This is a genomic window from Fictibacillus nanhaiensis, assembly GCF_042686385.1.
Taxonomy (GTDB): Bacteria; Bacillota; Bacilli; order Bacillales; family Fictibacillaceae; genus Fictibacillus; species Fictibacillus nanhaiensis.
Map to the genome: position 1 here is coordinate 1 of NZ_JBHUPF010000015.1, position 44,809 is coordinate 44,809.

At 39.5% G+C, this 44,809-nt stretch carries 50 protein-coding genes and 1 riboswitch; of the genes, 10 read left to right on the forward strand and 40 right to left on the reverse strand.

What is annotated here, in order from left to right; genetic code table 11:
- Window positions 1-155: 155 nt before the first annotated feature.
- From ACFS5O_RS19780 to ACFS5O_RS19805, 6 genes are all read right to left on the reverse strand, one after another.
- Window positions 156-1,022, reverse strand: a complete 867-nt coding sequence (locus ACFS5O_RS19780) for a dimethylarginine dimethylaminohydrolase family protein (protein WP_205724211.1) — start codon at window positions 1,020-1,022, stop codon at window positions 156-158.
- Window positions 1,023-1,245: 223 nt separating this feature from the next.
- Entirely contained in the window at window positions 1,246-1,863 is a 618-nt protein-coding gene (gene nadD, locus ACFS5O_RS19785) for a nicotinate (nicotinamide) nucleotide adenylyltransferase (protein WP_205724210.1), read from the reverse strand.
- A complete protein-coding gene (locus ACFS5O_RS19790) occupies window positions 1,856-3,343 on the reverse strand; it encodes a nicotinate phosphoribosyltransferase (protein WP_205724209.1) in 1,488 nt (495 codons plus the stop codon). The genes nadD and ACFS5O_RS19790 overlap by 8 nt, the downstream gene beginning before the upstream one ends.
- A gap of 24 nt (window positions 3,344-3,367) precedes the next feature.
- Window positions 3,368-3,916 (reverse strand): cysteine hydrolase family protein, encoded by a 549-nt coding sequence (locus ACFS5O_RS19795; RefSeq protein WP_205724208.1) that lies wholly within the window; start codon window positions 3,914-3,916, stop codon window positions 3,368-3,370.
- A gap of 71 nt (window positions 3,917-3,987) precedes the next feature.
- Window positions 3,988-4,764, reverse strand: coding sequence for an NUDIX hydrolase (locus ACFS5O_RS19800; RefSeq protein WP_205724207.1), 777 nt, complete (start codon window positions 4,762-4,764; stop codon window positions 3,988-3,990).
- Between the two features lie 273 nt (window positions 4,765-5,037).
- Entirely contained in the window at window positions 5,038-5,880 is an 843-nt protein-coding gene (locus ACFS5O_RS19805) for a DUF4037 domain-containing protein (protein WP_205724206.1), read from the reverse strand.
- Window positions 5,881-5,998: 118 nt separating this feature from the next.
- Here ACFS5O_RS19805 and ACFS5O_RS19810 point away from each other — a divergent pair, with 118 nt between their 5' ends.
- Together ACFS5O_RS19810 and ACFS5O_RS19815 are read left to right on the forward strand one after the other, a co-directional pair.
- Window positions 5,999-6,904, forward strand: a complete 906-nt coding sequence (locus ACFS5O_RS19810; RefSeq protein ID WP_205724205.1) for a hypothetical protein — start codon at window positions 5,999-6,001, stop codon at window positions 6,902-6,904.
- 20 nt (window positions 6,905-6,924) lie between these two features.
- Window positions 6,925-7,473 carry a GNAT family N-acetyltransferase gene (locus ACFS5O_RS19815; RefSeq protein ID WP_205724204.1) on the forward strand — a complete coding sequence of 183 codons (549 nt, stop codon included), beginning with the start codon at window positions 6,925-6,927 and terminating at the stop codon, window positions 7,471-7,473.
- Between the two features lie 17 nt (window positions 7,474-7,490).
- Here ACFS5O_RS19815 and ACFS5O_RS19820 read toward each other — a convergent pair whose 3' ends face one another.
- The 10 genes from ACFS5O_RS19820 to ACFS5O_RS19865 all read right to left on the reverse strand — a co-directional run bounded on the left by ACFS5O_RS19820 (window position 7,491) and on the right by ACFS5O_RS19865 (window position 13,871).
- A complete protein-coding gene (locus tag ACFS5O_RS19820; RefSeq protein WP_137790788.1) occupies window positions 7,491-8,177 on the reverse strand; it encodes a YqcI/YcgG family protein in 687 nt (228 codons plus the stop codon).
- An 81-nt stretch (window positions 8,178-8,258) separates the two neighbouring features.
- Window positions 8,259-9,275 carry a phosphotransferase gene (locus ACFS5O_RS19825; RefSeq protein WP_205724203.1) on the reverse strand — a complete coding sequence of 339 codons (1,017 nt, stop codon included), beginning with the start codon at window positions 9,273-9,275 and terminating at the stop codon, window positions 8,259-8,261.
- Between the two features lie 23 nt (window positions 9,276-9,298).
- Window positions 9,299-9,604 (reverse strand): DUF2087 domain-containing protein, encoded by a 306-nt coding sequence (locus ACFS5O_RS19830; protein ID WP_205724202.1) that lies wholly within the window; start codon window positions 9,602-9,604, stop codon window positions 9,299-9,301.
- The gene (locus ACFS5O_RS19835; protein WP_205724201.1) at window positions 9,594-10,397 is read right to left on the reverse strand and encodes a GNAT family N-acetyltransferase; all 804 of its coding nucleotides are present in this window, start codon (window positions 10,395-10,397) and stop codon (window positions 9,594-9,596) included. The genes ACFS5O_RS19830 and ACFS5O_RS19835 overlap by 11 nt, the downstream gene beginning before the upstream one ends.
- A 17-nt stretch (window positions 10,398-10,414) precedes the next feature.
- Window positions 10,415-10,813 carry a DUF2500 domain-containing protein gene (locus tag ACFS5O_RS19840; protein WP_205724200.1) on the reverse strand — a complete coding sequence of 133 codons (399 nt, stop codon included), beginning with the start codon at window positions 10,811-10,813 and terminating at the stop codon, window positions 10,415-10,417.
- A gap of 63 nt (window positions 10,814-10,876) precedes the next feature.
- Window positions 10,877-11,047 (reverse strand): hypothetical protein, encoded by a 171-nt coding sequence (locus ACFS5O_RS19845; protein ID WP_205724199.1) that lies wholly within the window; start codon window positions 11,045-11,047, stop codon window positions 10,877-10,879.
- Between the two features lie 77 nt (window positions 11,048-11,124).
- Window positions 11,125-11,787, reverse strand: a complete 663-nt coding sequence (locus ACFS5O_RS19850) for a type 1 glutamine amidotransferase domain-containing protein (protein ID WP_153239132.1) — start codon at window positions 11,785-11,787, stop codon at window positions 11,125-11,127.
- Between the two features lie 274 nt (window positions 11,788-12,061).
- Entirely contained in the window at window positions 12,062-12,907 is an 846-nt protein-coding gene (locus ACFS5O_RS19855; RefSeq protein WP_205724198.1) for an aldo/keto reductase, read from the reverse strand.
- Window positions 12,908-12,961: 54 nt separating this feature from the next.
- Complete coding sequence (locus ACFS5O_RS19860; protein ID WP_205724197.1) at window positions 12,962-13,363, reverse strand: HIT family protein; 402 nt, start codon at window positions 13,361-13,363, stop codon at window positions 12,962-12,964.
- 1 nt (window position 13,364) lies between these two features.
- Window positions 13,365-13,871, reverse strand: a complete 507-nt coding sequence (locus ACFS5O_RS19865; protein ID WP_205724196.1) for an NUDIX hydrolase — start codon at window positions 13,869-13,871, stop codon at window positions 13,365-13,367.
- 206 nt (window positions 13,872-14,077) lie between these two features.
- Here ACFS5O_RS19865 and ACFS5O_RS19870 point away from each other — a divergent pair, with 206 nt between their 5' ends.
- Complete coding sequence (locus ACFS5O_RS19870) at window positions 14,078-14,314, forward strand: transporter suffix domain-containing protein (protein ID WP_205724195.1); 237 nt, start codon at window positions 14,078-14,080, stop codon at window positions 14,312-14,314.
- A 242-nt stretch (window positions 14,315-14,556) separates the two neighbouring features.
- On the opposite strand, the gene ACFS5O_RS19875 is transcribed toward ACFS5O_RS19870, so the two are convergent.
- Both ACFS5O_RS19875 and ACFS5O_RS19880 read right to left on the reverse strand, forming a co-directional pair.
- Window positions 14,557-15,129, reverse strand: a complete 573-nt coding sequence (locus ACFS5O_RS19875; RefSeq protein ID WP_205724194.1) for an MFS transporter — start codon at window positions 15,127-15,129, stop codon at window positions 14,557-14,559.
- Complete coding sequence (locus ACFS5O_RS19880) at window positions 15,126-16,586, reverse strand: FAD-binding protein (RefSeq protein ID WP_205724193.1); 1,461 nt, start codon at window positions 16,584-16,586, stop codon at window positions 15,126-15,128. The genes ACFS5O_RS19875 and ACFS5O_RS19880 overlap by 4 nt, the downstream gene beginning before the upstream one ends.
- Before the next feature lie 142 nt (window positions 16,587-16,728).
- Between ACFS5O_RS19880 and ACFS5O_RS19885 the strand changes: the two genes are divergently transcribed.
- Entirely contained in the window at window positions 16,729-17,013 is a 285-nt protein-coding gene (locus ACFS5O_RS19885; RefSeq protein ID WP_205724192.1) for a hypothetical protein, read from the forward strand.
- 57 nt (window positions 17,014-17,070) lie between these two features.
- Here ACFS5O_RS19885 and ACFS5O_RS19890 read toward each other — a convergent pair whose 3' ends face one another.
- Window positions 17,071-18,267, reverse strand: coding sequence for a M20 family metallopeptidase (locus ACFS5O_RS19890; RefSeq protein ID WP_205724191.1), 1,197 nt, complete (start codon window positions 18,265-18,267; stop codon window positions 17,071-17,073).
- 22 nt (window positions 18,268-18,289) lie between these two features.
- Window positions 18,290-19,858, reverse strand: coding sequence for an AbgT family transporter (locus tag ACFS5O_RS19895; protein WP_205724190.1), 1,569 nt, complete (start codon window positions 19,856-19,858; stop codon window positions 18,290-18,292).
- A 268-nt stretch (window positions 19,859-20,126) separates the two neighbouring features.
- On the opposite strand from ACFS5O_RS19895, the gene ACFS5O_RS19900 reads away from it, so the two are divergent.
- Window positions 20,127-20,768, forward strand: a complete 642-nt coding sequence (locus ACFS5O_RS19900; RefSeq protein WP_205724189.1) for a class I SAM-dependent methyltransferase — start codon at window positions 20,127-20,129, stop codon at window positions 20,766-20,768.
- Window positions 20,769-20,827: 59 nt separating this feature from the next.
- Here the strand turns inward: ACFS5O_RS19900 and ACFS5O_RS19905 are convergent, their stop codons facing one another.
- Window positions 20,828-21,349 carry a GNAT family N-acetyltransferase gene (locus ACFS5O_RS19905; RefSeq protein WP_205724188.1) on the reverse strand — a complete coding sequence of 174 codons (522 nt, stop codon included), beginning with the start codon at window positions 21,347-21,349 and terminating at the stop codon, window positions 20,828-20,830.
- A gap of 156 nt (window positions 21,350-21,505) precedes the next feature.
- On the opposite strand from ACFS5O_RS19905, the gene ACFS5O_RS19910 reads away from it, so the two are divergent.
- Window positions 21,506-22,162 (forward strand): class I SAM-dependent methyltransferase, encoded by a 657-nt coding sequence (locus ACFS5O_RS19910; protein ID WP_205724214.1) that lies wholly within the window; start codon window positions 21,506-21,508, stop codon window positions 22,160-22,162.
- Between the two features lie 213 nt (window positions 22,163-22,375).
- Here ACFS5O_RS19910 and ACFS5O_RS19915 read toward each other — a convergent pair whose 3' ends face one another.
- The 3 genes from ACFS5O_RS19915 to ACFS5O_RS19925 all read right to left on the reverse strand — a co-directional run bounded on the left by ACFS5O_RS19915 (window position 22,376) and on the right by ACFS5O_RS19925 (window position 25,845).
- Window positions 22,376-24,664: an ATP-dependent DNA helicase gene (locus ACFS5O_RS19915; RefSeq protein ID WP_318300051.1), complete on the reverse strand. Its 2,289-nt coding sequence runs from the start codon at window positions 24,662-24,664 to the stop codon at window positions 22,376-22,378.
- A 100-nt stretch (window positions 24,665-24,764) separates the two neighbouring features.
- Window positions 24,765-25,226: a large conductance mechanosensitive channel protein MscL gene (gene mscL, locus ACFS5O_RS19920; RefSeq protein WP_205724186.1), complete on the reverse strand. Its 462-nt coding sequence runs from the start codon at window positions 25,224-25,226 to the stop codon at window positions 24,765-24,767.
- A 73-nt stretch (window positions 25,227-25,299) separates the two neighbouring features.
- Entirely contained in the window at window positions 25,300-25,845 is a 546-nt protein-coding gene (locus ACFS5O_RS19925) for a 2'-5' RNA ligase family protein (RefSeq protein ID WP_205724185.1), read from the reverse strand.
- Between the two features lie 205 nt (window positions 25,846-26,050).
- Between ACFS5O_RS19925 and ACFS5O_RS19930 the strand changes: the two genes are divergently transcribed.
- Window positions 26,051-26,179, forward strand: a complete 129-nt coding sequence (locus ACFS5O_RS19930; protein ID WP_205724184.1) for a YjcZ family sporulation protein — start codon at window positions 26,051-26,053, stop codon at window positions 26,177-26,179.
- A gap of 182 nt (window positions 26,180-26,361) precedes the next feature.
- Here the strand turns inward: ACFS5O_RS19930 and ACFS5O_RS19935 are convergent, their stop codons facing one another.
- The 15 genes from ACFS5O_RS19935 to corA all read right to left on the reverse strand — a co-directional run bounded on the left by ACFS5O_RS19935 (window position 26,362) and on the right by corA (window position 40,901).
- Window positions 26,362-26,769: a TM2 domain-containing protein gene (locus ACFS5O_RS19935; RefSeq protein ID WP_205724183.1), complete on the reverse strand. Its 408-nt coding sequence runs from the start codon at window positions 26,767-26,769 to the stop codon at window positions 26,362-26,364.
- 17 nt (window positions 26,770-26,786) lie between these two features.
- Window positions 26,787-27,122, reverse strand: coding sequence for a TM2 domain-containing protein (locus ACFS5O_RS19940; RefSeq protein WP_205724182.1), 336 nt, complete (start codon window positions 27,120-27,122; stop codon window positions 26,787-26,789).
- A gap of 275 nt (window positions 27,123-27,397) precedes the next feature.
- Entirely contained in the window at window positions 27,398-28,669 is a 1,272-nt protein-coding gene (locus ACFS5O_RS19945) for a homoserine dehydrogenase (protein WP_205724181.1), read from the reverse strand.
- Complete coding sequence (gene metX / locus ACFS5O_RS19950) at window positions 28,656-29,753, reverse strand: homoserine O-acetyltransferase MetX (protein WP_318300050.1); 1,098 nt, start codon at window positions 29,751-29,753, stop codon at window positions 28,656-28,658. The genes ACFS5O_RS19945 and metX overlap by 14 nt, the downstream gene beginning before the upstream one ends.
- A complete protein-coding gene (gene acsA, locus ACFS5O_RS19955) occupies window positions 29,731-31,422 on the reverse strand; it encodes an acetate--CoA ligase (RefSeq protein ID WP_205724180.1) in 1,692 nt (563 codons plus the stop codon). Before acsA ends, metX begins: the two co-directional genes overlap by 23 nt.
- Window positions 31,419-32,150, reverse strand: a complete 732-nt coding sequence (locus ACFS5O_RS19960; RefSeq protein WP_205724179.1) for an ABC transporter ATP-binding protein — start codon at window positions 32,148-32,150, stop codon at window positions 31,419-31,421. The genes acsA and ACFS5O_RS19960 overlap by 4 nt, the downstream gene beginning before the upstream one ends.
- A 15-nt stretch (window positions 32,151-32,165) precedes the next feature.
- Window positions 32,166-33,011 (reverse strand): ABC transporter permease, encoded by an 846-nt coding sequence (locus ACFS5O_RS19965; protein WP_205724178.1) that lies wholly within the window; start codon window positions 33,009-33,011, stop codon window positions 32,166-32,168.
- A 22-nt stretch (window positions 33,012-33,033) separates the two neighbouring features.
- Entirely contained in the window at window positions 33,034-34,023 is a 990-nt protein-coding gene (locus tag ACFS5O_RS19970) for an aliphatic sulfonate ABC transporter substrate-binding protein (protein ID WP_205724177.1), read from the reverse strand.
- A 97-nt stretch (window positions 34,024-34,120) separates the two neighbouring features.
- The gene (locus ACFS5O_RS19975; protein WP_205724176.1) at window positions 34,121-35,911 is read right to left on the reverse strand and encodes a PLP-dependent aspartate aminotransferase family protein; all 1,791 of its coding nucleotides are present in this window, start codon (window positions 35,909-35,911) and stop codon (window positions 34,121-34,123) included.
- Window positions 35,912-36,100: 189 nt separating this feature from the next.
- A riboswitch (SAM riboswitch) is annotated at window positions 36,101-36,216 on the reverse strand.
- Window positions 36,217-36,393: 177 nt separating this feature from the next.
- Entirely contained in the window at window positions 36,394-37,503 is a 1,110-nt protein-coding gene (locus tag ACFS5O_RS19980) for a hypothetical protein (protein WP_205724175.1), read from the reverse strand.
- Window positions 37,504-37,764: 261 nt separating this feature from the next.
- The gene (locus ACFS5O_RS19985; RefSeq protein ID WP_205724174.1) at window positions 37,765-38,412 is read right to left on the reverse strand and encodes a nitroreductase family protein; all 648 of its coding nucleotides are present in this window, start codon (window positions 38,410-38,412) and stop codon (window positions 37,765-37,767) included.
- Between the two features lie 89 nt (window positions 38,413-38,501).
- Window positions 38,502-38,726 (reverse strand): hypothetical protein, encoded by a 225-nt coding sequence (locus ACFS5O_RS19990; protein WP_205724173.1) that lies wholly within the window; start codon window positions 38,724-38,726, stop codon window positions 38,502-38,504.
- Window positions 38,727-38,786: 60 nt separating this feature from the next.
- A complete protein-coding gene (locus tag ACFS5O_RS19995; protein ID WP_205724172.1) occupies window positions 38,787-39,332 on the reverse strand; it encodes a hypothetical protein in 546 nt (181 codons plus the stop codon).
- A gap of 101 nt (window positions 39,333-39,433) precedes the next feature.
- On the reverse strand, window positions 39,434-39,865 hold the full coding sequence (locus ACFS5O_RS20000) for a general stress protein (RefSeq protein ID WP_205724171.1): 432 nt from the start codon (window positions 39,863-39,865) through the stop codon (window positions 39,434-39,436).
- A 64-nt stretch (window positions 39,866-39,929) separates the two neighbouring features.
- Window positions 39,930-40,901: a magnesium/cobalt transporter CorA gene (gene corA, locus ACFS5O_RS20005; RefSeq protein WP_318300049.1), complete on the reverse strand. Its 972-nt coding sequence runs from the start codon at window positions 40,899-40,901 to the stop codon at window positions 39,930-39,932.
- A gap of 194 nt (window positions 40,902-41,095) precedes the next feature.
- On the opposite strand from corA, the gene ACFS5O_RS20010 reads away from it, so the two are divergent.
- Window positions 41,096-41,800, forward strand: coding sequence for a hypothetical protein (locus ACFS5O_RS20010; protein WP_205724170.1), 705 nt, complete (start codon window positions 41,096-41,098; stop codon window positions 41,798-41,800).
- Window positions 41,801-41,855: 55 nt separating this feature from the next.
- Here ACFS5O_RS20010 and ACFS5O_RS20015 read toward each other — a convergent pair whose 3' ends face one another.
- On the reverse strand, window positions 41,856-42,683 hold the full coding sequence (locus tag ACFS5O_RS20015) for a VanW family protein (RefSeq protein ID WP_205724169.1): 828 nt from the start codon (window positions 42,681-42,683) through the stop codon (window positions 41,856-41,858).
- 206 nt (window positions 42,684-42,889) lie between these two features.
- Here ACFS5O_RS20015 and ACFS5O_RS20020 point away from each other — a divergent pair, with 206 nt between their 5' ends.
- Both ACFS5O_RS20020 and ACFS5O_RS20025 read left to right on the forward strand, forming a co-directional pair.
- Complete coding sequence (locus ACFS5O_RS20020) at window positions 42,890-43,801, forward strand: permease (RefSeq protein ID WP_205724168.1); 912 nt, start codon at window positions 42,890-42,892, stop codon at window positions 43,799-43,801.
- Window positions 43,802-43,816: 15 nt separating this feature from the next.
- Window positions 43,817-44,671, forward strand: a complete 855-nt coding sequence (locus ACFS5O_RS20025) for a TIGR03943 family putative permease subunit (protein ID WP_205724167.1) — start codon at window positions 43,817-43,819, stop codon at window positions 44,669-44,671.
- Window positions 44,672-44,809: the final 138 nt, after the last annotated feature.

A 44,809-nucleotide genomic window follows, 5' to 3' on the forward strand; every position in this document is an offset into this window, starting at 1 on the left:
AATACATGAAGTATTACAATGAGGAGCGAATTCAAGAAAAATTAGGCTACCACACCCCTATTGAAATGGGGAGTATGGCAGCCTAACAGGTGTTTTATTAATGTCCCAATTGACTATGTCAGTCTACCCACCGGCAAAGACTACTTGGTAACGATTTAATGCATCTCTTCTCGATATAACGGCATCGAACAGCAGCGGAACGAACCACCTGATTTTATGATCTCAGAAATGTCCACTTCTAAAACTTCGTACCCTCTCTCTCGCAGTGCTGCATTAACATTTTTATTTACAGGAAGGCTTAAAACCTTTTTGTTTCCAATGGATAAAACATTCGTCCCCATCGTGAATTGTTCTTCTTTTTCCACTTCAATCACATTAAATTTTGAGGCTAAAAACTGATAGTCTTTTTCCTCAAAAGCATGTTTATAGATTAACGCATCTTTTTCAGACAAAATGTTAAAGACACAATCGAGATGCAGATAAATAGGATCGAATGGTACAGCAACGACATTCATATGAGGCAGCTGTGATTGAAGTTCTTGAATGGTCTCCTCAGAGGTTCTGCCACTCACTCCGATATAAACGGTATCGCCATGAACGATTACATCTCCGCCTTCAATTCGGTCACCTTCGATCAAAGATAGATTAATCTGATGTTCTAATAACCAGTTTCTTAATACTTTCTCTTCTCCATCGCGTATATTGCTCCCCATACGTGATACGAATACCGTCTCACCGATTGTAAATCCAATGTCACGCGTGAAAACTTGTTCGGGAAATTTTTCCATCGCAGGAAGTTTATAAACGTCTACACCGTGTGCTTTCATCGTGTCCACGAAGTGTTGATGCTGTTTCATCGCTCGTTTCATGTTGATGTTGTCTTTTGCAAAATGGCGCTGTGTTTCATTAATTATTTCATCGATCTTCATATATCTTGGTTCACACACAATCACTTTCTTTAATGTGCCATATTCACTATCACAGTTCACGTGTTTGTATTCTCCTTTAATTACGGTAGCCATCTATAATCCTCCATACGCTCATAAGGTATTTATAAGGCTCTTCCCTAAATCAATAGTCCCGTAAACGTTTTTTGCATCTTTCACTAGTTTATTTCTATTTTTTCCAAAAATGGCTGAAAGTTAACTTCTTTTAAAAATATTTAGGAAAATGCAAAAAACAGCTGCCTCTAAGGTACTTCTCAGAGTACCTTAGAGGCAGCTGTTGTTAGGATTGCACCACTCATCAAGAAGAGTACAGTTCGTGTTTTTTTATATATTCATAACAAGCATCAGGCAACAGATACCTTGGCTCCCCACCCTTAGCAAATTCATCACGGATATAAGTGCTGCTAATTTCCATAGATAGCCCTTTATCGATCAGATGAAATCTTGTTCCATTATCATGATTTCTTAGGATGGGTGAACGCGAGATCGTTTTAACCATATTAATTTCATCCCTTGCCATCACAATAAATTTATTGCTTGAGATTAACTTCTCATCATACTTCCACTTACCATCAGCAATATCAACCAGCAGATCTGCTCCCATAATGAAATACACGTCATCATCAGGATATTTTTGTTTGAAATGTTCCATCGTGTAATACGTATATACTTCCCAAGCTTCTTGAAGCATCTCATGATCATCGGCTATAAATGTATGATTATTTGAGATTGCAAGTTGGAGCATCTCCCAACGATGGGTATCAGACGTTTTCATCGTTTTATCTTTTCGTTTACTTGAACATGGAAGGAAGATCACTTTGTCTAGTTTACAGCGGTGTGCAACGGTACTAGCGGTCCATAGATGGACATTCGTTATCGGGTCAAAAGATGAGCCATAGATTCCAATCTTACCCATTGTGAGATTCTCCTTCCCCGATTAATGAAAGTACTTTTGTTTGCACGTCTTGAATGTTCTTCATCTTGTTGTCCCAGCACGCCTGACTAAGATCAACTGGATACTCCTCGGGATACATCGTACGTTTGTATTCATCCCATAATACTTCTAAATTCTCTTTGGCAAAGATCTGTATCTCTTTAAGAGTAGGACTTTCATAGACAACATTACCTTCTACAAAAATATCTTGATGAAGCTCTTTCGCTTTAAAGTTTGTAACAAATTTACTGACAAACGTATGCACAGGATGAAACATTTTTAGTCTAGCTTCTTCTTCGGGCTTTTCGTTGTCCAGCGCAATGTAGTCACCTTCAGATTTGTTATTCTGTGTATTGATGATTCGATACACTTTTTTCAAACCAGGAGTCGTTACCTTTTCAGGATTTCCGCTGATTTTGATCGTGTCTACCATATTCCCTTGATCGTCTTCAATAGAGACAAGTTTGTAGACCGCTCCTAGGGCTGGCTGATCATAAGCGGTGATCAATTTTGTACCGATTCCCCACGAATCTATTTTTGCACCTTGCGCTTTTAGATTGATGATCGTATTCTCATCTAAATCATTTGAAGCAATAATCTTTGTATCTGTGAATCCTGCCTCATCAAGCATCTTTCTCGCTTCTTTTGAAAGGTAAGCAAGATCTCCACTATCTAAGCGAATCCCTTTAAAGTTGATCTTGTTTCCTAGTTCTTTAGCGACCTTTATCGCTGTAGGCACTCCAGAGCGCAACGTATCATACGTATCGACTAAGAACACACAGTCTTTGTGACGGCGGGCATATTTATGAAATGCCGTATATTCATCGCGATACGTTTGGACGAGAGCATGCGCGTGGGTACCTGCGACTGGTATGCCGAATCGCTTTCCTGCTCTTACATTAGACGTTGCTTCAAATCCACCGATAAACGCGGCTCTTGTTCCCCAAATCGCTGCATCCATCTCTTGTGCTCTGCGTGTTCCAAATTCCATCACTCGTTCTTCTCCAACCACTTGTTTAATGCGGGATGCTTTTGTAGCAATAAGTGTCTGGTAGTTTACGATATTTAAAATAGCCGTTTCAATAAGCTGAGCTTCTGCTAATGGTGCTTCTATTCGTATGATCGGTTCGTTTGCAAAAACCAGTTCTCCCTCCACCATAGAGCGAACAGTTCCCGTAAATTTTATTCGCTGCAGATACTCCAAATAATCTTCTTCGTACCCTAGTTTCTCCCGAAGGTAATCGATATCGCTTGTTGTAAACTTAAAATTCTTCAGATAATCTATGATTCTCTCTAATCCAGCAAATACAGCATATCCGTTCCCGAAAGGAAGTTTACGAAAGAAGACTTCAAATACAGCCTTTTTATTATGAATATTGTCCTCCCAGTATGTTTCAGCCATATTAATCTGGTAAAGATCTGTGTGCAGCGCTAAACTATCATCAGCATATTTATTGTTCATTTTCATTACCTCCAAGAGAGTGATTTAGATAACTTTTGCGTTCAAACAGCTCTTAAAATGTCCTAATGCCCACTCATGCCCTGCTTGGTTAAAGCTCGCTACTGCTTTTTCATGAACAACGATCTTAAGTCCGGCATTGTAAGCATCGACAGCTGTATGAAGGCAGCAGATGTCTGTGCACACTCCTACGATGTGAACCTCTGTAATACCACGTTCACGAAGCTTCATTAATAAATCTGTTCCCGCAAAGGCACTGTATCGGGTCTTATCCATCCAATAAACATTTGATTCCGCTTTATGTGTTTCATATACTTTTTGAAGATTTCCATAAAGCTCTCGACCTGGTGTACCTTCAATGTTATGTGGAGGAAAAAGCTCATTCTCCGGGTGAAACTTATCATCGGTATGATGCTGATCAATAGCAAAAACAACAAAATCACCGTTATTGATAAATTGTTCCGTAATAGAAGTGATCTCATTTTCAATATCCTGACCTGGTTTCCCACAAGTTAGTGCACCTTCATCTGCCACAAAATCAAATGTGTAGTCAATATTGATCAACGCTTTTTTCATAATAATTGCCTCCTAATTGTGTTTGTTTAACTATTAACAATTCGTTAATTATTATCATTAAAAAAATTCAATTAATAACGTGCAGTATAGATCGGCTTTATGACATCCATCTCAATGAATCTATAAAGTTTCGTTGCTCTCTTCGACGTTCTTGTTGTTGTTTTTCCTTGCACTTCTTGAATAAAAGGGAGAGATTTTATCTTTCTTGAAAATGATTGATCACTTAAAATAGCAGGATCATTCGTGACGGTTTTTAAAACAGCCTGAAGTTCAGAATACGTAAAGTTTTCAGGCAAGAAATTCTTAGCTACAGTTGTTTGCAACAGATCGTTTGTGATGACTTGGATCGCATCTGCAATGATTTGTTTATGATCGAACGCTAGATTCAGGTTCAATACTTCTTTTATAGAAAACAGTTCGATATCAGCTGCATCATCTTGTGCTTTTCTTAGCGATAGATACGTATCAGGAACAATCGCATAATGAGCGTTCGAGATGATCCATCCTCTAGGATCGCGGCCTGGTTTGTCGTAAACGCCAAATTGTTTAATATGAATGCCTGAGATATTCGTCTCTTCTTCTAGCTCTCGTTTAGCTGCTTGAAAGCCGGTTTCATTGTCTTGCACAAAACCTCCAGGAATCGCCCACTTGTTTGCCTCAATGTTCATATTTCCTTCTGAATCAAGAGCCGCTCTTTTGATCAACATGATCATAAGATCCATCGTAGGAGGTTTATACGCCTCATTTTTTTCTGAGATTATTGTAAAGACACAAATATCGGAAGTGTAACCATCTGGTGTACGATATTTTTTGATGTCGTATTGTTTCAAAGCTTGCTTGTTAGACAATAGTGCCCCTCCTTTTTAATTAACAAATTGTTTATTGTTAATTTATTTATATTCTATTTACCTCATTTTGTCAACAATTAAACTTTATTTTTAAAAAAGGCTGTTGCGGGTACTCATTGTTAGATTTGAGAGCAGTTGATTTCCGTTACAAGTTGCTCGCTTTCCGCGGGGCAGCGGTGAGCGTCCTGTAAAAATAAAAACCACCCGAGAAGACGAATCCACCCGGATGGCTATTCCTATTGTGTATGAATAACGACTTTTTTATACTTGGAATCAGCCTTTATTTTCCGGTCGAACAAACCTCATCTTTTCTTTGTAAGCTGCTAAAAATGGAAGGTCAGGGTAATGCTTCTCCACAAGGTTAAAAACTTCTTCGATCAACAGTTCTAACTCTTTTATACTCTCATGAACATTTTGAATAAGAATACGGGATAGTCGCTCATCTAAATGATCTGGCTTTATTGTGAAGATCTCGCTGTATTTGTGCATCCACTTAAAGGATGGATGATGAATATACAATTTATTTAAACCGAATAATGTTCCGAGAAGTTTCTTCTGTACACCCACCATCAGATCATACAACATGATCCACTCGTTCCTATCTAATAGAGCATAACGGTTGTTCCACCTACTCCATAAAGCTAGATTTTCTTCGATCATGTTTTGTGCTAATTGATCTGGATACACTTCCACTTCTTTTTTCAGTTCTGTGATCACTCGATCTCCGTACAAACTTACTCCATAGAATACAGATGATGCCATGCACTGTTTGCCGTAATCCACTTCATGATCTATTACTACTTCTTTTATCCACGTATTCGCTGTAGTTGTTAAGAAACTGCTAATCTCAAGTTTTATATTTTGAGGCGTTAAATAGCTTTCTGCCCATTCTTCCTCTTCATATGGATGAAACTCGATGATCGATCCATCTATCGCGTGAATAGGAAACATTCGATCTTCATCAGTCGGAGGCTCAGACCAGAAAATATTCAGTTCGATATCCGAGTGCTTGTCTTCCCAGCCTCTTGACACAGACCCTGCCAATAATACAGCCTGCACTTTTTTATTCTCTTTATAAATAGCTGCCATTTTCCTAGCCATATCTTTTAATTTCACTTTTAATTCTCCCGCTTTCATCTAACGTAATTTGCTCTCTTAGTCTACTAACATATGTAAATTACTGATACTATAAGATTATCATATTTTCAGCAATTATCATTAATTAGGAGTACGGATGAAAACTATAAAAAGATATGCTATCTCTCAGGAAACATTGGAAAAGTGGAATAGAATTTTTGTGCCCGTTCTTGATTTTTTTTATTTTAGGAGTAAACCAGAACATTTTCCTTCTCATAAAATAACAGAAATAAACCAAACTGCGTTTACACTCGACGTTCGAACCTCTTTTCTTACGTGGTCTATCGACAAAAAAGCTAAATTTATAAGTGTGATGTCCAATGAAGATTTTCATGCTCTAACCACTTTAGAAAAGGAAAAGATAATAGCAGAACAAAAAGCACTAAGTAGAGGACTTGTTTTTACAGAAGATGAATTAAAGGATCTATTGAAGAATGTAAATTTGCCAGACACCGATTACCAACTGGAAATTTTAAAACAAGGTGCTTCATTCCAAGATATTGTGATTCTTCAAAAGTCCAACTGGGATCAAGTATCAAAAGACGTTCAACATGCTATCCTGATGAACTACGCAGATGATTGGATTACGGAATATGCTTTAGAACCAGAAATACGTGAAAGCTATCAAACTCGATACCCAGAATTATACCCATACATGGACACTTTTCCAGAAAAAAACGGTCCAAACTGTCTTGCGGCTGTCGCTTCAGCTATTCGTTCTTCTACCGATGACATCATGTGTTGGATGCAGGTTGAACCCTTTTTCCATCTATTAGAGAAAAACCACTATCGTCACATTGTTACTTCTTCTGTTCAAGCCACAGATGTATGGGTATGGTTTAATGAGCAAGACCTAGCTGTACATGCTGCTTACCTATTAAGTGAAAAACATGCCTTTAACAAACATGGCCAAACGATGTTTAACCCGTGGCAAGTGATCCAAATTAATGAACTCAAAAAAGCGTGGGCTAACTTTTCATGTAAAATCTATCGAAGAGTCTAATTTAAGGACGGTGTGGTGAGATGCTACAAAAAGATAGAATTCGATTTCGAGAGATGCTTGTGGAAGATTGGAAGGCGGTTCACCGATATGCCTCGCAAGATATTGTCTCTCAATACCAGCCTTGGGGACCGAATCAGGAAGATGACTCTATTGCGTATGTAAATGAAGTGATTAATGACGCAAACAGAAATCCTCGAAAACGGTATGCTTTTGCAATCGTTGAAAAGCAAGCAAACCTGTTGATCGGAGCTGGAGAATTACAGATTACCTCTTTAACAAATCGTGTCGGTGAGATCGGTTATGTGTTTCATCCGGATTATTGGGGAAAGGGATTTGCAACGGAAGCAGGGCAGCTTTTGCTGAAGTTTGGTTTTGATGATCTGCAACTTCATCGCATCTTTGCAACATGTGATCCTAGAAATAAAGCTTCAGAAAAGGTTTTGAAGAAACTAGACATGAAGTTAGAAGGAGTAATACGTGAATCTATCCTACTTAAAGACGGTTGGCGTGACTCTTTGTTATTCAGTATGTTAGAGCACGAATGGACAGATAAAAAAGGACTCAAATAAGAGTCCTTTTTCACGTTTTATTTATGATGAAACGGACATTTTCCAGCTATCGGTTCAACGTCGTCTCCAATAAAATACTGTTTCCATTCACGGTGTTCCGGGTCTCCATAATGACTGATGTTCGGGTGCTTCGGAAGATTATCCCACTTCTCTACACGCTCACGAACTTTCTCCCGAGACATCGCTCCGCCTGGAGATGTTCCTTCTAAGCCTTCAAAGATTCGTCGAGGCTGGAATCCGAGAACTAAGCTGTTACCAAGATCTCTTGTTTTTCTTTGTTTGTATGCAGGTGCGTTCCCGAATACAAAATAAGGCTCATTATCAAATGAAAAAGCGAATAAGTGGTGGTCCGGATCTTTCGGTATATGTTCTGGCCAAGGTTGATTATCTGTTTCGTGCAATGACTGAAGCATCTTCCAAAAATAATCACGGTAATACGGAATGTCTTTCTCTTCTTTTTCCGGCTCAACAAACACAAATAATCCGTGACGAATCAATTTAGGTGCGTCAAAAAGTTTGTTGAATTCTCGAATCGCTTCAGGCAGGTTCGACCAATCATCATGCGTCACATACGCATAACGTAGCTCTCCCTTATTCTCAGCGGCCATTCCAAAATAGCAAGGAAAGGTCTTATTTGTCACCGTCTCATGAAAGGTTTTATACTCTTCAATAACCCATGCTGGTACTTTTTCAGGATTCGTCATATCTTCTTTTTTCAGCAAACATAATTGTTTCGTCTCCACTCAACCACTCCTCTAATCTGTTAATGAGGAATTTCCCTTAAGCTACTTTGTTAAAACATGAATGTTATTTCTTTTTTCCCTGTTCATCATGTTTTCTAATTGTTGCAGATGACGAGCTAACCAGACCATTTCTTGTTGAAACCTTTTGGGAGGCTCTCCTTCATGAGGAACGACATCGATCCACCACGTACTTTCCATGTACCAAACGAATCGTAGAGATATCACTAATCTTTCAATTGATAATTCATTTGTATTATTGTATCCCTTAAGAAATGCCTGGACAGCTTCACGATTTAGCGTATTATTTTTCAGACACGTTGAGATGATCAATCTCCCGATATCCAATTCTAAAAAGTCATAGTTCATCCGATCAAAATCGAGAATCGCCGACAAATGATCTTCGGAAAAGAGCAAGTTATCTACCCAAAGGTCGCGATGACACCAGCCAGGAGTGAGATGATTAAACTGCTCGATATCCAATGCTAAGGTTGCAGTCTTTTGAAGTTCCATTAAAGAACGGATATGATCTAATCCTTGTTCATCACACTTATGTATTTCACTTTGCCAATACTCCAAACGTTCTTCTATAGAAGGAATTTTGAATATCGTTTCTGATTTTGCTGATAATGTTCCATCATTCAATAAAGTGTGAAGCCTTCCAACTTCCTCACCAAGAGATTGCATCTGGTCACTCGAAAGATCGCCTGATGAGATTAGGCTTCCTCCCATGAATCCCATAACAGTAAAGAGCTCACCTTGTGAAGACTTTTGTAAAAGATCACCTTTATATAACAAGAGTTCCGGACAAGCTAATCCTTGTGAGAACAATCTATTTTGTGTACGAAGAGCAGTTTGTATCGTTTGAAGATCGTACTTTTTCATTCGCTCTTTATTGTATTGCTTTATTAGGAAAATGCCTTGATTCGTTTCGATCTTCCGTTTTTGATTGAGCCACCCACGATTGATCGGTGTACCTTTATATACTTCAAAATCAAAACGGGTTTCTACCTCTTCTTTTAAATGAGTCCAAAGACTTTCATTCGATAGCCCAGTCTCCACTTTTATTCACTTCTTTCTAACTATTACTTAAGCTCTTGCCACTTTGTCCAAAGTGTTTCGTCTCTTTTTATGTAATTTCCGGCATCTCGGTCCATGTATCCGTTCACTATAAATTCTCTGCGAATGGTACAAAAATCTTCATGATACGTCTTGATAAATTCATTGATCTCTCGTTCCGTATAGGACTGATTGTCGTTCAATTGCTGAACGAAGTATTCTAAGACCACTAATTTCTTTTTCTTTTGAGAAGGGATGTTCTTTAAGCGCCCGTCTTTGTTTAAAAATGCGTTCAATACACTTTTTTGATAACTATCTAGACTAGTTGTCATTTTGGTTGTTCCTTTCTTTACAGAAATTAATTGTCCATTTTTCGATGTCTTTAAAGCCTAACCTTTTATAGATACGACCAGCTTCTGGGTTGTCATAAAATAATGACAGTGTCTTATTTTCTTGAAAAAGGTTATACATCAAGTGTTCTATACAGATGCTTGCCAATCCTTTTCCCTTTTTCTCAGGCAGGGTACAGACACCTGATACCATGGCGGCTACAGATGTCTCACAAACGGTAGATGCTGATGAGATCAACTTGTTATCTTCTTTAATCACGAATATCCTAGACCATCCATTATTCATCTGATCAATAAATGATTCCGGATTATACTCCCTCTTAAATTCAGGAACTTCTTGATAAAAAGAGATGAGCTGAGGAATTTCTTCTTTGCTTATACATCTGACTGAATCTGAACGGTTGAGATCTGGCTTGGGATCACATTTTGCATAATAATAACTTTCGCGTTTATCGTAACCGTCTGTAATGAATGGTTCTATCTCTTTTGTTAAGCGTTCAATTCCATTCACTTCTTTTTCATTGGTATCTGTATTGATGATGTCCGCAAACTTCTGTAGATTACATTCCGTTTCCCAGTACGGTGTATATTTGTTCTTGAATTTACACAGCACAGCGATTAAATCACCTTTGGAATCGAACTGACCCCAAAGCGTCTGGATATCCGCTTCGTACCCATATGATTCTATTCCCCACAACGTAAACAGGTTCTCTGCGGGCTTCTTGCCCAGAAGTTTCATTATGTTCTCATGATCACTTTGATTTAATTTCCTCATATGTTTGTATCCTCAACTTATAGAGAGTGGGATTGCCTATTCCGTTCGAAGCCTAAATAACGTGTTCCTTGAAAAGTGAGTGTTCCTTTATCACCTTCAACTAACGTGCCATATTCTTGTGCCTTAACATGAAACTCCATTCGGTCCCCGCTCTCTACCTCAAACGTGACATAGTACCATGTGGAAGCAGACGTATCATTAGAACCACCGCTTACTTCACTCCTTTTCGTAACTACTTCTGCCGCGACGGATCGTACAGGCTGCTTGTTATTGCTACTCCATTGACTGATTCCTTTTACGATGACAATCACAAAAACACTGATAACGATTACAAAGACAGCACCAATAAAAATGGGAACGATATCAAACATCAAATCTCCGCTGCCGCCAAATCCTGGTTCTTCAAAACCCTCCATAACTTCATCCCCCTATCACCTACTTACCATAATATTACATACGAAAGTGAAAAAATAGAAGTTTCAGAATAAATGCATGTCTTTTACGGTACGTGTTTTTATTTCTGTTACGCGTTCACCGGTAAATGCTTTCTTACCACCTGAAAAAACGTCGCGACGACCGGTAACATGGTAATAACCACCTGAACGAAGTCTCTTTTCACCGATAACTCGCCTCTCACCACCATAAAACACAAAAAGGACTTCCTTTTCACCAAGGAAGTCCTCACAGAACTGAGACCAGCTCTAGGCTGGTCCTTTCGAATAAACTTCTATTGTTTGTCCAACACATCAATCATGCGAAGCGCTACACTTCTACTCGATTGAGGATTCTGTCCTGTAACAAGTGTGCCGTCTGTTACCGCGAAATCTTCCCATTTTCCTGCTCGTTGAAACTCTGCGCCAAGTTCACGAAGCTTTGTTTCGAGTAAGAATGGTACTTCTTTCGTTAGCTTCATTTCTTCTTCCTCTTCATCCGTAAAGGCTGTAACTGTTTTTCCTTTTACGATTGGTGTACCGTCTTTAAGTGTTGCCGTTGTAAGTCCAGCAGGACCATGACAAACACTACCGATTACTTTATTAGTTTGTGCCATCTGACTTACTACTTCTTTTAAAGCCTCACTCTTTGGAAAATCAAATACGGTACCATGACCGCCCGGTAGATAGATCGCATCATAGCTCGTCGCATCTTCAGAAGTAAGTTCTGCAGTTCCTTCCAGCTGTGCCAGTGCTTCCTTATAAGTTTCTTTATCCACACCTTCTAAACTGTTCGGATCTAGCGGAACATCTCCACCTTTAATGCTTTTTACCGTAATATCATATCCTTTGTCACGAAACTCGTTGAAAGGAACCGCAAACTCCTCTAACCATAGCCCTGTCTTGTTATTACCGATGTTTTGATGATTTGTGACGACGATCAATACTCGTTTTGTCATTGTTACACTCCCTTTCATTACATTACGTTTATCATTTTTCCCGATTCTTATGATTTAAAACACGATGAAATCATGAAGGTGTCAAAATGAAACGGTCGATTTTGTCGAAAAGCCTATAAACTGATTTTTATGGCCTATAAATTTTTTTGAAGGACTATAAATTTATCATTAGGGACTATAAATTATTTTGAAGGCTTATAAATGTTTGTTTACGGCCTATAAGTACTAATCCACAAAAAAAGCCTTCCTAACAACAGGAAGACTTTCACTCATTTTACTCAAACTGTTTATAAAATTCCGGATCATCCGGATCTGCGCCGTTACGTTTGTCTTGATTAAGCGCAGAGATACGCGTCATATCCTCATTTGATAATTCAAAGTCAAAGAGTTCGATATTTTCTTCGATCCTATGCTGTGTTACCGATTTAGGTATCGTAACTACTCCGTTTTGAAGATCCCAGCGTAAAATAATCTGAGCAACTGATTTATTGTATTTATCAGCAAGCTCTACCAAGGTTGGTTCCTCAAAGATCTCTCCTTTTAAAAGAGGTCTCCATGCTTCAAGTTGAATGCCTTGATCTTTACAGAATACCAACAATTTTTCTTGAGATAAACGAGGATGGTATTCCACTTGGTTCACCATCGGTTTTATCTCTGCATCATTCATCAAGTCTTCAAGATGATGCTGTTTGAAATTACTAACACCGATCGCTTTAGCTCGTCCATCGTTATAGATTTTCTCTAGTGCTTTCCATGTCTCTTTGTACTTTCCTGGCACTGGCCAGTGAATTAAGTATAGATCCACATAATCTAAGCCTAGTCTTTCTAAACTGGCATCAAAGGCGGCTAAGGTTTTTTCGTATCCTTGGTCAGTGTTCCAAACTTTAGTTGTGATAAAGAGTTCTTCTCTTGGAACATTTGATTCAGCGATTGCCTGACCCACGCCCGCTTCATTGTTATAAAGGCTTGCTGTATCAATGCTTCGATAACCTGCATCAATCGCCCACTTTATGGACTGGATGACTTCATCACCATCTTCAGCTTTATAGACTCCTAGCCCTATCCATGGCATTTGAACACCATTATGTAGAACGGCACGATCATGAATACTGCTTGGCATAATGAATCCCTCCTTGATCACATTTTGGCATAATTTCATCAAGAGTTAAAACCATTATACTCTTTGAAGTTTACCTGCCGTTTCTTCTAAACGTTCATGAGCATTATCCAAGATCATAGATTCACTCCACGTGAATCCATCGTTTTCATACCTTGGAATCACATGCATGTGAAAGTGAGTAAGATCACTAAACTTTCCCCCATTTTGGTTGATCGTAATCCCATCAGGGTTAAAACAACTCTCTAGCTTTTTCGATATGTATTTTGCAGCATCCATCACAGCGTTCATTTCTTCATTTGTTAGCTCAGTCAATTCCTTCACATGTCTTTTCGGAACAATTAACGTGTGTCCTTCGTTAAAAGGATCAATGTCTAAAAAACATGTCACCCAGTCATCTTCATACACTGTATGTATCGGTAATTCTTTGTTCGCCAATTCACATCCTAAACAACCCACCTTAGATCCACCCTTTCAACCTAGCTAATAGTAATCCGTGTGCCAGTTCACTATCTTTCCAAAGCCCTTGCTCAATATTACGAAATGCTCGATCTACAGGAATGTGAAAGGCTTGAATCGTCGCTTCCTTTTTCTCAAGCATTTGAGATCTGTATTCCACAATATCTTTTGTAAAATAAACATGAGTAACCGTATTACTCAAACACGCACTAGGCTGGATACTTCCTAGGAAAACCGTTTCTCCACACACGATACCCGTTTCTTCAAGCAACTCTCGTTTTGCAGCTTCCATCGCATCTTCATTTTCATTCATTCCACCACCTGGTAGTTGAATGATAACTTGATCTACTGCAGGTCGATATTGGCTGATCAATATGAGAGAATCGTTCTCTAGAGCGACCATGACAGCAGCTTCATAAGGGCTCTCTTTTAACGTGATACTTCCAAATTCATCTTCGAATACTTCAACCTCTTTATCTCTGCTCTGATATACGAGTTCTTTTGTCAAGATTACCCCCACCCTTTTACACCAGTTTCCCCTTAACATTATCCAAACTTGGAAACATTTTCAACTATGAGTTCACTGGTAATACCATCCAGTTAATAATTAAATACAATATGGAATTTTTTTCTAATAGTTTGGTAGAATAATAAGGTGGAAACTTTATCTCGTTGTTTTCGTATTACGTGTGACTAGCTATGGAGGAGATTGCTTTGAAAAAGAAAATCGGCGTTACTTTTATTATACTTTCGTTTGTTTTGTGGATCCTAATACCGGTCATACCCTTCTTATCATTTAGTGCAGGTGTTAAAACAGCCATCGTGAGTGGATTATTTATCGGCGGAGAAGTTTTCTTCTGGCTCGGTGCTCTATTAGCAGGAAAAGATATTGTAAGAAACTTCATTCAAAAGTATTGGAGAAGAGGCAAAAAAGACGAGGACCCATCTTAAATGGTTTGACGAAGAAGGATGACTTGGCTTTAACAGCAGAACGAATAAAGTAGGTGGAGGAATGGAAGAACTGCTTCTTGGCTTTATTTATACATTTTTAATTGTTCTCTTATTTGAAGCATTATTTACTAGAATACTAAGCAATGGCGTTAGATACCCTGCAAGAAGAATGATCGTTCTTGCCCTACAGTGTTTGGTCATCACTTGGATTCTTTATCAAATGTACACATAAAGCCCGTCAGCTAGAACTGTACAGGCTTTTTTCGTTGAACCCTAAGTGGCACGGCTGCTGACTTTAAAATAAGTAAGCCAGAGATCATGTATAGAATTGATGCGATATAGAATAAACTTCCGATCGTCAAAAAATCGATAAGATACCCTGTTAACATGACCGCAATCGCTCCCCATACACTTGTCCAAAGGTGATAGCTTCCTATCTTTTGGCCAGCCTGCACACCATGCGACTTCCTAGCCAAAACAGTTTTCTCCGAAGTTTTTTGTACGGCACCTAGAATACCCATTACAATTTGGACGAGATAAAGAGCAGATACGGTTTCAATGATCGGTATTATCAGCATGATTCCAGCCATACCCCATGTATGTATCAGAATGAAGGTACGGTCACCTAGTCGATCAGAGAGTCTGCCAATGATAGGATGAACAAGCGCGGCGGTCAATGCAAACAATCCATATGCTAAACCGAACTGCGAGTAGCTGTCACCGATGTTACGAATGAGAAGCAGGTAAAAGGGAAAGACCATCGAGCTTGCTGTCATTAAAAGGCTTTGTGCTGTTACAAATGTACGATAATTCATTGTGCATACACCTCATAGAAAAGATTTTTGAATCGCTCATCGGGATCGAGTTCCCGCTTTTTCTGAAAGAACTCATCGATACGGGGATATGCTTGTTTTAGTTGTTTCTTTGTCGGATATGAATAATAAGGTAAGTAATAGCTTCCATCGTGATCTAGCGTTACGTCAATCATCTTCTGAATGATCTTCTCGGTTCTTCTTATCTCTTTTTCTGAACGGCCTTGATTAATCAATAACACAAGCGCAAACATATCATCCTTCGCATAAGACAACACGGCATCCTCATCATGCTCGACGTACCGAATCGTGATGTTTAACAGGTTCAGATCCTCTTTTTCTAACACCTTTCTAAGATCATCAATATAAGTAGTAAACTCATCAACAGGAACAAAATACTCTTGTAACACTTCTGTTCGATTGGCATTTTCATATTCCATAAACGTACTGTCTGATCTCATTACGTTATTTCTTGATTGGTAGCTACCATTGCTATTTTGAAAGTGTTTCTTTTGCGTCTCCCAAAATACATCTTTTCCCCAGTCACTATAACGAGACATGCCTAACATGAACTTTGGAAGTGCCACTTTTTCTTCTTCATTTAACTTCGAATAGCTAGTTAACTTTTTTTGGTCAACCGCTAATACATAGTCCGTCACATACATTTCTTTTAAAAAGGTATTAGGTGCAACAGATAAACGAGCAAGGTGCATCTTCACCTTCTCATCGTTTTCGACGTTATTCTTAAAATGTTCTTCATATACGCTGTAATCCATTGTGGAAATGCGTTGTTTGTACAATTCATCTTCAGCCAATTGCAGTGTGACATCGAGTATGACCCCAAAAAGACCGTAACCACCTATTACATATGAAAAATATTCACTGTTCTCATCACGACTCACAGAAATGATTTCTCCATCTGGTTTTAACAAGCGAAAAGAATCCACAGTATCGATTAGAGAACCATATCTGATATCCCGTCCGTGAACGTTGACACTAAGGGCGCCACCAACAGTAAATATATTTTGTGACTGCATAACTTGAATGGATAGACCGTACGGATTAATCTTCTTCTGAATATCAGCCCATGTCACACCACTTTGAACCGTTATTGTTTTTTCTTTTGGGTTGAAGTCCAGGATCTCGTTATAACTTTTCATATCAAGCAGCGTTCCATTTGGATAGACCGTATGCCCACCCTGACTATGTTGCATTCCAGCGATTGAGATCGTTTTTTCTTTTGTCACCCAATTTTGCAGCTCCTCCGTAGATTGCGTGCTCTTGACCTCTTTCATCTTTGTAGGCAAAAGCTTTCCGGCGTCTTCTACAACGACTGTTTTCTGTTGATGGGAATGGATAGATGTACTCGCATAAAAAGCGAGCCCATATAATGAAATTCCAATTAACAAATATTTTCCTTTCACTCCGTCACCCTCTAATAATAGTGTAATTTTACACATTTATTATAAAATGATACCCATACAAATATCAATACTTTATTACTTTTATACAACGAATTTAGACGCTTCTTTCTCTTAAAAATAGTGTTTCGTACAAGCACTCTTTCTAGCATTTCATATAGTAATAGTGGGGGTGATACGATTGGGTAAAAAAAGAAAAGAACTATTAGAAGCATTGAATACTCTAGGTGCGAACGGCACAGAGACAGAAGCTGAAGTGACTGCTGAAAACGGCACTGAAGCTGGCACTGTTGAAACTTTACGCTCTCTTTTAGGTGATGGTCTTAAACGTAAGAAGTCTAAGAAAGCTCCTGCTGTAAAGTCTAAAAAGTCTTGTAAGAAATCCAAGAAATCTAATGGAGATGATTCCGGCGGAAATCCTGGTGAAATTCCTGGTGGAACTGCTCCTGACAGCTGTTGGGAATAATCCACAAATATAAAAAAGCTCCCTCGCGTAAGGGAGCTTTTTCATGATTTTATTTTGTTAGCTCAAAACTTTTCTTGAAGAATCTTGTTTTAGATAGGAAAGTGTTGCAGCCCCTAATAGACTTGCTGCAACCAGTAAAGCATCTTCATTGATCTTGAATTTCGGATGATGATGTGGATAGACCTCTTCCCAAGAATCATCTAGAGCTCCTGTAAAAAAGAACGTGCCTGGCACTCTCTCTAAGTAGTAGGAATAATCTTCTCCACCCATTTGCGGTTCGATTTCTTCAAGTTCTAGAACACCTGGCACTTTTCTTGCTACATCAACAACAAACTCTGTGTCATCTTTATGGTTTACAACCGCCGGATATCCTCGTTTAAATACATACTCATAGGAAGCATCTGATGCAAGACACGTACCTTTTGCAATGCGGTCGATCTCTTGCTCGATGGCAACTCGTACTTCTTCCTTAAATGTGCGAACCGTTCCTGTTAGCTTTGCTGTATCAGCGATAACGTTGAACGCATTCTTCGCTTCAAACGCACCTACCGATACGACAGCTGCATCTAGTGGATTAACTCTGCGGCTCACGATCTGCTGAAGGTTTGAAACAAGCTGGGCTCCAATAACAATGCTGTCTTTTGTTTTATGAGGCTGTGCACCGTGACCCCCTTTTCCTTGAACTTTTATCGTGAACGAATCGGCTGCAGCCATTACTGGGCCAGTTCGATAACCGATTGTTCCAGTTGGCATCGTTGCCCAAAGATGTGTTCCATAGATCACATCCACGCCATCTAGGCAACCGTCTTCAATCATGGAAATCGCTCCACCAGGGGCGAGCTCCTCAGCGTGCTGATGGATAAATACGATCGTCCCTTCCACTTCTTCCTTAAGCTCTGTTAGAACTTTTGCGAGTACGAGTAGCGATGCTGTGTGACCGTCATGCCCACACGCATGCATAACACCAGGCACTTTCGATTTGTATGGAGAATCATTTTCTTCCTGAATCGGAAGTGCATCAAAATCAGCTCGAAGTGCCACTGTTTTACCAGGCTTTCCACCTTTTAACTTCGCGACAACACCTCGACCACCTACCCCAGTTCGCACCTCTAAACCTAATGCCTCATGATACGATGCAATAAAGGCTGGTGTTTCAACTTCTTCAAATGACAGTTCTGGATTTTGGTGAAGATGTCTGCGTATCTCCACCATTTCATCTTGATAGTTTGCCAGACGGCTAAATAATTGTTCCATTCCTGTTCACTCCTCTTATCATCTACATTTTTATATATTCGCCAGGTCCTAGCGGAAGTCCTAGCACGTACCAGACAGTAAATAAAAGACACCAAAAAATCGTATAAGCGATCGTGTAAGGCAGTAAGGAGGATATTAAAGTCCCCATCCCCATACTCTTATCAAACTTTTTCGCAAACGTTAGCAGAATAGCAAAATAGGCAAGCATCGGAGTGATCGTATTCGTGATCGAATCCCCGATCCTATATGCCATTTGTGTAAAAGCTGGACTATAATCTAAAGCCACGAACATCGGAACAAATACCGGTCCTAATATAGCCCATTTTGCCGAAGAACTAGCGATGAGTAAGTTTACTAGCGCTGTAAAAAGAATAAACGCGATCAATAATGGAAGTCCTGTAAATCCTGATTCTTTTAAGAAGTCAGCTCCCGTAATTGCAATGATCGACCCTAAGTTACTCCAACTAAAATAGGCGATCATCTGGGCTGCAATAAAAGCAAGCACAATATAGTACCCCATACCACTCATTGCTTTTGTTAAATGATTGGCTACATCTTTATCGTTTTTTAAGACCTTAGAACCAAATCCATAAGCCATGGCTGGAATGAAGAAGAAAAGGAGCATGATCGGAACCAAGGAATCCATAAAAGGAGAATCGATAAGTTCGCCTGTTTTCGCATGGCGAAGCATAGCGCCCTTTGGAATGGTCACGAGTAGAATGATAGTTGTGTAGATGAATAGTGAGATCGTTGCCCATTTTAACCCCCTTTTCTCTTCAGAAGTTAGAGCTTGTTTCTTCACTTCAAGATCTTCAGGAACTTGGTATTCACCAAGACGGGGTTCTACGATCTTTGTCGTTACCCAAACGGCTACTGGTAACAACACAAAGGTAGAAGCAAGCATGAAGTAGTAATTCATAGCAGGGTTTGCTGTATATGTTTTATCTTGGAGGTGAGCGGCAGATTCTGTGAATCCAGCAAGCATCACATCAAGCATACTGATAATAATATTTGCACTGAATCCGCCAGCAACTGCTGCATAAGCTGCTGCAAGCCCAGCGATCGGATGACGACCAAGCGTGAGAAACACCATGGCTGCAACAGGAGGAAGTACGATTAAAGCAGCATCAGCAGCTGCGTTTCCTACGATTCCAATGAAAATGATGATCGGTAAGATAAGTGCTTTAGGTGACGCTAATACAACTCTTCGCATAAAGGCTGAGATCAATCCTGTTGATTCAGCTAGACCGACTCCAAGCATAACCACGAGCACGAGACCGAGCGGTGGGAAGTTCACAAAGTTACTGACAAGTTCACTCAGCATCCTTATGATTCCTTCTTCGTTCAGTAGATTGACTGCTGTGATTTTTTCATTATTGGCCGGATTCACAGCACTCCAACCTGCTACTCCTGCTATGAATGAACCTAGCAAGATAACGGCCGTGATGATGACAAACAAAGTAAGAACATCCGGTAGTTTATTTCCGTTCTTCTCTACCCAGTCCAACGCTTTATAAAAAATATTTTTGTTTTTGTTACGTGGATCTGGTGAATGTGGTGAAGGTACTGCTTTTAGTGCGGAACGTGCCATGGATACCCTTCCTTTCTTTATGAATTTTCAGAAAAATTTAAATTTCTTCACATTCTACCTTCTCTACCAATCGGTTTCAAGGGGACATTTAGAACACTACTTTATTACTATGTGTTAGATTCTATGAGGTCTCAGAGTGATGTAAGGGCTTTCGTTTGCGGAATATTCATGCATTTCTAAATTTACCTCTTGCCATTCTTTCGCTATAATATATACAGTATTTGCTTAGAGTACCTATTTTTCAGATAAAGATAAGGGAGAGAACACCATGGATCTTTTATTAAAAGAAAGTCTGAAAGCAAGCTACAACGAGCAAGCAGACTCACGTGATCAATCAGTGATTCAGAGTTGGAAAACCGATGAACTAAAAGCCTTTATTGCGGCTCTTGCATCTAATCCAAAGGCTCACCAACATACTGTTCTCGATATTGGAGCAGGATCAGGTCAGCACGGAAAATACTTATCTCAACATCACTTGGACGTGACGTGTATCGACCTCTCTCCTAACATGGTAGAAACGTGCCGTGCAAAAGGTTTAAAGGCAGAAGTAATGGATTACTACGCACTACATTTTGATGCTGAATCCTTTGATGCCGTATGGGCGATGAACACGCTTCTTCACGTTCCAAAAGTCAGCCTGCCTGCTGTTCTTAAAAACATTCATACTGTTTTATCAGAGGATGGTTTGTTTTACATGGGTGTTTACGGCGGTAAAGATTCTGAGGGCGTGTGGCAGGAAGATTCGTATATTCCAAAGCGTTTCTTCTCATTTTATACAAATGAAGATTTACTTAAAGTGGTAGCTCCTCTATTTGACGTACTCGATTTCCACATTGTTTCAGAAGCTGGACGAGGTATAGGTATGAACTTTCAATCCTTGCTTTTACGAAAGAAAGTGATCGTAGATTAAATACAGCATTGCTTCGAAAGAGAATCCGTACAAAAAAAGCTCCTCTGCTTGAGGGGCTCTTAAATTTCTCGCATATATCGAATAGACAAGTGTTTTTCGCTTCCTTCACTCCTCTTTTCTGACTGTTTTACAAACCCTTTTGCTTCATAAAAAGGAATGCCTTTTTCGTTATCCTTTTGTGCGGATAGCCATTGTTCTTTAATACCTAAATTCTTTTGATAGTTTGTGTAATAGTTTAACAGTTTTGTTCCAATCCCTTTGTTCCTCTTGTTTGGATCCATATAAAACACAAAAATTTCACCTGTTTGCTCACTGATCGTCCCACCGCCGATCGCACCTACCACTTCTCCATTTTCTTTCGCCACAAAGTATCCGTGCCAGCTTTCGCTGAACTCAGTTACTTCTTTTAGTATTCTGTCTTCGTTATAATAATCTTCAATTACACCATTCACATACGTATCATCTTCTAAATACCCATATGTTGCCCGCCATCCTTCAGAGCAAACTCGGGCTATTCCTTTAACTTCTTCCGGACCCGCTTTCTTGAGCATTAGACCTTCTGATACCACAGTTTTAACCATCTTTTCACCCCTCTTTTTTATTCTAAACAACCCTATTATAGCCTATTTCTGGTAAAATAGAGGTTTACAACTCAGTCAGTCATAGCTCATTTTAAAATGAGAAAGGCGGATGGTCATTTGACAAGTTTGATTACAAAAAATGAACACGTTTATCACATGCTCGATTCTCTTTTACGTGATGAGGGAGCGTTCTGGAACTCCTTTTATGAAGACAGAAAGAAGAAGGTTCCTTTTTTTGTGTACGCACCCGATGAAAATCTTGTGAACTATATTGAGCGTGGTTTTATTAAGCCTGGACGTGTATTAGAACTAGGATGTGGTCCTGGCCGTAATGCCATCTTTTTAGCTCAGCTCGGCTTTCACGTTGATGCTGTAGATCTCTCAAGCGAAGGATTGGATTGGGCTCGTGAACGCGCTAAGGAGAAAGGCGTCGATGTGAAATTTATTCAAGGAAGTATCTTCGAGATGGATCTACCACATATGGAGTATGACCTGATCTATGATTCTGGCTGCTTCCATCATGTCCCGCCTCATCGCCGTGTGAGTTATTTAAATCTCTTAAACAACTGTTTAAAAGAAGGCGGCCATTTCGCGATTACGTGCTTTGATGCAGTCGGCATGGGACTCGATATACCTGACATGGATGTGTACAAAAACCGTTTGATGCAAGGTGGACTAGGATACTCGTTTGAACGGATGCGGGAAGTCTTCTCTGCTTTTGAAGAGATTGAATTACGCAAGATGAAGGAAATGTCGCAGCCGGCTGATACATTCGGATTGCCCTTTTTGAATGCAGGTTTGTTTCGAAAATAAAAGACAAACACTTGGAGTCACATCTCCAAGTGTTTTTTAATGGCTTAAGGTGTGTGTGTAGATTGTTTGGTTGTCGTTTATAGGCCCTAATTTTTAATTTATGGGCCTTCAGAAAATGTTATGGGCCTTCAAATCTATTTTTGGGCCTTCAGATCACTTTATAGTCCTTCAAATTCTTTTATAGACTTTTCGACAAAACACACACGATACAACTTACCTAAACGACCGATCCAACACCACAAAATCCCGCCACTCTTCTGGCAGCATCTCCACGTACTTTTTTGTTAGAAAACGGTCATCCACTAAAACAAGCGTACCTCGATCCTCCTCTGACCGAATCACACGCCCACCTGCCTGCAGCACTTTATTCATGCCTGGATACACATATGCGAAGTCGTAACCATTCTTGCCTGCTCGCTGAAAATAATCTTTCATCGTATCACGCTCTAACCCTACTTGAGGCAAACCGACGCCAATGATAACAGCACCTGTAAGCTTATCTCCTTTAAGATCGATCCCTTCAGAAAAGATGCCACCCATGACGGCAAGCCCGACAAGCGATTTCTCGCCTACAGATTCATAATGAGTTAAAAATGCCTCTCTCTCTTCTTCCTTCATGGCAGGATGTTGAACGATAAGAGAAAAGTCTTGATCTTCTTCTAACATTCGTTCATAGATATCTGTCATGTAACGATAGGAGGGAAAGAAAACAAGATAGTTTCCTGGTCTGTTTACGACCAAGTCTTTAATCATACCAACTATAGGTTCTTTCGTTTTCTCCCGATCACGAAAGCGTGTAGACAGAGGTTGAACGAAAACATCGAGCTGCTCTTTTTCGTAAGGTGACGGCATCCGGATGGTGTAATCGTCTTCCTCTCCTCCAAGCATCTCGCGAAAGTACGAAAGCGGTGAGAGAGTTGCTGAAAAATAAATGCGTGAGCCGTATTTTTTACCTGTTTGAAAAAGAAGCTGAGAAGGGTCCATACAAAAAAGGCGAACTTTGACTTCACTTTTATACGTAGAGATGAACGTAACGAATCGTTCATCATAAAATTGTGAAATCTTAACCCATTGCAGCGCTTCAAAAAAAGTCTCTAATAGTTGTTCACTACTATCGCCACTGGCTAAAAGCTGCTCTGCCTGTATTAAAAAAGCTTCTAAACTCTCCAGAAGCTTTTCTTGCAATTCAACAACAGCAACATCTTTGTTTTCATGTTCTTTTTTTATCAAAAGAAGTTCGTGGTTAACGGCCTTTGCCGTATCTGCTATCCCAACATGCTTTCCTTTATAATCACGTGCAAGTTGTAAGAATGAAGATTTCAAAATCTCAGCTGAATACATGCCGCGTGCTCTGTCAACAAGATTGTGCGCCTCATCCATAAGTAGCACCGTACGCTTCTTTTGTTCTTCAAATAAACGTTTGAAAGAGACTCTAGGATCAAAGACATAATTATAATCACAGATTACACTATCTGATGCATAAGCAAGATCCACAGAGAACTCAAACGGACAAACTCTATGCTTTTGTGCGTATTGTGAGATGACTTCACGGTCCATCACCGTCTCATTTTTCAAAATATCAAGAACAGCTCCATTGATTCTGTCGAAATATCCATCAGCAAACTCACAGTAAGAGGGTTCACAACGCGTCTCTTCTTTGAAACAAACTTTGTCTTTAGCTGTGATGGTCGTACTTTGTAAAAACAAGCCCTTCTCTTTCATCAAGAAGAGCGCTTCTTCTGCATTCTTTCGGTTCAGTGTTTTAGCTGTTAAGTAAAAAATCTTTTCAGCTTTTTCTTCTCCGATCGCTTTGACTGCTGGAAAAAGAGTAGAGATTGTTTTTCCTGTTCCAGTCGGCGCGTTTGCAAACAAAGTCTTCTTATCCATAATTGTTTTATAGATAGCACCAGCAAAGTTACGCTGGCCATCTCGGTATGACGGAAACGGAAAAGAAAGATCTCGAATACTGATATTTCTTTTTTGTTGGTTAGATAGACGCAGCTCAGCAAATGGTGCATAAGACTCAACAAGTTGGAGCATGAAATCCTCAAGCTCTGTAAACGTAACGTCTTTTTGAAATTTCTTCTGCTCACCAGAATCAACATGTACATATGTAAGTTGTACCGTAACTTTATCTATAGCTTCTCTTTCCATGTATATATAGGCATAGACTTTTGCTTGTGCCCAATGAACAGGATATGTATCTTCTGTTATCTCACTTAAATTTCGCGCAGTGGATTTGATCTCATCGATCGTGACGGTATCGTTTCGCAAAAGGAGACCATCACATCGACCTTCTATCCAATATTCAAGATTTTTATAAAGGTAACTCGTTTGGAGAAATACTTCTGCGAAATCCGTCTCCTCATATGTTTTTTGGATCGTTTGATGAGCCTTCGTTCCTTCCACTAAGGATGAGGTGGACTTGAAGCCAGAATCGATACTTCCCGAACGGTAGACATATTCAACTAGGGACCGAACAGAGATTTTAACTGCATCCATCATGTTTCACCTACCCTTATTTCTTACGATTCTCTATGTAAGAATTGTAGCACAACCTCGTTTCAGAAATAGATGTATCATGATACAAAAAACAGCCCCCTTACTCAGAGGACTGTCTTACTACAGCATCATCATTTAAATCTGCGGTACAGTTTTGACATTTAACGGCTCTCAACGGAATCGTAGATAAACAATATTTGCATTCTTTTGTATCTGGTGCCTTTACTTCTTCTTTCTTTTTAAGACGATTGATCTGCTTTACTACTAAGAATATGACTAGCGCAATGATAAAAAAGTTGATCAGCGTGTTAATAAATAATCCATAATTCAGTGTCGCTGCTCCAGCCTTTTGGGCATCTGCTAAGGTGGCATAGTCGCCTTTGCCTAAATTTATGTAAAGATTGCTGAAATCCACTTTACCTAGTAATAATCCAATCGGAGGCATAATCACATCTTCAACGAGTGAAGTGACGATTTTACTGAAAGCTGCTCCGATAATTACACCGATGGCAAGATCGATCACGTTGCCACGCATAATAAATGTTTTGAATTCTTTCCACATGTACCCTAATTCCTTTCTGTATGACTAGTATATGTATAACCATACAGTATCTACTTTCAAACGTCATCCGATATCAATTCACATCATCTTTTTTCAGTTCCACAGTTAGAATATCTTTCACATCTGTACAAACATCTGCTTCATACGTTAGTTGAATAAGTGCAACACTGTCAATCTTTGCATGAAAAGGCTCTAAGTTTCTTGAAAAATAATCAAACGCCTTCACTAAGTCATCCTGCGTTAGGTCCATTACAAGCGTGCAATGAGGCACCCAGTGAGCCGGAATGTATAAAGATTGCTGGTTTATATCGTTCTTAAATTGTTCATGATAGCGCTGATGAAAATCTGTAAGCACGCTGTTTTTAGTCGGAGCTGCATATAATGTTCCACTTTTTAAAAATATGGCTAGAGATGGAAAGAAAAGAGGCACAGTAGAAATATCTTTAAAGTATTCCTGAAACGAACTTTTAAAAGACTCAATTTCTAGATCTGGATGTGTGCCAAGGGTTACATGAGGCCGCATACCATGACCCTTTATTCCCTCTTTTTCAAGTCCATTCCTTAGATCGTCTATCTTTTGTTCCGTTTCACTGTTTAAATAAGCAATTACACCGTACATATTATCAGCTCCAAATATGGTTTTGTTTAATAGTCGATAATCTTAGTTAGTTTAGTGTAATTATACAGCAAACCACATTTTGGTAAATGTATTTCCCCTGAAAAATAAGGCTTCCGCTCTTGTCCCGAAAAAATGGGCTAATTCCGCCCAAACCTTTAACTTGTACCTCTAATATTCTGTCATTGTAAAGAAGGAGGTGGGTTAAATGGGATATCAGTCTTACGGAAATAGCTTCGCTCTAATCGTAGTTCTATTTATCTTGTTAATCATCGTTGGGTGCTGTTGGTGCGGTGGTTACGGTGGCGGTTATGGCGGCGGACACGGCTGGTGCTAATCAGTTCGTTTCCTGAGTGGAAACGGTTCTGAACCATCAGATGTAATCAATTGCGTTAAAACCTTTTGCTTTAACAACCCCTCGTATGAAAACAGAGAGAGAACCTAGAGAGAGAAAAATTAGAGAGAGAAAAGACCTGCGCTCTTCTGAGTGCAGGTCTTTATATATTTTAAAATAGAATCCTAGAGTTTCTGCCTAATACTACGTGTTCTATTAAGCTGTATTTGATCTAGTATGTTTTGTTCAATTCCATCATTTAACTGAATTACTCTTTTATTTAAAAAGAATGCATCAATCCAGCTCCAAATCACAGAACCAATTAATAAGAATAAAGAAATATAAAATAATGGCTCATTATAATAAGAATTAAAAATCATATAAATTAAAACTATAAACGGAATAAATGTAGTTGTTAACATTGCAGATGCATATTTGTAATCTTCCGTGAAAAATCGATGGCCACCAAAGAAAGAAAGACCTGCCCACAGTCCCCAAGCTGCTTCTTTACTTTTAGATTTCTTTAACATCTCTGACTCTAAATAAGCTAACTCTTCAAGTGTCAATTCACTCTTAACCAATTGTGTATGCATTACTTCCACCTGCTTAATTAGTTTTTGGCAGCTGCAACTTCAGAGTTCTTTTGAGCTTGTTTATATAAACGAATTTCAGAAAGAATTTCATTTTCTATTTTTTCATTTGTGGATTTAACCATTCCATTAATTAAAAACAAATCAATAAATGCCCATATCCCTAACCCACCTAAAGTAAAAAGCATAGCTACAGCAGTTCCCGTTTTCCCTAAGTAGAATCGGTGCCCACCAACACCACCCGTAAATAACCATAATAACCAAGTTGTCCCACTCGATTTTTGTCTTTTAGTCATTTCAGAACTTAAAAGTTGAAGTTCCTCAGATGTCATCCCTTGTTTTTGTAATATCGACATTTCAATTACCCCTTTATTAAGTTATTGTTACAAAATGATTATACACGATATTTGTAAATAAATGTTTAAATTTGAAATATTTTTTATTACATTTAATGATGTTAAAGAAAACGTTTAATCGCTCCTATCTAAGTGCATTTACTTATTATATAAAGGTTTATTATTAATCGTTATAAACCAACATAACCGATAATAAAACCCGCCCACTAAAAAACATTGCAGGACCCAGTCTGCAATGTTCCTCTATTCTACTTGATGAAGAAACTTCATTCATCCTATAAATTAGTGACTTTCTTCAACAATACATCCTTTTGTTCTTGTTCAACCTTTTTGTTTTTCTCCTTTCCCGCCACCTCATAAACAGCCAGCTCTGGATTTTCTTTTAATAAAGTGGCTGTACTCACTTGACACTCGATCAGAAGAAAAACATGCTCTTCTTTTATTTCTTGTTTTAAAATTTGTACGTCATCTGTTCCATGAAAGCTTACAGATGAACCGATGACAACATATTCTCCGACTGTAGTAAAGTCTGTGCTTTCACTATTGTTATCAGCATGTTGTTCTGTTTTTTTCTTTCGAGTTACAGGCTGAGGTTGCAGCACATAAGTCAAGTCCTCCACCATAGCGCTTGCTGTTGGAAGTCTGCCTGCTCCTGCTCCTTGAACCGTAACTTTTCCAGCGAGACTCGTTTCGACCGTAATCGCATTCTGAACATCTTCCACACCATATAATGGATGATCTGCATCAACTAATACAGGTTTTACAGATGAAATGAATTGGTCGCGGTCACGACGGATCCGCGCCAAATGCTTCACCTTATATCCCCAGTCTTTAAATACAGAAATTTGCTCCCTCGTCACTTCTGTAATACCTTTTCGTTCTACATCCTCCCATTTTGGTGTCTCACCAAACGATAACTCGCTGAGAATCATTAGCTTGTAAAATGCATCATGACCTTCTATATCACTTGCTGGGTCAGCTTCTGCATAACCCAATTCTTGCGCAGATACTAACACGTCATGAAACGGAAGACCTTTCTCCCTCATATTCGTTAAAATATAGTTGGATGTGCCGTTTAGTATCGCTTCAACTGCATGAATCTCATTTACTTGAAGAAGCTGAGAGATGCTCCGAATGATCGGTGTTCCACCTGCTGTTGTCGCTTCATAACCAACATAACGACCTAGCGCTTCCGCTTTATCAAGCAATGATCTTCCGTGTTTTGCAAACATGACTTTATTAGCGGTGATCACATGACAGCCTTTATCAAGAGCACGGCTTAAGTAAGTAAATCCTGGCTCTTCTCCTACGATCGCTTCAAATACAACCTCTAATCCATCGATATTGAGGATCTCATCAAAATCAGTCGTTATTAAAACATGTTCATCCAATTCACGTTTTTTTGATCTATCCTTCACTAAGATCCCTTCGATCACTACCTCTTTACCAAGCACATTTTGAAGTTGTTCTCTATGTGTTTTTAGTGCTTCATATACACCTTGGCCAACTGTACCAAAACCTAGCAGTGCTGCTTTAATAGGTGCCATATTGCAGCCTCCCTTCTTGTCTCAATGCTTCTCTCACATGTGGTCCCCATTTATCAAATTCAACTAAAAATCCATCATGACCGAAGTCTGTTTCTATAGAATAGTAGGTTCCGAATCTAGTATGTTTTATGAAATTCTCAATCACTTCTGGTGGATATAGAAGATCTCCTTCATAACCAAACGCATATACTTCAGCTTGAATTTGTGATGCTGCCCGCTCCCATCCACCTAGCTTATCCCCGATATCAAAGGCGTTCATCGCGTATAGAAGGGAAACATAGCTCTCCACATCAAACCTCTTAGTCAACTTTTCTCCTTGATACGTAAGATATGAATCTACTTGAAAGAACGGCTTACCTTCGTCGTCTTTTTCTTTGATCTCTCGATTGAATCTCTCATTAAATAGCTTAGGTTGCCGGTACGTTAATAGCCCTGCCATCCGTGCGATCTCCAAACCTACAAGTCTATCATCACTTTTATAGTTACCACTCTTATAGACAGGATCGTTTTCGATCGCGTGAAGGGCGAGTCTATTAAATGCGACTCCATAATCACTTAAGAAAGGAGTTGCTGCAAAAATAAATACTTTTTCTAAAAAGTACGGAAACTGCACAGCCCATTCTAGTGCCTGCATACCGCCAAGTGATCCTCCCATAACGGCATAAACTCTTGGAATTCCTAAAATACAAAGTGCCTGACGCTGAGCGCGAACCATGTCTCTTACCGTTACAAAAGGAAATGATCTACCATAGTTTTCACCCGTTTCAGGATTCGTCTTTGCTGGACCAGTTGAACCGTTGCATCCTCCAAGTACGTTAAATGTGATTACTTGAAATTGGTTTGTATCCACATATCGATCAGGACCAACTAATCCACGCCACCAACCTGGATCTTCTTCTGATCCGTAAGCATACTGATTTCCAGTTAACGCGTGGCAGAGTAAGACAACAGGACCTTTAGCGTTGCCTGTTTTCTCAAAAGCTAATTCCGCATTTGGAATTACTTTTCCTGACTCTAGAGCAAAATCACCGATCCTGATCTTCCCTATCTTTCTAGAGGTTTCAAGCAAGTTTTTGTAACTCACGGGCTTTCAGCTCTCTTCGCAATATTTTTCCGCTGATCTTTGTTTTTGGAAGTTCTTCTACGATTTCGATCTCACGAGGAGCCGCATGTGCAGCTAGTTCTCCTCGAACAAAGATTCGGATTTCATCCAAAAGCTCTTTACTTTCGCTATATCCATCTTTTAGAACGATGAACGCTTTCACGATCTCCCCTCTAATGGGATCTGGTTTGCCAATGACTCCTGCTTCTGCAACTGCCTTGTGTTCAATTAGTTTGCTCTCAACTTCAAATGGGCCGATCCGTTCTCCGGAAGAATTAATCATGTCATCTGAACGTCCTTGGAAAAAGATATAACCATCCTCGTCTTTTATAGCGAGGTCACCAGATACGTACCACTCACCCCAGCTAAAATACGAATTATATTTTTCAGGATTCTGCCAAACTTCCTTCATGATTGCCGGCCATGGTGCTTTGATTGCCAAATGACCCACAGCATAAGGAGGCAGTTCATTCCCTTCTTCATCCAACACGGTTGCGGTTATGCCAGGAAATGCTTTTCCCATCGAACCAGGCTTGATCGGCTCTGTTGGAAGATTCACAATAAGCTGTGCCCCGGTTTCCGTCATCCACCACGTATCATGAATTCTTTTTCCAAGCACGTTCTGTCCCCAATAGATCACTTCAGGGTTCAATGGTTCACCTACACTTAAAATATGGCGAAGCTTAGAGAGATCATAGTGTTCTGGAAGCTGATTCCCTTTTGCCATCAACATGCGAAAGGCTGTTGGAGCGCTATACCAAACTGTTACACCTGTTTTTTGCAGAGTGTCATACCACGTTTCTGCTTTAAATCGGCCGCCATGAACAACAACGGTAGCTCCGTTTAGTAATGGAGCAAAAACGCCATACACCGTCCCTGTCACCCAACCCGGATGCGCCGTGCACCAATACACATCATCTTCTTGAATATCCAACACCCATCTGCCTGTAAGATATTGCTGCACCATCGCTCGATGAGCATGAATGATTCCTTTAGGTTTTCCGGTAGAACCTGATGTGTAGTGGATGTTCAGTCCATGTTCAGGTTCAACCCACTCAATCTGATTTTCAATGTTTCCTACATTCTTTAACTCTTTTTGAATAGAGATTTCTCCCTTTTCTCCTTCACCATCTGTTAAAAAGACCGTGTGAAGACTTGGCAGTTCTTCTCTTGGTACTCGCTTATACAACTCTTTATCTGTAATTAAGAACGTTCCATTACAGTCACTAATACGGTCTCTTATTGCGTCCGACATGAATGCTTCAAATAAAGGACCCACGATTGCTCCTAGTTTAATAGCAGCTAACATCGCGATATGACAATGATGGTGTTTGGGTAAGAAGACAAAAACGAAATCTCCACTCTGAACACCATGCTTCTTCAAAACTGCCGCCCACTGATCTGTCGTGTCCTTAAGCTCGTTATAATTCATTTTTATTTCTTGTGAATCGTCTATATAATGAAGAGCTGTTTTTTTTCCTCTCCCTTCTTCAACATGACGATCTACACACTCATAAGCCATATTTGTCTTCCCATCACTTCGTCTATCGAATCTTTTAATAAAAGTATCCCAAGAAAAGCTTGTAACGCTCTGGTCTTCTGAAATATTATGTGTGCCTCCGAATGGATGAATGGTGGCTAGTTTTGTCATTGCTGTTCACCTGCTGCTTTCTTTTCAACGTTTAATAGATGTAAGATGTGAGCTTTTAGTTTAGAGAGATAACCGTCTCCCCGTGTTCTCGGCTTTTCTTTCTCTACTGCAATCTCGCTATATACTTCACCTGGCTGACCTTTTAAGATGAATATTCGATCACAAAGATAGAGCGCTTCATCAATATCATGGGTCACTAAAATCATCGTCGTTTTCTTTTTTTGCCATATGGATAATAGAAGATCTTGAAGTTGCATTTTGGTAAAAGCATCTAACGCACTGAACGGTTCGTCTAATAATAGAATTTCCGGTTCCGTAATCAGCGCTCTTGCTATTGCTGTACGCTGTGCCATACCACCTGATAAATCTTTCGGGAAATGGTTCTCAAAACCCGTTAATCCTACCAGATCCAGATACGTTTTATATTTTTCCGTATTCCTCTCTTCTTTTTCCAGTCCGAATGAAATGTTCTTTTTTACAGACAACCACGGCAGAAGGCGGGGTTCCTGAAACATCATACCAATCTGATTATTCGATCCATTTTCTATTGAAATTGTACCTTCATACTGTTGATCGAGCCCTGATAATACGCGAAGTAATGTGCTTTTCCCACAGCCACTCGTACCTAGAATCCCTATGATTTCTCCTTCCTTTACAGAAAGGTTGATATCTTGAAATCCTGCAGTATCTTGGTTAAATGTTCGTTTTAACCGTTTCACTTTCAGCATTTGTTTCCCCTCCTTCTATCCTTGATTAGTTATACTGTCTTGCCATTTTAATGAACGATGTTCGATCCATTTCAAAACGGCATCCGTTATCTTTCCTAAGACTGCAAATAGCAAGATGCTTGCAATAACCGTATCAGGTGAGTACGTGTTCTGACCTACCACGAGCAGATAGCCTAGCCCTTCACTCGCCCCCATGAGCTCTGCCGCTACTACAAACATCCAACCCAGCCCTAACCCGCTGCGCATACCCGTAATAAATGAGGGTAATGCAGCCGGCAATATGATGCGCTTGGTTAGTTGATAAGGGGATAGTTGATAGATTCTTCCGACCTCAATGAGCTTACGGTCTACACCTTGGATCCCTGCTACAATATTTAGATAGACCGGAAAAAACACACCGACTGCGATTAACGAAATCTTCGAAGGTTCTCCGATTCCCATCCAAAGGATAAATAGCGGTACCCACGCCAGAGAAGGGATGGAACGAATAGCCTGAAACAACGGATCTAAAAGACGTTCTGCTGTTTTTGCATATCCAACGATCGCACCAATCACAACCGCCGCTACGGTCCCGATTGCAAACCCTAAGAATACGCGGGTCAGTGTAATTGAGATATGTCCGAACAGCGATCCATCTTGATACATACTGATAATTTTTTCTAAAATGATGGTTGGTGCAGGCAACAGGTGTGCAGCCAAAAGTCCCGTTCTAGCCGCGATTTCCCAAATTACTAATAGAATAATAGGCAGGATAGAACCTATAAGAACACCTTTACCGATTTGAAAGAATCCTCTAGATGATGAGAGCTTCTGAGGGGAAGCTCTCTGTGCTACTTTCCACTTGTGTGTTTCAGAAATCATCGACACTTCCTCCTCTCTCTCCTTATTGGTTAATCACTTTTTCTGCAAATTTCGGATTGATCAGTTTCTTTACAAGATCTTCGATGTTCGTATCTTTTTTGACAATCTCTTCTTTTTGGAGTACTTCGCCTGCAGCCGATATAGCTTTTTCATGCTGTGATCCTGGAACAGGTTCCTCGAAGTTGTTTCGTTGCAGTTGTTTTTTTGCGACATCTTCTTTAATCCCCGCTTCTTCTGATAAAAGTTTTGCTGCTTCCTCTGGATGTTCAATCGTCCACTTTCTTGCTTTCTCATAAAGTTCAATCACTTGTTCGACTTGCTTTGGATGGTTTTTCGCAAATTCAGAGCGTACGTTTAACGTTCCATACGTATTAAAGTCTGGATTACGATAAATGTACTTCGCACCGGATTCTACTTCAGTTCTCGCCATGTGCGGATCTAACCCAGCCCAAGCATCCACTTGCCCTTTTAAAAGGGCATTCGCACCATCAGCATGTTGTAGATTTACAATCTGTACATCCTTTGCAGACAGGCCAGCATCTGCAAGTGCACGGAGTAAAAAGATATGTGGGTCCGTTCCAAACGTTGCTGCTACTTTTTTTCCTTTAAGATCCTTTACATCTTTAATCGGTGAACCGTCTTTTGCGACAAGAGCCGTCCATTCAGGCTGGGAGTAAATATAGACTGATTCGATCGGTGCTCCTTTGTCTTTTGCGATCAGTGCTGCAGCACCAGCTGTTGATCCAAAATCAACGCTATCTGAATTCAAAAACTCAAGCGCTTTGTTGCTTCCTTGACTTTGAATCCACTCTACTTCTATCCCTTCTTTTTTAAATGCTTCTTCTGCCCATCCGAACTTTTTAAGCGCTAAACTAGTCGGAGAGTAAAACGCGTAATCGAGTCGGATCTTCTCTGGTTTCTCTCCCTCTTTCGCACTGCTAGAACAGCCTGATAAAACCAAAGCGCCAGCTATGCTTAAAGCCAGTGTTGCTTTCTGCCAAATCTTCAACATGTATTTCCCTCCACGTTTCTCTCTTTTTATATGGCTATTTTTTTGAGTTATTCTTGAAAGTCGTTGACTTCCGTTCCCGGCTTACCGATTTCTATTTTTAAAGTTCACACGCATACGTTGAAATAGTTCCTCTTAGACGTTGTGCTTCTTTATACGTACATCTGTTATGCACCACATCGATCCCAGCTTCTTTCGCAATTTTTGCTGCTTCTGGCGAGATGACACCTTCTTGTAGCCAGAACACTTTTGGCTGTGTGATCGCTGCTTCCTTTGCGAGCTCAATCGCTGCTTCTGGACTTCTAAATACTTGAACCACATCGATGGGAAACGGAATAGATTTTAAATCTGGATACGCTTTTTCATCAAGCACTTCTGTTTCTCTTGGATTAACCGGAACAATTTTATAGCCAAGTCGCTGCATTTTTCTGGCTAATCTATGGCTGGGTCTTGCAGGATTGGAACTGAGTCCCACGATCGCAAGCGTCTTAGGACGTTGAATTTCCTGATCATTCTCAACTGCTCGATACAGTGATGATTGCAACGCCCAACGAATAACACCCTCATCATTTATCGTGATCTCCGTGTTATCCGTCCCTATCCCAGTTGCCGTTTGTATCGCGCGATCAAGATCATTCGTAAGATCTTTTACGGACTCAAGTCCGACCGATAATCGAATAAGTTCTTCTGTTACGCCTGTTGCTACTAATTCTTCTCCACTCAGTTGCTGATGAGTGGTAGAAGCAGGGTGGATGATCAATGATTTTGCATCCCCAACATTCGCAACGTGTGACCACAATGAGATGTTGTTGATAACCTTACGCCCAGCATCACGTCCGCCCTTGATTCCAAAGTTTACGATCGAACCAAAACCATTGCTTAAATATTTCTTAGCAAGCTCATGACTTCTGTGCGAAGAAAGGCCAGGGTATGAAACCCAATCTACAGCTGGATGTTTTTCCAGATACTCCGCTACTTCTTGTGCGTTCTTCGCATGTTTTTCCACTCGTAGATGCAGTGTTTCTAAACCTTGTAAAAGGAGGAATGCATTGTGTGGACTTAAACATGCTCCGAAATCTCGTAAAAGCTGAACGCGTAATTTAGTCGCAAAAGCCAATGTTCCAAAGTCATTCGCGTATCTTAATCCGTTATAGCTGTTATCTGGCTCCGTAAATCCTGGATACTTCTCTGAGTTCCAATTAAAGCGTCCTCCGTCTACCACAACACCGCCAATGGCTGTTCCATGTCCACCGATCCACTTTGTGGCTGAATGAATGACGATGTCAGCTCCAAAACTTAACGGCTTTGTTACATATGGGGTTGCAAACGTATTATCCATGATTAAAGGTACACCGTTCTCATGCGCAATATCTGCTACTGCCTCAATATCTAGAACGTTAAGACTCGGGTTGCCGATCGTTTCAGCAAAAAATCCTTTCGTGTTTGGAGTAATCGCTTTTCTGAAGTTCTCAGGGTCTTCTGCATCTACAAACTTTACGTTGATTCCATATTTCGGGAGAGTAGTAGAAAATAAGTTGTACGTTCCTCCATATAGATTGGTAGCTGCAATAATCTCATCTCCTGCATGTGCGATATTTAAGATAGCTAGCGCAATCGCTGACATACCAGAAGACGTTGCAACTGCTGCTACACCATCTTCTAAAAGGGCGACTCTTTTCTCAAAAACATCGACTGTTGGATTCCCGATCCGGCTATAGATATTCCCTGGCTCATCGAGTGAAAATAAGCTCTGTGCGTGATCTGTATCAGAAAAAACATAGGATGTAGTTTGGTAGACAGGCACTGCACGTGAACCTGTTGTTGGGTCAGGCGCTTGACCCCCGTGTAGTAGTAATGTTTCAATATCGTATCCATCAAATGATTTTGTCATAAAAAATCTCTCCTTCTTATTATTAATTCAAATAAAATCTATAGGAAAACTAGGAATAAAGATTAGTGCTTATCCCTTTTGCTATATTCAATTTTTAAAATGAAATAAGTGACTAAGTGATGTTTGTGTGTGAAGTATGATAAGGGGAAAAAGAAAAACCCCCTTCCTAAGAAGAGGGTTTTGGTCCTCCTCTTATCTTTCAGATCAAAAAAGATCTGTAGGAATTGGCACCTTTCCAAACCAAATGTGGTTTGTTGGTTGCCGGGCTTCATCGGGCCTAGTCCCTCCGCCTCTCTGGATAAGAGATATTCAAATTATGTTTAACACATTAACGTGCTGATGTTTATTTAGTTCTTGAATAGGATTATAGAGTATGATGTTTTAGAAAGTCAACCGTTTTTTGAAAAATCATAAAAGTTATACAAAAGAAATGAGTGTTCAACTGTCAGCTTTGAATTAAGATTATGCCCATGCTATGCCGGTTATGCTAACTTTGTTCCACTTTTTTCATCCAACCATTGAAACTCTTCAATTTTTTTTACAAGGACCGTTATCCGATTGGCAATTGCATCTCTCTCACCGTAACGAATTTTCTGTTCGTTAGATAACTCATCCGTCTGAAGTAGTTGCCAATGAATCACAGTTAAATCAGTAAGTTGAATAAACTCCTCTTGTTTCACTCGACGCTTTACAGCTAGATCTCCTTGAGAATATCCTTCTAAAAATCCGTCAGCGATCCGTTTCAATCGATCTTCATACCGATCAAATTCATGTCGCGCATAACGTGGTGCATTAAAAAATGTCGGGAACAATGTCCTGTAATTATTAAGAAAATTCCCAGCAAGTGAATCCCCGCTATATAAGATGGGTACAGGATCGATTAAACTGACAGTACCATCTGAATGTAGCAATATATTCTCTGGAGATGTATCTTGGTTAGTAAGTACAACCGTTTGATTCTCTATCTCTCTATCATCCAAACAGTTTTGAAGGTCAATCAAAGCAGCTGGAGATATGGACCCATCATATGTATCTATAAATTTCTTAAAATCATCTATGTACTCCTTGTTTTCTTCTTTCATAGATTCTGATACATCGGAATGAAACTTTCCTTCAATATGTTTTCCGTTCCATGAGAGATAACCGAATCCTTTTAAACCATGATCTACAGCATTCATCTTGCGAAAGAACTCCCCAAGTTCCGCTCCGATATGAAACGCTTCTACAACCGTTAGTTGATCTAGCTTTATTGCTTTTCCCGCATATGATTCCACGGTAAACGTTCTATCTTTTTCTACATGATAGTTGAAAAAATCAGGGCAGATCCCTGGTTTAACTTGGTTCGCTAACTCATAGTATGCTTTCGTTCCTGCATATTCTGAGTGAATGGCCTCTTCGTCAAACTCTATGTTCCTACCATACGCCTCCGCTTTTGGAAATCTTACTACCACAGCATCGCCGGTGCGTAGTTGAACGAGATACGCAAGATGCCAAGCTCCTTCACCTAAATATTGAACCTGAGTCGGATCTTTAAGTTCTTCTAACCCACTTTGTTGCAATGCATAATCAATCAAGTCAAATGTCTCTTTCATAAGAAGTTCCTCTTTCTAAAATTGAAAATACGTTTCAAGAAACATATATTCGGTATATGTCGAAAAAAATCCTTTTTTCTTAGGTTTTCTTGTAGGTCTGAAGTCTTAAGAAGAGGTAAGAGGATGAGGAGTTTAAGAGGGATGGCACGAGTTGGCCTAGCATTTTCATATGGCGCTCGTATTTTTCATATGGCGCTCGTCCAGCATGCTTTTCAGCCGCTGGACGAGCTTTTCAAGGAACTTACAAAGTCCCAATCACCATCAATCTACATATGTGACGATGTCTTCTACTGCTTTTCTTGCGAGTTTTTTCGGTTGATCTTGTGGATGCCCGAGCGAAATAACCATGTTGATCTGCTTCTTAGATGGAATATCTAAAAAGTCACGAATCGCATCTTGTGCCAGCAGTACTGGTCCAGTCATCGGGCAAGTACCAAGTCCACGCGCATGGGCTGCAAGCATCAAGTTTTGGATCGCTAAACAGCTACTCTTGATTCCTTCCTCTTCCCAAACTGACTCTTCAGCAAGTTCAATCGGATCAAAGATCTTTTCTCGAAACTTAGATTCGTAAGGAGTGGCTAAACAGATGATCAATACGGGTGCTCCAGAGAACGCCGTCGCGTATGGACCAAAAGAGCGCGTCAGCAATTTTGCTTCCTTCGTTTTTCCGTTTTCTTCGGCCCTTGCAGCCAATTTATGAATAGCATCCCACGTCATCTCTTCGATTTTCTTTACTTTATCTTTGTTTCGAATCACGATAAATTCCCATGTTTGTGAGTTTGTGTCGCTCGGAGCATAACGAGCGCAATCCATGATTTCATAAATGTCTTCTTCAGCAATTGTTTGATCCGTAAACTTTCGGACACTTCTTCTGCCGTGCACGATTTCTTTAAAATCTTCGTATTTCATGATTGTCTCCTCTAGCACATGTATTGGATATTCTATATGTATTATACAAAAGATTGGAACTCTCTACAAAATACGTAAAAGAACAGTGCTTATTTTGCACTGTTCTCTGTTGCTTCTCTATCTTTTTTCGTTTTTATTCTTAATCCGATCAGGATGAGTGAAGCTCCCAATAATACACTTATGATATGGATCGGATCCATATTAAGAGACTCCCTTTGAACATTTAACTTCTCTACATACATTCCAAGCAGATAAGTACTGATCAGAACGATTATCCCAGCAGTAATGAGTCCAGCCTTCACATATGGCCTCATGGAAAAACCACCCTTTTCCCTTTTACATATATCTTATTCTTAGGAAAAGATAGAATACCTTTATTTAAAAACAATTTTAGCTAACGAATTGGCTTTTGCAAGATTCATCCTTTCTTCAACGAAAGAACGCACTTCCTCTTCAGCTTTTTTCTTGATTACAAATTCGACATATCGTTCACCTGTATGAAACCGAACTAAACCCCAACTTGGATATCCTGGATTTTCTGCTTGAAGTCCAGTGATCCAATCCACTGATTCAATCTGGTTCCAATCATAAAATTTAGTAGCCGATACAACGCCTTTTTTCCCGATCGCACCTCGCCAAATTTGAGTAAAATAGAGAAGTGTAAGAAACACCAATAAACAAATCATTAAAACATTTACAGGCATCGAAAGTTTCAGCAGACCAAAGCCTTGTGTAATGATGACCACAATCATAATCTCATGTGTCCAAAAATTCTTCTGTGTATATTCTCCACTATAAGAAAGTCCATAGACCGGAACTGCTCTTTTTTTGTCTTTTACATTTTTTAAAAGGTAATAAACGGCTGCCAAGATTCCTAATACGATTAAGATTCCAAAAAACACATTCAAAAAGAGTTCCATGTTTAAACACCCCACGTATCTTATATACAGTATTACGAATAAACAATGGAAAGAGTTTCAAAAAAGTATAAAAGACACCTATTAAAGGTGCCCTTCTGATTTTATTTTCTTTCAACCATAACTAAGATCTTCCCATCTTGTAGATCCTGCATATAACGCTCTGCATCACTTTCCGAAACGTCCATGTTTTGCAGGATTTCTTTCATATCCGCTTCATCGTGATCAAACATTGAAGCAAAAGGTCCAGCTGCAAGAAGTGGTCCGACTCCTGGTACTCCGAGGCCAGGGACGGCAATTCCTCCTCCAATACCTGTTAGAAAACCTGCGATTGTGCCATATGTAGCACTGTCTGCATCATCTTCCGTAATTTTTCTTTCATTTACATGAGTTTCATCTGCAACTTGGTCAACCATCTCATCATCTTTCGCAACGATTGAAATATCAGATGGATGATATCCTTTTTCGACCAATGCTTTGATTGCGCCAACCGCTTCTTCTTCTTTGGTATATGTACCGATTATATCTTTTTTCATTTGGTTTCCCTCCAAACGGTTCTTTACAAGTAGGTTCCCCTGTTAAGCATTTTTTAAACGGTACTCAGTCTTGCTCGAACCAACCTTTTTTCTTAAACCAAATGGACATAACCGCGCCTAATAAGACCATAAAACCTAATACATAGAAATAGCCATTTTTTGTTTGAAGCTCTGGCATGTTTGCAAAGTTCATCCCGTAAAGACCTGCGATAAACGTTAGCGGCATAAAAATTGTTGTGATGACGGTTAATGTTTTCATGATATTGTTCATACGGTAAGAGTTAAGAGAAATATAATTATCACGAATATCCGATGTCATCTCTCTGGCTGAAGTCATCATATCTGTTAACCTCAGGAGATGATCGTAAATATCATGAAAGTAGGACCTTTCTTCTGCATCTAAACCCACTCGTTTTGACTCGAGCATCCGATACAAAAGCTCCCGCATAGGTACGACCGTTTTTCTTAATGTTAAGAGATCTCCTCTAATATCAAAGATCTGATTAATGATTTTAGGTGCTTCATCATCTTCATTGCTTTCGATAGAAATGACTCGTTCTTCTAGTTCATGCATAATGGGGAAATACATATCTACTAGTTTATCCATCAACTTATGAAGAAGCTCATTTTTACCAAGTTCAGGCGGAACAGTCTCTAGTCCACTTAAATAATTCCACACAAAATCAATCTCTGGAACGTTTGTTTTATGATACGTAACCACACAGTTTTTTGTTGTAAAGATATCAACTTCAGTTGCTTCAAGTGTCTTTTTGTCGAGAGCGTGCACCACATAAAACAGATGACCTTCATAAAATTCTACTTTTGGACGTTGCAAGGCATTCACACAGTCCTCAACAGCAAGGGGATGGAAGTCAAAAAAAGTGCGCAATAAATTGGTTTCACCTGATGTCGGACAGTCAAAGTCAACCCAGAACCAATCAGGTTTCATTTCATTGATCTGTCGAAACGGTGGATTAATGATTACTTTATGATCGATGATAGCGATTGTGCGGACCATGATTACACCTTCTTTCATTTATTATCATTTCCCTAATTTCTTTAACTTTTTTCAGTGGTTTGAAACATTTTATAGGAATACAGCATTTATCTACAATAAGCTATGCTTTTTATTTTGACAATGAATAAACGGTACCTAGTGATGGATAAATAACCTTCATATTTCCTTAATCTGTTAAAATATAATGTAGTTATGAAAGGTGGAATGAAGTATTGAAAAAAAGAATCGTAATTTCTTTTGTTTTCATTTTATTGATCATCTCAAGTGTCGCAATATATAAGTACGTGCTAGAAGAAAATCGTTACTCATCAGTTTCCATAGTTCCTGAGAATCGCAACGACCTCCCCCTATACGATGGATTAGAATTTCAAGAACATCATTACTTGATAAAGGGAAATCATTGGTATGATATCTATAAATTTTATAGAGACACTCTTCCGAATCATGGCTGGAAGCTCGTTTTTAAACAAGCTTCTATAGAAGATTCGGGAGGCTTTATGTTGAGATTTCAAAAAAAGGATAAAGAACTACATATTGGTGGTGGCTGGAACCCTTATGCTAACGAAACTGAGACTACTTTTGACCTAAACCCCGTTTTGCATAAGACGATGTGGATTGATCAGAAACCCAGAAGCATTTGCGTTTACCTTAATAAAAACGCAGTTAACTGCAATAAGATTACCGATCAAAATAAGATAGAACAGTTTATAAAAATGGTCGACGAAGACGCTGTAAATAAAGACGATGCTCCTTTACAAAAGGAATTTGGAATTGTTGATGTGAACGGGGAAAAGATTGAGATTCATTATGATCCCCTTCTACCCTCTTTTACGTTAAAAACAGCCGATGAACGAAAACAGATGAAACCTGAGGCTTTGTTGGAACTTTTAGGCTTGACTCACTTACAGGAAAGGTAATGATTCAATCGATTTAAACAAACCCTCAGCCGTAAAATGGGCCAAGGGTTTTTATCTATGCGTTCTTTTGACTAGCTTCAAGCAGTGGCTCATACATCATGATGGCATGATTCTCCGTGACATATTCATCATCGATTTGTTTTCTTTGGCGATTAAATACTTTTCGATGGATTAAGTTATGCCTTAAATATCCACCCCAATAAGCAGGCGTGATCCAATGTTCCTTTTCATACACTTCATACGATTGTAATGGTTCTTGATCTGTTCGCCATTCTCCTACAAGATGGGTATCTGTTACGTATAAGTGAAGCTGGTAGGCCTGATTCGTCGTGTTCTTAATCTGCAAGTCCAGATAGTTATAAGCACAAGTTGCCCCGCTTCCAAATGGCTGTGTACGCTTAGAGTCCGGAAACACATCATAACTGTGACGATGACGTTCGGTTACAGAAAGCGGAGTATGCAACGTCAACCAATAGATCAGGTTTGAGAGCTGACAGAGCCCACCACCTGTTCCCTTCTTAAACTTTCCATAAAACAAGACCATACCATCCACATACCCTTTCGAGCGTGTAGTGGTTCCGATGCTCTTCCAATACGAAAAAGTTTCCCCTGGCTGGACTACGATTCCGTTTAATTGTTTGATAGCAATTCGGAGGTTTTTCACTTTATTATGCTGATACCACATCTCTACATCTTTTAATTTACGAAGAAGAATCGTCTGATGCGAAGAATGTACAAAAGGGAGTTGTTCACTCTTTCTGGTTTTGGCATAAGTCTTTTCATCTGTAAACCATTCAATATATCTTCTAAACGTATAATACTTTTTCCCTAACGAGATTCGTAAAGGCGATCGCCGCTTCGGACGCAGGTCAAAATGGTTCATTTGCTTACCCCTTTTGCTCAATATCATGATGGGAAATAAATGGTTTGGGGTCAGACCCCATTTCCCATTATCTTCTAATTCTTCATTAGCTATTTATTTTCCTTCGGCCCATACGTTATAGTGGGGATATTGCAAAATAAAAATTTACTTCATAAAGTTTATATTTTATGATGATAGGTAGTTTATAGAGTTGGAGGAATTATCGGATGCTCGACAAATCGTTTTTACAGATGAATACCGTATTTATAAGCATCCTCATCGAAGCACTGCCGTTCGTTCTAATTGGAGTGCTCATTGCAGGTTTCATACAGATGTTTGTCACTGAGGAGATGGTGGCACGAATCATGCCTAAGAATAAGATAGGTGCGGTTTTGTTTGGGGCAATTTTAGGTGCCATTTTTCCTGCGTGTGAGTGCGGAATCGTACCGATCACAAGAAAGCTGATCGAAAAAGGCGTTCCTGTTTTTGCTGCGATCCCCTTTATGCTTACAGGTCCGATCATCAATCCTGTCGTCTTATTTTCAACGTATGTAGCGTTCGGTAACAGATGGGAAGTCATGATCTATCGAGGCGGACTTGCTATGATTGTAGCTATCTTATTAGGATTTATCCTTGTCGTCCAATTTAAAAATTCAAAAGTACTTAAAAACGAGTTAGGTGCTGTTTCCCTATCACCGTCCAACAACGAAATAGCTGCAACGGTCTCACTTCCAAAGGTTTCTTTTTACAACAAATTGAAAGGTACGTTTGTGCATGCGGTAGAAGAATTCTTCTCTGTCGGAAAATACTTGGTGATCGGTGCTTTGATTGCTGCGAGTATGCAAACGTACGTAAAAACATCAACACTTCTAGAGATTGGACAAGGTGAAGTATCCTCTTCACTTGTGATGATGGGATTGGCTTTTATACTCTCACTTTGTTCAGAAGCTGATGCTTTCATCGCGTCTTCGTTTCAAAGTACATTTACAATTGGTTCGATCGTTGCGTTCCTTGTCTATGGTCCGATGTTAGATGTGAAGAACGTTCTTATGATGCTAGCTGCGTTTAAGAAAAAACTTGTGGTTAGTCTTGTTGGTTATATCACGATCCTTGTTCTAGTCGGATCTCTATTTCTTTAGAGGAGGTGTATCTCTATGATTCGAATCTTAATCTTAATCGGATTTACCTTTTTGTTCATGCATCTGCATGCTACAGGTGACATTAGCAAATACATCAATATGAAGTATTCCTATATCTCGTTTTCTGCCATATTCATTCTAGGGTTTTTAACGCTCGTTCAGTTCTATATTTATGGAAAGAGTGATGATGGCGAACATGAACACGATGATTCATGCACACCTGATTGTGGACACGATCATCATAAGAAACCTTCTCGATTAAAAAATGTAACGGTAAACAGCATACTCATTTTCCCGATCATTTCCGGTTTATTCTTTCCTATCGCTTCTCTTGATTCTGAAACCGTAAAAACAAAAGGGTTCCACTTTAAAGGCCTTGAGAACGAAGGCGATTTTGGTGAGCACCAATTTTTAAAGCCAGATACAAGTGTCTATTATGGAAAAGAAAGCTACAATTCTATTATGGATCAAGAACTGAAGCCCTTTACAAAAGGAAACCAAGTAGAGTTAAACGACAAGAACTATCTCAAAGGCATGGAGAGTATCTATTATAAACCTGGTATTTTCCTCGGAAAACAGGTTCAGTTTAAAGGGTTCACGTACAACGCAGAAGATCAAACTTCAAAATCGAACGAACTCTTTCTTCTACGTTTTGGTATCATCCACTGTATTGCCGATTCTGGCGTTTTTGGCATGATGGTTGAATTCCCAAAAGGTACATCATTTCCTAACGACAAATGGATTGAGATTAAAGGTAGTATCGAGACCCAATATTATCAGCCATTCAAAGCCGATATTCCTTATGTAAAGGTGAAGGATTGGAAAGAGATCGAAAAACCAAAAGAAGAATACGTGTATCGAGGATACTAAAGAAAACCGGACAGTAGACTGACATAGTCAATTGGGACATTAATAAAACACCTGTTAGGCTGCCATACTCCCCATTTCAATAGGGGTGTGGTAGCCTAATTTTTCTTGAATTCGCTCCTCATTGTAATACTTCATGTA

Excerpts from the sequence above, each read along its gene's own strand:
- ACFS5O_RS19790 (WP_205724209.1), bottom strand. The coding sequence starts at position 3,343 with ATGAACAATAAATATGCTGATGATAGTTTAGCGCTGCACACAGATCTT.
- ACFS5O_RS19840 (WP_205724200.1), bottom strand. The coding sequence starts at position 10,813 with ATGGAGGGTTTTGAAGAACCAGGATTTGGCGGCAGCGGAGATTTGATG.
- ACFS5O_RS19900 (WP_205724189.1), top strand. The coding sequence starts at position 20,127 with ATGGATCTTTTATTAAAAGAAAGTCTGAAAGCAAGCTACAACGAGCAA.
- ACFS5O_RS20000 (WP_205724171.1), bottom strand. The coding sequence starts at position 39,865 with ATGAAAAAAGATATAATCGGTACATATACCAAAGAAGAAGAAGCGGTT.
- ACFS5O_RS19935 (WP_205724183.1), bottom strand. The coding sequence starts at position 26,769 with ATGCATACACAATTGGTTAAGAGTGAATTGACACTTGAAGAGTTAGCT.
- ACFS5O_RS19990 (WP_205724173.1), bottom strand. The coding sequence starts at position 38,726 with ATGAGGCCATATGTGAAGGCTGGACTCATTACTGCTGGGATAATCGTT.
- corA (WP_318300049.1), bottom strand. The coding sequence starts at position 40,901 with ATGAAAGAAGGTGTAATCATGGTCCGCACAATCGCTATCATCGATCAT.
- ACFS5O_RS19945 (WP_205724181.1), bottom strand. The coding sequence starts at position 28,669 with ATGGCACCTATTAAAGCAGCACTGCTAGGTTTTGGTACAGTTGGCCAA.
- ACFS5O_RS19880 (WP_205724193.1), bottom strand. The coding sequence starts at position 16,586 with ATGTGTAAAATTACACTATTATTAGAGGGTGACGGAGTGAAAGGAAAA.
- ACFS5O_RS19815 (WP_205724204.1), top strand. The coding sequence starts at position 6,925 with ATGCTACAAAAAGATAGAATTCGATTTCGAGAGATGCTTGTGGAAGAT.
- ACFS5O_RS19895 (WP_205724190.1), bottom strand. The coding sequence starts at position 19,858 with ATGGCACGTTCCGCACTAAAAGCAGTACCTTCACCACATTCACCAGAT.
- ACFS5O_RS19810 (WP_205724205.1), top strand. The coding sequence starts at position 5,999 with ATGAAAACTATAAAAAGATATGCTATCTCTCAGGAAACATTGGAAAAG.
- ACFS5O_RS19890 (WP_205724191.1), bottom strand. The coding sequence starts at position 18,267 with ATGGAACAATTATTTAGCCGTCTGGCAAACTATCAAGATGAAATGGTG.
- ACFS5O_RS19820 (WP_137790788.1), bottom strand. The coding sequence starts at position 8,177 with ATGACGAATCCTGAAAAAGTACCAGCATGGGTTATTGAAGAGTATAAA.
- ACFS5O_RS19930 (WP_205724184.1), top strand. The coding sequence starts at position 26,051 with ATGGGATATCAGTCTTACGGAAATAGCTTCGCTCTAATCGTAGTTCTA.
- ACFS5O_RS19780 (WP_205724211.1), bottom strand. The coding sequence starts at position 1,022 with ATGGCTACCGTAATTAAAGGAGAATACAAACACGTGAACTGTGATAGT.
- ACFS5O_RS19925 (WP_205724185.1), bottom strand. The coding sequence starts at position 25,845 with ATGTACGGTGTAATTGCTTATTTAAACAGTGAAACGGAACAAAAGATA.
- ACFS5O_RS20015 (WP_205724169.1), bottom strand. The coding sequence starts at position 42,683 with ATGAACCATTTTGACCTGCGTCCGAAGCGGCGATCGCCTTTACGAATC.
- ACFS5O_RS19995 (WP_205724172.1), bottom strand. The coding sequence starts at position 39,332 with ATGGAACTCTTTTTGAATGTGTTTTTTGGAATCTTAATCGTATTAGGA.
- ACFS5O_RS19850 (WP_153239132.1), bottom strand. The coding sequence starts at position 11,787 with ATGACAAAACGAGTATTGATCGTCGTCACAAATCATCAAAACATCGGT.
- ACFS5O_RS19830 (WP_205724202.1), bottom strand. The coding sequence starts at position 9,604 with ATGACAACTAGTCTAGATAGTTATCAAAAAAGTGTATTGAACGCATTT.
- ACFS5O_RS20025 (WP_205724167.1), top strand. The coding sequence starts at position 43,817 with ATGATTCGAATCTTAATCTTAATCGGATTTACCTTTTTGTTCATGCAT.
- ACFS5O_RS19855 (WP_205724198.1), bottom strand. The coding sequence starts at position 12,907 with ATGCCAAGCAGTATTCATGATCGTGCCGTTCTACATAATGGTGTTCAA.
- ACFS5O_RS19975 (WP_205724176.1), bottom strand. The coding sequence starts at position 35,911 with ATGACAAAATCATTTGATGGATACGATATTGAAACATTACTACTACAC.
- ACFS5O_RS19980 (WP_205724175.1), bottom strand. The coding sequence starts at position 37,503 with ATGAAAGAGACATTTGACTTGATTGATTATGCATTGCAACAAAGTGGG.
- ACFS5O_RS19960 (WP_205724179.1), bottom strand. The coding sequence starts at position 32,150 with ATGCTGAAAGTGAAACGGTTAAAACGAACATTTAACCAAGATACTGCA.
- ACFS5O_RS19795 (WP_205724208.1), bottom strand. The coding sequence starts at position 3,916 with ATGAAAAAAGCGTTGATCAATATTGACTACACATTTGATTTTGTGGCA.
- nadD (WP_205724210.1), bottom strand. The coding sequence starts at position 1,863 with ATGGGTAAGATTGGAATCTATGGCTCATCTTTTGACCCGATAACGAAT.
- ACFS5O_RS19905 (WP_205724188.1), bottom strand. The coding sequence starts at position 21,349 with ATGGTTAAAACTGTGGTATCAGAAGGTCTAATGCTCAAGAAAGCGGGT.
- ACFS5O_RS19915 (WP_318300051.1), bottom strand. The coding sequence starts at position 24,664 with ATGGATGCAGTTAAAATCTCTGTTCGGTCCCTAGTTGAATATGTCTAC.
- ACFS5O_RS19910 (WP_205724214.1), top strand. The coding sequence starts at position 21,506 with ATGCTCGATTCTCTTTTACGTGATGAGGGAGCGTTCTGGAACTCCTTT.
- ACFS5O_RS19965 (WP_205724178.1), bottom strand. The coding sequence starts at position 33,011 with ATGATTTCTGAAACACACAAGTGGAAAGTAGCACAGAGAGCTTCCCCT.
- ACFS5O_RS20020 (WP_205724168.1), top strand. The coding sequence starts at position 42,890 with ATGCTCGACAAATCGTTTTTACAGATGAATACCGTATTTATAAGCATC.
- ACFS5O_RS19835 (WP_205724201.1), bottom strand. The coding sequence starts at position 10,397 with ATGAGGAAATTAAATCAAAGTGATCATGAGAACATAATGAAACTTCTG.
- ACFS5O_RS19940 (WP_205724182.1), bottom strand. The coding sequence starts at position 27,122 with ATGTCGATATTACAAAAACAAGGGATGACATCTGAGGAACTTCAACTT.
- ACFS5O_RS19970 (WP_205724177.1), bottom strand. The coding sequence starts at position 34,023 with ATGTTGAAGATTTGGCAGAAAGCAACACTGGCTTTAAGCATAGCTGGC.
- ACFS5O_RS19985 (WP_205724174.1), bottom strand. The coding sequence starts at position 38,412 with ATGAAATACGAAGATTTTAAAGAAATCGTGCACGGCAGAAGAAGTGTC.
- ACFS5O_RS19875 (WP_205724194.1), bottom strand. The coding sequence starts at position 15,129 with ATGAATTATCGTACATTTGTAACAGCACAAAGCCTTTTAATGACAGCA.
- mscL (WP_205724186.1), bottom strand. The coding sequence starts at position 25,226 with ATGTGGAAAGAATTCAAAACATTTATTATGCGTGGCAACGTGATCGAT.
- acsA (WP_205724180.1), bottom strand. The coding sequence starts at position 31,422 with ATGACAAAACTAGCCACCATTCATCCATTCGGAGGCACACATAATATT.